At 71.4% G+C, this 56,818-nt stretch carries 53 protein-coding genes and 1 riboswitch (2 of these 54 running past the window's edge); of the genes, 38 read left to right on the top strand and 15 right to left on the bottom strand.

Annotated elements, in window-relative coordinates:
- From rplO to truA, 13 genes are all read left to right on the top strand, one after another.
- A protein-coding gene (gene rplO / locus ACIBF8_RS21520) for a 50S ribosomal protein L15 (protein ID WP_030329906.1) crosses the window boundary here: on the top strand, positions 1 to 298 show its 3' portion. It extends 146 nt beyond the left edge of the window; the window shows 298 of its 444 coding nt (coding positions 147-444); the start codon falls outside the window, past its left edge; it ends in the stop codon at positions 296 to 298.
- A 232-nt stretch (positions 299 to 530) separates the two neighbouring features.
- Entirely contained in the window at positions 531 to 1,859 is a 1,329-nt protein-coding gene (gene secY, locus ACIBF8_RS21515) for a preprotein translocase subunit SecY (protein WP_396785106.1), read from the top strand.
- Positions 1,860 to 2,513 (top strand): adenylate kinase, encoded by a 654-nt coding sequence (locus tag ACIBF8_RS21510; protein WP_088950228.1) that lies wholly within the window; start codon positions 1,860 to 1,862, stop codon positions 2,511 to 2,513.
- A gap of 87 nt (positions 2,514 to 2,600) precedes the next feature.
- Complete coding sequence (gene map, locus ACIBF8_RS21505; RefSeq protein WP_396785104.1) at positions 2,601 to 3,452, top strand: type I methionyl aminopeptidase; 852 nt, start codon at positions 2,601 to 2,603, stop codon at positions 3,450 to 3,452.
- A 127-nt stretch (positions 3,453 to 3,579) separates the two neighbouring features.
- Positions 3,580 to 4,122 (top strand): DUF1707 domain-containing protein, encoded by a 543-nt coding sequence (locus ACIBF8_RS21500; RefSeq protein ID WP_396785103.1) that lies wholly within the window; start codon positions 3,580 to 3,582, stop codon positions 4,120 to 4,122.
- A 370-nt stretch (positions 4,123 to 4,492) separates the two neighbouring features.
- Complete coding sequence (gene infA / locus ACIBF8_RS21495; protein ID WP_007073013.1) at positions 4,493 to 4,714, top strand: translation initiation factor IF-1; 222 nt, start codon at positions 4,493 to 4,495, stop codon at positions 4,712 to 4,714.
- Between the two features lie 91 nt (positions 4,715 to 4,805).
- Positions 4,806 to 4,919: a 50S ribosomal protein L36 gene (gene rpmJ / locus ACIBF8_RS21490; protein WP_043965539.1), complete on the top strand. Its 114-nt coding sequence runs from the start codon at positions 4,806 to 4,808 to the stop codon at positions 4,917 to 4,919.
- Positions 4,920 to 5,185: 266 nt separating this feature from the next.
- On the top strand, positions 5,186 to 5,566 hold the full coding sequence (rpsM, locus tag ACIBF8_RS21485) for a 30S ribosomal protein S13 (protein WP_030329917.1): 381 nt from the start codon (positions 5,186 to 5,188) through the stop codon (positions 5,564 to 5,566).
- 87 nt (positions 5,567 to 5,653) lie between these two features.
- Positions 5,654 to 6,061, top strand: a complete 408-nt coding sequence (gene rpsK, locus ACIBF8_RS21480) for a 30S ribosomal protein S11 (RefSeq protein ID WP_007073011.1) — start codon at positions 5,654 to 5,656, stop codon at positions 6,059 to 6,061.
- A gap of 13 nt (positions 6,062 to 6,074) precedes the next feature.
- Positions 6,075 to 6,701, top strand: a complete 627-nt coding sequence (gene rpsD, locus ACIBF8_RS21475) for a 30S ribosomal protein S4 (RefSeq protein WP_030489600.1) — start codon at positions 6,075 to 6,077, stop codon at positions 6,699 to 6,701.
- 98 nt (positions 6,702 to 6,799) lie between these two features.
- Positions 6,800 to 7,822 (top strand): DNA-directed RNA polymerase subunit alpha, encoded by a 1,023-nt coding sequence (locus ACIBF8_RS21470; RefSeq protein ID WP_007465227.1) that lies wholly within the window; start codon positions 6,800 to 6,802, stop codon positions 7,820 to 7,822.
- A 34-nt stretch (positions 7,823 to 7,856) separates the two neighbouring features.
- Positions 7,857 to 8,414 (top strand): 50S ribosomal protein L17, encoded by a 558-nt coding sequence (gene rplQ, locus ACIBF8_RS21465; protein ID WP_210820368.1) that lies wholly within the window; start codon positions 7,857 to 7,859, stop codon positions 8,412 to 8,414.
- Positions 8,415 to 8,481: 67 nt separating this feature from the next.
- Positions 8,482 to 9,312: a tRNA pseudouridine(38-40) synthase TruA gene (gene truA / locus ACIBF8_RS21460; RefSeq protein ID WP_396785102.1), complete on the top strand. Its 831-nt coding sequence runs from the start codon at positions 8,482 to 8,484 to the stop codon at positions 9,310 to 9,312.
- A gap of 12 nt (positions 9,313 to 9,324) precedes the next feature.
- Here the strand turns inward: truA and ACIBF8_RS21455 are convergent, their stop codons facing one another.
- A complete protein-coding gene (locus tag ACIBF8_RS21455; RefSeq protein WP_396785101.1) occupies positions 9,325 to 10,416 on the bottom strand; it encodes a hypothetical protein in 1,092 nt (363 codons plus the stop codon).
- Positions 10,417 to 10,518: 102 nt separating this feature from the next.
- Between ACIBF8_RS21455 and ACIBF8_RS21450 the strand changes: the two genes are divergently transcribed.
- The 4 genes from ACIBF8_RS21450 to ACIBF8_RS21435 all read left to right on the top strand — a co-directional run bounded on the left by ACIBF8_RS21450 (position 10,519) and on the right by ACIBF8_RS21435 (position 14,644).
- Positions 10,519 to 11,124 carry a class I SAM-dependent methyltransferase gene (locus ACIBF8_RS21450; RefSeq protein WP_396785100.1) on the top strand — a complete coding sequence of 202 codons (606 nt, stop codon included), beginning with the start codon at positions 10,519 to 10,521 and terminating at the stop codon, positions 11,122 to 11,124.
- Positions 11,125 to 11,165: 41 nt separating this feature from the next.
- Positions 11,166 to 12,845, top strand: coding sequence for an ABC-F family ATP-binding cassette domain-containing protein (locus tag ACIBF8_RS21445; RefSeq protein ID WP_396785098.1), 1,680 nt, complete (start codon positions 11,166 to 11,168; stop codon positions 12,843 to 12,845).
- A gap of 235 nt (positions 12,846 to 13,080) precedes the next feature.
- Entirely contained in the window at positions 13,081 to 13,680 is a 600-nt protein-coding gene (locus tag ACIBF8_RS21440; protein ID WP_396785096.1) for a hypothetical protein, read from the top strand.
- Between the two features lies 1 nt (position 13,681).
- On the top strand, positions 13,682 to 14,644 hold the full coding sequence (locus tag ACIBF8_RS21435; RefSeq protein ID WP_396785095.1) for an aldo/keto reductase: 963 nt from the start codon (positions 13,682 to 13,684) through the stop codon (positions 14,642 to 14,644).
- A 208-nt stretch (positions 14,645 to 14,852) separates the two neighbouring features.
- On the opposite strand, the gene ACIBF8_RS21430 is transcribed toward ACIBF8_RS21435, so the two are convergent.
- Both ACIBF8_RS21430 and ACIBF8_RS21425 read right to left on the bottom strand, forming a co-directional pair.
- On the bottom strand, positions 14,853 to 15,425 hold the full coding sequence (locus ACIBF8_RS21430) for a hypothetical protein (protein WP_396785093.1): 573 nt from the start codon (positions 15,423 to 15,425) through the stop codon (positions 14,853 to 14,855).
- A gap of 71 nt (positions 15,426 to 15,496) precedes the next feature.
- Positions 15,497 to 21,328, bottom strand: a complete 5,832-nt coding sequence (locus tag ACIBF8_RS21425) for a ThuA domain-containing protein (protein ID WP_396785091.1) — start codon at positions 21,326 to 21,328, stop codon at positions 15,497 to 15,499.
- Positions 21,329 to 21,640: 312 nt separating this feature from the next.
- Positions 21,641 to 21,750, top strand: a riboswitch (TPP riboswitch).
- Between ACIBF8_RS21425 and thiE the strand changes: the two genes are divergently transcribed.
- The 7 genes from thiE to thiC all read left to right on the top strand — a co-directional run bounded on the left by thiE (position 21,745) and on the right by thiC (position 27,594).
- Complete coding sequence (gene thiE / locus ACIBF8_RS21420; protein WP_396785089.1) at positions 21,745 to 22,371, top strand: thiamine phosphate synthase; 627 nt, start codon at positions 21,745 to 21,747, stop codon at positions 22,369 to 22,371. It overlaps the preceding riboswitch by 6 nt.
- Positions 22,368 to 23,546, top strand: coding sequence for a glycine oxidase ThiO (gene thiO, locus ACIBF8_RS21415; RefSeq protein WP_396785242.1), 1,179 nt, complete (start codon positions 22,368 to 22,370; stop codon positions 23,544 to 23,546). The genes thiE and thiO overlap by 4 nt, the downstream gene beginning before the upstream one ends.
- On the top strand, positions 23,537 to 23,737 hold the full coding sequence (gene thiS / locus ACIBF8_RS21410; protein WP_396785086.1) for a sulfur carrier protein ThiS: 201 nt from the start codon (positions 23,537 to 23,539) through the stop codon (positions 23,735 to 23,737). The genes thiO and thiS overlap by 10 nt, the downstream gene beginning before the upstream one ends.
- Positions 23,734 to 24,513, top strand: a complete 780-nt coding sequence (locus tag ACIBF8_RS21405) for a thiazole synthase (protein WP_396785084.1) — start codon at positions 23,734 to 23,736, stop codon at positions 24,511 to 24,513. The genes thiS and ACIBF8_RS21405 overlap by 4 nt, the downstream gene beginning before the upstream one ends.
- A gap of 77 nt (positions 24,514 to 24,590) precedes the next feature.
- Positions 24,591 to 25,202, top strand: a complete 612-nt coding sequence (locus ACIBF8_RS21400) for a thiamine phosphate synthase (protein WP_396785240.1) — start codon at positions 24,591 to 24,593, stop codon at positions 25,200 to 25,202.
- On the top strand, positions 25,199 to 25,984 hold the full coding sequence (thiD, locus tag ACIBF8_RS21395; protein WP_396785082.1) for a bifunctional hydroxymethylpyrimidine kinase/phosphomethylpyrimidine kinase: 786 nt from the start codon (positions 25,199 to 25,201) through the stop codon (positions 25,982 to 25,984). The genes ACIBF8_RS21400 and thiD overlap by 4 nt, the downstream gene beginning before the upstream one ends.
- Before the next feature lie 17 nt (positions 25,985 to 26,001).
- Positions 26,002 to 27,594 carry a phosphomethylpyrimidine synthase ThiC gene (thiC, locus tag ACIBF8_RS21390; RefSeq protein WP_396785080.1) on the top strand — a complete coding sequence of 531 codons (1,593 nt, stop codon included), beginning with the start codon at positions 26,002 to 26,004 and terminating at the stop codon, positions 27,592 to 27,594.
- 165 nt (positions 27,595 to 27,759) lie between these two features.
- Here thiC and ACIBF8_RS21385 read toward each other — a convergent pair whose 3' ends face one another.
- The 4 genes from ACIBF8_RS21385 to ACIBF8_RS21370 all read right to left on the bottom strand — a co-directional run bounded on the left by ACIBF8_RS21385 (position 27,760) and on the right by ACIBF8_RS21370 (position 32,954).
- A complete protein-coding gene (locus ACIBF8_RS21385; protein WP_396785078.1) occupies positions 27,760 to 30,834 on the bottom strand; it encodes a hypothetical protein in 3,075 nt (1,024 codons plus the stop codon).
- A gap of 76 nt (positions 30,835 to 30,910) precedes the next feature.
- A complete protein-coding gene (locus tag ACIBF8_RS21380) occupies positions 30,911 to 31,210 on the bottom strand; it encodes a cupin (protein ID WP_396785077.1) in 300 nt (99 codons plus the stop codon).
- A gap of 5 nt (positions 31,211 to 31,215) precedes the next feature.
- Positions 31,216 to 32,166 carry an LLM class F420-dependent oxidoreductase gene (locus tag ACIBF8_RS21375; protein ID WP_396785076.1) on the bottom strand — a complete coding sequence of 317 codons (951 nt, stop codon included), beginning with the start codon at positions 32,164 to 32,166 and terminating at the stop codon, positions 31,216 to 31,218.
- 2 nt (positions 32,167 to 32,168) lie between these two features.
- Complete coding sequence (locus tag ACIBF8_RS21370; RefSeq protein ID WP_396785074.1) at positions 32,169 to 32,954, bottom strand: ABC transporter ATP-binding protein; 786 nt, start codon at positions 32,952 to 32,954, stop codon at positions 32,169 to 32,171.
- A gap of 270 nt (positions 32,955 to 33,224) precedes the next feature.
- On the opposite strand from ACIBF8_RS21370, the gene ACIBF8_RS21365 reads away from it, so the two are divergent.
- Positions 33,225 to 34,256, top strand: coding sequence for an ABC transporter substrate-binding protein (locus ACIBF8_RS21365; protein WP_396785073.1), 1,032 nt, complete (start codon positions 33,225 to 33,227; stop codon positions 34,254 to 34,256).
- A 103-nt stretch (positions 34,257 to 34,359) separates the two neighbouring features.
- A complete protein-coding gene (locus ACIBF8_RS21360; protein ID WP_396785072.1) occupies positions 34,360 to 35,217 on the top strand; it encodes an ABC transporter permease in 858 nt (285 codons plus the stop codon).
- Between the two features lie 200 nt (positions 35,218 to 35,417).
- Here ACIBF8_RS21360 and ACIBF8_RS21355 read toward each other — a convergent pair whose 3' ends face one another.
- Positions 35,418 to 36,596: an ABC transporter substrate-binding protein gene (locus ACIBF8_RS21355; RefSeq protein ID WP_396785071.1), complete on the bottom strand. Its 1,179-nt coding sequence runs from the start codon at positions 36,594 to 36,596 to the stop codon at positions 35,418 to 35,420.
- Positions 36,597 to 37,040: 444 nt separating this feature from the next.
- Here ACIBF8_RS21355 and ACIBF8_RS21350 point away from each other — a divergent pair, with 444 nt between their 5' ends.
- The 4 genes from ACIBF8_RS21350 to ACIBF8_RS21335 all read left to right on the top strand — a co-directional run bounded on the left by ACIBF8_RS21350 (position 37,041) and on the right by ACIBF8_RS21335 (position 41,635).
- A complete protein-coding gene (locus ACIBF8_RS21350) occupies positions 37,041 to 40,172 on the top strand; it encodes a nitrate- and nitrite sensing domain-containing protein (RefSeq protein ID WP_396785070.1) in 3,132 nt (1,043 codons plus the stop codon).
- Positions 40,169 to 40,576: a roadblock/LC7 domain-containing protein gene (locus ACIBF8_RS21345; RefSeq protein ID WP_030329975.1), complete on the top strand. Its 408-nt coding sequence runs from the start codon at positions 40,169 to 40,171 to the stop codon at positions 40,574 to 40,576. The genes ACIBF8_RS21350 and ACIBF8_RS21345 overlap by 4 nt, the downstream gene beginning before the upstream one ends.
- Before the next feature lie 89 nt (positions 40,577 to 40,665).
- Positions 40,666 to 41,031 (top strand): DUF742 domain-containing protein, encoded by a 366-nt coding sequence (locus ACIBF8_RS21340; protein ID WP_088950207.1) that lies wholly within the window; start codon positions 40,666 to 40,668, stop codon positions 41,029 to 41,031.
- Positions 41,012 to 41,635, top strand: a complete 624-nt coding sequence (locus ACIBF8_RS21335) for an ATP/GTP-binding protein (protein WP_030329978.1) — start codon at positions 41,012 to 41,014, stop codon at positions 41,633 to 41,635. Before ACIBF8_RS21340 ends, ACIBF8_RS21335 begins: the two co-directional genes overlap by 20 nt.
- 44 nt (positions 41,636 to 41,679) lie before the next feature.
- Here the strand turns inward: ACIBF8_RS21335 and ACIBF8_RS21330 are convergent, their stop codons facing one another.
- The 5 genes from ACIBF8_RS21330 to ACIBF8_RS21310 are packed head-to-tail and all read right to left on the bottom strand — an operon-like array spanning position 41,680 to position 49,214.
- A complete protein-coding gene (locus tag ACIBF8_RS21330; RefSeq protein WP_091402337.1) occupies positions 41,680 to 42,768 on the bottom strand; it encodes a uroporphyrinogen-III synthase in 1,089 nt (362 codons plus the stop codon).
- Positions 42,768 to 43,115 carry a nitrite reductase small subunit NirD gene (nirD, locus tag ACIBF8_RS21325; protein WP_396785069.1) on the bottom strand — a complete coding sequence of 116 codons (348 nt, stop codon included), beginning with the start codon at positions 43,113 to 43,115 and terminating at the stop codon, positions 42,768 to 42,770. The genes ACIBF8_RS21330 and nirD overlap by 1 nt, the downstream gene beginning before the upstream one ends.
- Positions 43,112 to 45,649 (bottom strand): nitrite reductase large subunit NirB, encoded by a 2,538-nt coding sequence (nirB, locus tag ACIBF8_RS21320; protein ID WP_396785067.1) that lies wholly within the window; start codon positions 45,647 to 45,649, stop codon positions 43,112 to 43,114. The genes nirD and nirB overlap by 4 nt, the downstream gene beginning before the upstream one ends.
- Entirely contained in the window at positions 45,646 to 47,085 is a 1,440-nt protein-coding gene (locus ACIBF8_RS21315; RefSeq protein ID WP_396785066.1) for an FAD-dependent oxidoreductase, read from the bottom strand. Before ACIBF8_RS21315 ends, nirB begins: the two co-directional genes overlap by 4 nt.
- Positions 47,082 to 49,214 carry a molybdopterin oxidoreductase family protein gene (locus ACIBF8_RS21310; RefSeq protein ID WP_396785065.1) on the bottom strand — a complete coding sequence of 711 codons (2,133 nt, stop codon included), beginning with the start codon at positions 49,212 to 49,214 and terminating at the stop codon, positions 47,082 to 47,084. Before ACIBF8_RS21310 ends, ACIBF8_RS21315 begins: the two co-directional genes overlap by 4 nt.
- Positions 49,215 to 49,620: 406 nt before the next feature.
- Here ACIBF8_RS21310 and ACIBF8_RS21305 point away from each other — a divergent pair, with 406 nt between their 5' ends.
- From ACIBF8_RS21305 to ACIBF8_RS21270, 8 genes are all read left to right on the top strand, one after another.
- On the top strand, positions 49,621 to 50,316 hold the full coding sequence (locus ACIBF8_RS21305; RefSeq protein WP_396785064.1) for a class I SAM-dependent methyltransferase: 696 nt from the start codon (positions 49,621 to 49,623) through the stop codon (positions 50,314 to 50,316).
- Between the two features lie 89 nt (positions 50,317 to 50,405).
- Positions 50,406 to 50,663, top strand: a complete 258-nt coding sequence (locus tag ACIBF8_RS21300) for a DUF6364 family protein (RefSeq protein WP_396785063.1) — start codon at positions 50,406 to 50,408, stop codon at positions 50,661 to 50,663.
- Positions 50,653 to 50,946, top strand: coding sequence for a hypothetical protein (locus ACIBF8_RS21295; RefSeq protein ID WP_396785062.1), 294 nt, complete (start codon positions 50,653 to 50,655; stop codon positions 50,944 to 50,946). The genes ACIBF8_RS21300 and ACIBF8_RS21295 overlap by 11 nt, the downstream gene beginning before the upstream one ends.
- Before the next feature lie 129 nt (positions 50,947 to 51,075).
- On the top strand, positions 51,076 to 52,458 hold the full coding sequence (locus ACIBF8_RS21290) for a nitrate/nitrite transporter (protein WP_396785060.1): 1,383 nt from the start codon (positions 51,076 to 51,078) through the stop codon (positions 52,456 to 52,458).
- 209 nt (positions 52,459 to 52,667) lie between these two features.
- The gene (gene rplM / locus ACIBF8_RS21285) at positions 52,668 to 53,111 is read left to right on the top strand and encodes a 50S ribosomal protein L13 (protein ID WP_007465158.1); all 444 of its coding nucleotides are present in this window, start codon (positions 52,668 to 52,670) and stop codon (positions 53,109 to 53,111) included.
- A gap of 20 nt (positions 53,112 to 53,131) precedes the next feature.
- The gene (gene rpsI, locus ACIBF8_RS21280) at positions 53,132 to 53,596 is read left to right on the top strand and encodes a 30S ribosomal protein S9 (protein WP_145778939.1); all 465 of its coding nucleotides are present in this window, start codon (positions 53,132 to 53,134) and stop codon (positions 53,594 to 53,596) included.
- Between the two features lie 116 nt (positions 53,597 to 53,712).
- Complete coding sequence (gene glmM / locus ACIBF8_RS21275) at positions 53,713 to 55,068, top strand: phosphoglucosamine mutase (protein WP_396785059.1); 1,356 nt, start codon at positions 53,713 to 53,715, stop codon at positions 55,066 to 55,068.
- Between the two features lie 30 nt (positions 55,069 to 55,098).
- On the top strand, positions 55,099 to 55,353 hold the full coding sequence (locus tag ACIBF8_RS21270) for a hypothetical protein (protein WP_396785057.1): 255 nt from the start codon (positions 55,099 to 55,101) through the stop codon (positions 55,351 to 55,353).
- Here ACIBF8_RS21270 and ACIBF8_RS21265 read toward each other — a convergent pair.
- Together ACIBF8_RS21265 and ACIBF8_RS21260 are read right to left on the bottom strand one after the other, a co-directional pair.
- Complete coding sequence (locus ACIBF8_RS21265) at positions 55,319 to 56,476, bottom strand: pyridoxal phosphate-dependent aminotransferase (RefSeq protein WP_396785239.1); 1,158 nt, start codon at positions 56,474 to 56,476, stop codon at positions 55,319 to 55,321. The two genes, ACIBF8_RS21270 and ACIBF8_RS21265, sit on opposite strands and share 35 nt — an antisense overlap.
- 78 nt (positions 56,477 to 56,554) lie before the next feature.
- Positions 56,555 to 56,818: the 3' portion of an MmpS family transport accessory protein gene (locus ACIBF8_RS21260; RefSeq protein WP_396785056.1), read on the bottom strand. 237 nt of this gene lie beyond the right edge of the window; the window shows 264 of its 501 coding nt (coding positions 238-501); its start codon lies off the right edge, out of view; the stop codon is at positions 56,555 to 56,557.

Here is a 56,818-nt window from a genome sequence, read left to right as displayed (position 1 = left end):
CGAGGGTGGGCAGATGCCCATCCACATGCGCCTGCCGAAGATGAAGGGCTTCAAGAACAAGTTCAAGGTCGTCTTCCAGGTGGTCAACCTGGACCGACTCGCTGAGCTGTTCCCGAACGGTGGTCAGGTCGGCCCGCTGGAGCTGGTTGAGTCCGGCGCGGTCCGCAAGGGTCACCCGGTCAAGGTCCTCGGCACCGGGGACCTCGGCGGTGTGGCGCTCCAGGTGTCTGCGCACGCGTTCAGTGCGTCGGCCAAGGAGAAGATCGCCGCCGCCGGTGGCTCCGTCACCGAGCTGTAAGGTTTACCACCATGGCGCCCGTCCAGTTGAGAGCAACTGGCGGGCGCCATGGTCTGCCTGGGGCCTAAGCGCCCGGTAACATCGGAATCGATTTATGTAGTCGGGCGCATCTGCCCGGACCGGGTTGGGGCTGTTAGAGTCCCATCCCAGCCATGGATTGCGGGCACTCGCCCGTGATCCACCCCGACCCGCCAGGGATCACCGGCGGCCCGCCTCGCGCAGGAGGAAGAAGTTGCTGTCCGCCTTTCTCAGTGCGTTCCGTACGCCTGACCTGCGCAAGAAGCTGCTGTTCACAGTAGGCATCATCGCGGTCTACCGGCTGGGTGCGACGCTCCCCAGCCCAGGCGTCTCGTACGGCAACGTGCAGAAGTGCCTCGACTCCATCCAGGGTGACACCACCGGGGTGGTGAACCTTCTCAACCTCTTCTCCGGCGGAGCGCTGCTTCAGCTTTCGGTCTTCGCGCTGGGCATCATGCCCTACATCACCGCGTCGATCATCCTGCAGCTGCTGACCGTCGTGATCCCGCGTCTGGAGCAGCTCCGCAAGGAGGGCCAGGCCGGTCAGGCGAAGATCACCCAGTACACGCGGTACCTGACCCTCGGTCTCGGTGTGCTGCAGGCCTCGGCGTTCGTGGCCCTGGCCCGTTCGGGGCAGCTCTTCCAGAACAAGTGCGACCAGTTCCCGATCATCCCGACCGGCACCGGCATCCCGGACTGGTTGACCCTGAGCATCCTGGTGATGACGATGACCGCCGGCACCGGCATGGTCATGTGGCTCGGCGAACTGATCACCGACCGGGGCGTCGGCAACGGCATGTCCGTCCTGATCTTCACCTCGATCGCGGCGCGGCTGCCCAGCGAGGGTTGGCAGATCAAGACCAGCAAGGGCTGGGACATGTTCGCCCTGGTCATCGTGCTGGTCCTGGTGGTCATCACCGCGGTCACCTTCATCGAGCAGGCACAGCGCCGGATCCCGGTGCAGTACGCCAAGCGGATGATCGGCCGGCGGATGTACGGCGGCACCTCGACCTACATCCCGCTCAAGGTCAACCAGGCTGGTGTGATCCCGGTCATCTTCGGTTCGTCGCTGCTCTACCTGCCGCAGTTGGCGTTGCAGTTCTTCGACCAGACCGACCCGGGCAAGACGCAGGCGTGGATCCAGAACAACCTGGTCAACCCGAGCAGCCCGATCTACATCTCGGTCTACTTCCTGCTGATCATCTTCTTCACGTACTTCTACGTCTCGATCACGTTCAACCCGACCGAGGTCGCCGACAACATGAAGAAGTACGGCGGGTTCGTGCCGGGCATCCGCCCGGGCAAGCCGACTGCCGACTACCTGGACTTCATCCTCAGCCGGATCACCCTGCCGGGCGCGCTGTACCTCGGCGTCATCTCGATCCTGCCGAACTTCTTCTTCATCTGGCTGGACAACCAGCAGTACCAGAACTTCCCGTTCGGCGGCACCGCTGTGCTCATCATGGTCGGCGTCGGTCTGGAGACCGTGAAGCAGATCGAGAGCCAACTCATGCAGCGGAACTACGAAGGGTTCCTGCGGTAGATGAGACTCGTTCTGGTTGGCCCGCCGGGCGCGGGCAAGGGCACGCAGGCCGAGTTCATCGCCGCACACCTCTCGGTGCCGAAGATCTCGACCGGAGACATCTTCCGGTCGAACGTCACCCAGGGCACGCCGCTCGGTGTCGAGGCGAAGCGGTACATGGACGCGGGCGAGCTGGTTCCGGACGAGGTCACCATCAACATGGTCCGGGACCGGCTGGCCGAGCCCGACGCCAGCGAGGGTTTCCTGCTCGACGGCTTCCCGCGGACGACTCCGCAGGCGGCCGCTCTGGACAAGCTCCTCGCCGATCTGGGCACCGCCCTGGATCTGGTCCTTGAGCTGGTCGTCGACGACGACGAGGTAATCCGGCGGCTCTCCGGTCGGCGTACCTGCCGGGGCTGCGGCAAGATCTGGCACGTCGAGTTCGACGCCACCACCCGGCCCGGCATCTGCGACCGGTGCGGCGCCGAGCTGTTCCAGCGTGACGACGACAAGCCGGAGACGATCGCCACCCGGCTTCGTGAATACAGCGAGAAGACCGCGCCCCTGGTCGACTACTACGGCGCGCAGGGCAAGCTGGTCGGGATCGACGCCACCGGCCCGGTGGAGGACGTCACCACCCGGGCCATCGACGCGCTGCGGTCGTACGGCGGCTGAGGTCCGGCCGGGCCACGGCGGATAGAGTGCGAACAGCGGGGTACGCGTGACGTGCCCCGCTGAATGGCCACGAAAGGTAACCGCTCCATGCGTCGTCCCCAGCTGGACATCCAGCTGAAGACCCCTGACCAGATCGAGAAGATGCGGGCCGCCGGCCTGGTCGTGGCCGAGGCGCTGCGCCGGATGCGCGAGGCTGTCGCCCCCGGTGTGAGCACCGCCGATCTGGACGCGATCGCCGAGTCGACCATCCGCGAGGCGGGTGCTGTCCCGTCGTTCAAGGGCTATCACGGCTTCCCGGCGTCGATCTGCTCCTCGGTCAACGAGCAGATCGTGCACGCCATCCCCTCGCCGAAGCAGGTGCTCCAGGCCGGTGACCTGATCTCCATCGACTGCGGTGCGGTGCTGGACGGCTGGCACGGCGATTCCGCGATCACGGTCGGGGTCGGCGAGGTCGACCCGGCGCTGTTGAAGATGGCCGAGGTCGCCGAGGACGCGATGTGGGCGGGCATCGCCGCCGCCGCGCGTGGCGCCGCCAGCGGCAAGGGGCGACTCACCGACATCTCGCACGCCGTGGAGAACGCGATCCGCAAGGGCGGCCGGTACGGCATCGTCGACGGCTACGGCGGGCACGGCATCGGCACCGAGATGCACCAGGACCCGCACGTGCTCAACCACGGCCGACCGGGCAAGGGCCCCCGACTGGTCCCCGGCATGGCGTTGGCCATCGAGCCGATGATCACCATGGGCTCTCCGCGTACCGCCGAGTTGGCCGACGGGTGGACGGTGGTCGCCCGGGACGGCTCGGTGGCCGCGCACGTCGAGCACTCGATGGCGCTGCTGCCGGACGGGGTCTGGGTGCTCACCGCGTTCGACGGGGGCCGGGCCCGACTGGGCGATCTGGTCACCGCACGCCAGCCCGCCGCCTCCACAACCCCCTGACCTCCCGCTACGCCCTCGTTGATCATGAAGTTATTGCCAGCCTCACCGGCGTGTCAGGGCAATAACTTCATGATCAACCGGATTTGCGGGGCGGGCGGACTGGCGCGACGGTGGCATGCTTGCCGGCATGGACGGGCGCGACGGGATGCGAGCCGCGGACGCGGACCGTGCGGCGGTGGCCGACCGGTTGCGGGTCGCCCTCGAGGAGGGCCGGCTGGATCTGCACGAGTACGACGAGCGGTTGCAGCGGGCCTACGCGGCACGCACGTACGCCGACCTTGCGGACCTGCTCACCGACCTGCCGCCGGTGACGCCAGCGCAGCGGTCCGGCCTGGCGCCGGCCGCCGTGCCGACGGTGAGCCCGCTGGGTGACCAGCTCGGTCCGGCCCCCACCGGGGGTGTCACCGCGCGGTGGTTGGCTGAGGTGTGGTTCCCGTACCTGCGGGTGATCGCCATCGTGGTGACCGTCTGGGTGGTGACGTCGCTGCTCAGCCAGGATCTGCTGTACTTCTGGCCGGCCTGGGTGGCGGGGCCGTGGGGCGCGGTGCTGGTGGTCCGGACGGTCACCGGGTTGGCCGGGGGAGAGCCCCAGCGCCAGGCGATCAAGCGCCAGCGCCGCCGAGAGCGCAAACAGGCAAAACGCGCGATCAACCCAGACAACCCCCAATAACCCCGACCCCGCCCGCAGCACCCCGGCCCCGCCCCCCGCCCCCGGCCCCGCCCCCCGGCCCCGCCCCCCGCCGGTTGATCATGGAGTTGTTGCCGCCAACTCCGGCGTGTCGTGACGGTAACTTCATGATCAACAGGGCTGGGATGGGGAGGCGCGGGGCTCGGCGCGGCTTGGTGGGTGGCCGGTTTGGCGACGGGCTGCAGGCGGGCGTACACTTTCAGATCGGCGCACAGCGTCCACTCCGGCATGCCCACCCTGCGCTTCGGTGGGACCTGGAGCCGCGGCTGGCGCGGTCTTCTGATTCTGATCAGATTTCCGTGTAAGACGTTGTGGGCCGCCCGGAGCAATCGACGTCAGGACAGCGGAGGACATGCCGAAAAAAGACGGAGCCATTGAGATCGAGGGTCGGGTCATCGAGCCCCTGCCGAACGCCATGTTCCGGGTGGAGCTCGCGAACGGCCACAAGGTGTTGGCTCACATCAGCGGGAAGATGCGGCAGCACTACATCCGCATCCTTCCGGAGGACCGGGTCGTCGTCGAACTTTCGCCGTACGACCTGACCCGCGGGCGCATCGTCTACCGCTACAAGTAGTCCTGACGACGGCCGGGAAGTCCCGTGTCCGTCTTCGACGTCCGGCGTCGCGCATCGCGCGTCTCCGGGCCAGATGGGAAGTAAGGCAACCGTGAAGGTCAAGCCGAGCGTCAAGAGGATCTGCAACAAGTGCCGGGTTATCCGCCGGCACGGCCGGGTCATGGTCATCTGCAGCGACCCGCGCCACAAGCAGCGCCAGGGCTGACTCAGCCCGTCCGGCCGGAACGCGGCCGGGTGGCGTTGGTCCGGGCAGATCCCCAGCGACACACACATCACACATGCTCGTCCCAGCCGCGAGCGGTACGCCAGACGTACCTCTGCGTGGCTGACCCCCGGTCGGAGGCCGGGGCCCGCTCGGGCAGCGACCGATCCCGGTCGCCGGCGCTCACCGCGTCGGAAAGACGGGACGGCCGGTAGCGGGGTGGGACGGGTCCACACCTCCGCCACACATCACGAGGAGTACGCCCGCACATGGCACGTCTAGTCGGCGTGGATCTCCCCCGCGAAAAGCGGTTGGAGATCGCGCTCACCTACATCTTCGGGGTCGGTCGCACCCGCGCCCTGGAGACACTCGCCGCCACCGGCATCTCGCCGGACAAGCGCGCTCGGGACCTCACGGACGAGGAGCTCGTGCAGCTCCGCGACCACATCGAGGGCAACTACAAGGTTGAAGGCGACCTGCGCCGCGAGGTCGCCGCTGACATCCGCCGCAAGGTCGAGATCGGCTGCTACGCCGGCATCCGGCACCGCCGGGGCCTGCCCGTGCGTGGCCAGCGGACCAAGACCAATGCACGGACCCGCAAGGGCCCGAAGCGGACCGTCGCCGGCAAGAAGAAGCCCGGCAAGAAGTAGTTCTTAACCGGATGACGGGGTCGGCCGCCGCCGAGGTAGGGCGGGCCGCAACCCAATCCGGAAAGTCAACTAGGAGCGCACAGACTTATGCCACCGAAGGCTCGTGCCGGAGCCGCTGTAAAGAAGGTCCGGCGCAAGGAACGCAAGAACGTCGCCCACGGGCAGGCGCACATCAAGAGCACGTTCAACAACACCATCGTGTCCATCACGGACCCGACCGGTGCGGTCATCTCCTGGGCCTCCGCTGGCCAGGTCGGCTTCAAGGGCTCCCGCAAGTCGACTCCGTTCGCCGCGCAGCTGGCCGCCGAGGCTGCCGCGCGTCGCGCCATGGAGCACGGCATGCGCAAGGTCGACGTGTTCGTCAAGGGCCCCGGCTCCGGCCGGGAGACCGCCATCCGTTCGCTGCAGGCCGTGGGCCTCGAGGTCGGGCAGATCTCCGACGTCACCCCGCAGCCGCACAACGGATGCCGTCCGCCGAAGCGTCGCCGGGTCTGAGAGGTAGAGAGAGATGGCTCGTTACACCGGTGCTGACTGCCGCCGTTGCCGGCGGGAGAAGATGAAGCTGTTCCTCAAGGGCAGCAAGTGCGATGGTCCGAAGTGCCCGTTCGAGTCCCGGCCGTTCCCGCCCGGGCAGCACGGCCGCGGCCGCACCAAGGAGACGGAGTACCTGCTCCAGCTCCGTGAGAAGCAGAAGGCCCGTCGGGTTTACGGCGTGCTGGAGAAGCAGTTCCGCGGTTACTACGAGGAAGCCGTTGGCAAGCAGGCCAAGACCGGTGAGGTCCTCCTGCAGATCCTCGAGTCGCGACTGGACAACGTCGTTTACCGGGCCGGCTACGCCCACTCGCGGGACATGGCCCGCCAGCTGGTCAAGCACGGTCACTTCACGGTGAACGGCAAGAAGGTCGACATCCCGTCGTACCGCGTCAAGGAGCACGACATCATCGAGGTTCGGGGCAAGAGCAAGGAGCTCACCCCGTTCATCGTCGCGCAGGCCCAGGCCGGCTCGAAGACGGTTCCGGCGTGGCTTGAGGCCATCCCGAGCCAGATGAAGGTGCTCGTGCACTCCCTCCCGGCCCGGCAGGTCATCGACACGCAGGTCCAGGAGCAGCTGATCGTCGAGCTCTACTCCAAGTAGTCCGAGCTCGTTCGGTGGCCCGCCCTTCGGGGCGGGCCACCGGAACAGTTTGTGTCGTGGGCGTCAAATAGCGGGCGCCCCGGAAGAGAAGAGAAAAGATGCTCATCAGCCAGCGACCCTCCCTCTCCGAGGAGTCGATCAACGAGACCCGTTCCCGGTTCGCCATCGAGCCGCTGGAGCCGGGCTTCGGCTACACCCTGGGTAACTCGCTGCGGCGTACGCTGCTGTCGTCGATCCCGGGCGCGGCCGTCACCTCGATCAAGATCGACGGTGTGCTGCACGAGTTCACCACGATCCCCGGTGTCAAGGAGGACGTGGTCGAGCTCGTCATGAACATCAAGGAGCTGTGCGTCAGCTCCGAGCACGACGAGCCGGTCAGCATGTACCTGCGCAAGCAGGGGCCGGGCGACGTGACCGCGGGCGACATCCAGCCGCCGGCCGGCGTCTCGGTGCACAACCCGGATCTCAAGCTCGCGACCCTGAACGGCAAGGGCCGGCTCGACATGGAGCTGACCGTCGAGCGGGGCCGGGGCTACGTGACGGCGGCGCAGAACAAGCAGTCCGGCGCCGAGATCGGCCGGATCCCGGTCGACTCGATCTACTCGCCGGTGCTGAAGGTGACCTACCGCGTCGAGGCGACCCGTGTCGAGCAGCGTACCGACTTCGACCGCCTGATCATCGACGTCGAGACCAAGCCGTCGATGGGCCCGCGTACCGCGCTGGCCTCCGCCGGCTCGACGCTGGTGGAGCTGTTCGGGCTGGCCCGGGAGCTGGACGAGACCGCCGAGGGCATCGACATCGGGCCGTCCCCGCAGGACGCCCAGCTGGCGGCGGACCTTGCCCTGCCGATCGAGGAGCTGGACCTCACCGTCCGCTCCTACAACTGCCTCAAGCGCGAGGGCATCAACTCCGTTGGTGAGCTCATCGGGCGTACCGAGGCCGACCTCCTCGACATTCGCAACTTCGGTCAGAAGTCGATCGACGAGGTCAAGATGAAGCTCGCCGGGATGGGTCTCGGGCTGAAGGACTCGGCTCCGAACTTCGACCCGGCGCACGTCGTGGACACCTTCGGCGAGGCCGACTACGACACCGACGACTACCGCGAGACCGAGCAGCTCTAGTCCGCGCTGCCGCCACAACTGAGGAGCACCAAAAATGCCCACGCCCACCAAGGGCCCCCGCCTCGGCGGCAGCCCCTCGCACGAGCGGCTGATGCTGGCCAACCTGGCGACCGCGCTGTTCCAGCACGGCAAGATCCAGACCACCGAGACGAAGGCCCGGCGGCTGCGCCCACTGGCCGAGCAGCTCATCACCAAGGCCAAGCGCGGTGACCTCGCCTCGCGGCGGCGGGTGCTGGGTGTCGTCAAGGACAAGGACGTGGTCTACGCCCTGTTCGACCAGATCGCGCCCCGGTACTCCAACCGCCCCGGCGGTTACACCCGGATCGTGAAGACCGGTCCGCGCAAGGGTGACAACGCGCCGATGGCGATCATCGAGCTGGTGGAAGAGCTTCAGGTCGCCGAGCCGAAGGTGAACAAGAAGACCGCCGCCCGCAAGGCCGCGCAGCAGGACAAGGTCGAGGCGCTCGCCCCGGCCGACGAGGCCCCGCAGTCGGCTCCGGCCGACCAGGACTCCGAGGCGCCGGTGTCGGCGTCCGGTGACACCGACGCCGCCCGCGAGGACAGCGACGAGGCCACCGAGAACAAGGCCTGATCAAGGGCAACGTCGGGCCCGGCACCCCATCGGGGTGTCGGGCCCGACCCGTAACAGGAGGTACGAGGTGGACGAGCGGATCCGGCTGCGGCTGGACGTCTCGTACGACGGCACCGACTTCTCCGGCTGGGCTGCCCAGCCGACCCGGCGCACCGTAGCGGGGGTGCTCGTCGAGACCCTGGACCTGGTCCTCGGCGTCGGTACGGCCACCGGGCTGACGGTGGCCGGACGGACCGACGCGGGGGTGCACGCCACCGGGCAGGTGTGCCACCTGGACCTGCCGGTGGACGTGTGGCGACAGCACGAGGGACGGCTGCTGCGTCGCCTGGCCCGGCTGCTCCCCACCGACGTACGGGTACGGGCGATGGCCGAGGTGCCGGCCGACTTCGACGCCCGGTTCTCGGCCACCTTCCGGCGCTACGAGTACCGGGTCACCGACGCTCCCTTCGGCGCGGAGCCGCTACGTCGGCACGAGGTGCTGGCCTGGCCGAAGCCGTTGGACCTGGCCGCGCTGAATGCCGCCGCGACCGGGCTGGTGGGGGAGCACGACTTCGCCGCGTACTGCCGGCGCAAGGAGCACGCGACCACGCTGCGCGAGGTGACCCGGCTGGACTGGCGTCGCGACCCGGACGGCATCCTGGTCGCCACCGTGCAGGCCGACGCGTTCTGCCAGGCGATGGTGCGCAGCCTGGTGGGGGCCATGCTGGTGGCCGGGGACGGCCGCCGCCCGGTGGAGTGGCCGGGCACTCTGCTCACCCAGCGGGAGCGGTCCAGCGAGGTGACCGTGGCCCCCGCGCACGGGCTGACCCTGGTCGCCGTCGGTTACCCGACCGATCCCGCCGAGTACGCCCACCGCGCCACCCTCACCCGCCGGCTACGGGTCCCGATCGAGGGCTGACCGCCCACGGGCTCAGTCGCCCGGCAGGCCGCCCTCGTCGGTGCCGCCCTGGGTCGCGCTGCTGCCGGTCGGTGCCGCCGTCGGTTGTGCGGCGGTGCCACCGTCGGCCCGGTTCTGCAGCACACCCCGGCTGAGGTGCAGCTCGATCATGTCGAACAGGATTTCGCGGACCTTGGCGTCACCGGCCTTGACCGCTGCCCCGTCCTTGCGGACCACCAGCGCGTACGCCAGGTAGTGGCCCCGGACCTGCCAGCCGACCCGCGCCGGGGCGCTGGCCAGGACGTTGGTGCCGTCGCCGTCGTTGCCGGTGAGGCCACGGAAGCGGCCCTGCCGCTCGTCGAGCAGTTGCCGGAGCCGGTCGCGGGCTCGTTCCGCGCTGACCTTGTCGGTGAGGTTGAACAGGCCGGCGGTGACCAGGTGATCGCCGTCCGGCGTGGTCAGTGTGGCCCGGACGACCTGGTTGCAGCCGAGCCGAACGAGGAGGTCGGCGACCTCGTCGGTGGCGGCGACGGCGCAACTGCCACTGGACTGCGTCTTGAGCACCTGGTAGCTCGGCTGGCCGTCGGTGAGCTTGAGTTCCTTGCTGGGGAAGAGTTCCTTGGCGGTGAGCGGGGCTTGGTCGGTGTCCCGGGAGTCGAGGGCCAGCCGCTCCGCGGCAGCCGACGTCGGGGCGGCGTTCGGCTGGTACGTCGGGTTGCTCTGCGGCGGCTCGTTGCGGTCGATGAGCAGTGCGGCGGCACCGAGGCCGCAGAGGGCGAGCAGCACCAAGACGGCTGCGCCGCCGATCAGTACCTGCCACAGTCGACCGCCCCCGCGCCGGGTTGGTGGTTCCGCCGGCGTCGCCGAGGTGTAGATCTGGCTGCGGGGCGGGGGCGGCGGGATGTCGGCACGAGCCGGCAGTGGCTGCGGCACGTCCGCACGAGCCGGCGCGGGCTGCGACGAGGGCAGCGAGAGCTGGTTCGGCCGGGGCAGCGACGGCGTGGGGAAGCGCGACGGAGAGGGCCCGGCCGGCGGGGGCGGACCGGCGCCGAGCACCGACAGGTCGGACCCGGGCTCCGGGTACTCCTCGAAAGCGTCCTCATCGGACTGGTACCGATACACCATGTCGCCCAGAGTAGGAGCCATTGTCCCTTTAGGGGGTAATTTCGGGGAAATGTACGTGCGGGCGGTGCCAGGTTGGCCCTGGGCCGGTGCGAGAATTGCCGCGTGACCGGCGACCACTACTTCACCGCTCAGCCCACCAGCGACGCCCCGGCGCGCGAGGTCGAGTTCTCCGTCGCCGACCGCGACTACCGGCTCACCTCGGCCGGCGGGGTCTTCTCCGCGAGCAGACTCGACCCCGGCACCGCCGTGCTCCTGCGCAAGGCCGAGCTGCCCGCCGCCGACACCAGCGGCGACCTGCTCGACCTCGGTTGCGGGTTCGGGCCGATCAGCTGCGTGCTGGCCGACCTCGCACCGATGAGCACCATCTGGGCCGTCGACGTCAACGCCCGAGCCCGTGAACTCACCGCCGCCAACGCGGCGCGCATCGGCGCCGCCGACCGGGTCCGGGTCAGCGCGCCGGACGACGTTCCGCCGGACCGTCAGTTCGCCCAGCTCTGGTCCAACCCACCCATCCGGATCGGCAAGGACGGGCTGCACGACCTGCTGCTGCGCTGGCTGCCCCGACTAGCCCCGGACGGCGTCGGCTGGTTGGTCGTGGCCCGGCACCTCGGTGGCGACTCGCTGCAACGCTGGCTCACCGAACAGAGCTGGCAGGTCGAGCGGTACGCCAGCCAAAAGGGCTTCCGGGTGCTGCGCGTCACCCGGTAATTGGATGTACCGTCCGACCCTCGCTGGGGCAGGATCCCGGCGTGGGATACGTGGACGTGGCAGCGGTCGGGCACATCCTGCCCGACGGTCGGGAACTCTTCGCCGACGTGTCGTTCCGAGTCGGAGAGGGCAGCAAGGTCGCCCTGGTCGGGCCGAACGGCGCGGGTAAGACCACGCTGCTGAGGATGGTCGCCGGCGACCTGCCGGTGCGCAGCGGCGTCGTCGCGCGAGCCGGCGGGCTGGGCGTGATGCGCCAGTTCATCGGCATGATCGGCGACGAGTCGACGCTCGCCGACCTGGCGTTGTCGCTGGCTCCGCCATCGCTGCGCGACGCCGGCCGCCGGCTCGGCGAGACCGAGGCGGCCATGCGGGCGGCCGAGGCACACGGCAAGTTCAGCAACGCCGCGGGCAAGGCCCAGCTGGCGTACGCCGACGCGCTCGGCGCCTGGGGTGAGGCCGGCGGGTACGACGCCGAGGTGCTCTTCGACACCGTCGCGACCATCGTGCTCGACCAACCCTGGGACGGCGTACGGGACCGGCCGGTGCGCACCCTCTCCGGCGGCCAGCAGAAGCGCTTCGCCCTGGAGTTGCTGCTGCGCGGCCCGGACGAGGTGCTGCTGCTCGACGAGCCGGACAACTTCCTCGACGTGCCCGGCAAGCGCTGGCTGGAGGCGCGGCTGCGCGAGTCGACGAAGTCGGTGCTCTACGTCTCACACGACCGCGAGCTGCTGGCCCAGAGCGCCGACCGGGTGGTCGCCGTCGAGGGTGGCAGCGCCTGGGTGCACCCGGGTGGCTTCGCCAGCTGGCACTCCGCCCGGGTGGCGCGGCACGCCCGCCTCGACGAGCTGCGCCGACGCTGGGACGAGGAGCACCAGAAGCTGCGCGAGCTGATGCTGATGTACAAGCAGAAGGCCGCGTACAACGACGGGTTGGCCTCGCGCTATCAGGCCGCACAGACCCGGTTGCGCAAGTTCGAGGAGGCCGGGCCGCCGCCCGTACCGCCGAAGGACCAGGACATCCGGATGCGGCTCAGCGGCGGGCGGACCGGCAAGCGCGCGGTCGTCTGCGAGCAGCTGGAGCTCGACGGCCTGACCTTCCCCTTCGATCTGGAGATCTGGTACGGCGATCGGGTGGCGGTGCTCGGCGCCAACGGCACCGGCAAGTCGCACTTCCTGCGGCTGCTGGCCCGCGGTGGCACCGACCCGGACCCGGCGAACGGGCCGGTCGACGGGGCCGGCGCGCTCGCTCCGGTGGCGCACGACGGCTCGGCTCGGCTCGGCGCCCGGGTCCGCCCCGGGCACTTCTCCCAGACCCACGACCGACCGGAGCTGATGTCGAAGACGCTCGTCGAGATCCTCTGGCGGGGTGACGAGCACCGCACCGGAATGGACCGGCACGCGGCGATGGGGGTGCTCAGTCGCTACGAGCTGGCCGCGCAGGGCGACCAGCGCTTCGGCACGCTCTCCGGCGGGCAGCAGGCCCGGTTCCTGGTGCTGCTACTGGAGCTGTCCGGGGCGACCCTGCTGCTGCTCGACGAGCCCACCGACAACCTCGACCTGGCCAGCGCGGAGGCCCTCGAAGCTGGCCTGAACGCCTTCGAGGGGACGGTGATCGCGGTCACCCACGACCGCTGGTTCACCCGCTCCTTCGACCGGTTCGTGCTGTTCCGGGGCGACAACGAGGTGGTGGAGACTCCGGAACCGGTCTGGGACGTCGGGTGATCCCCGCCGACCTGCCCGACCGCCTGTGCGCCGTCGAGGGGGTGGTCGCCGTGGCGCTCGGTGGCAGCCGGGCGCGCGCAGAGCACCGCCCCGACTCCGACTGGGACCTGGGCCTGTACTACCAGGGTGAGCTGGACGTACCGGCGTTGCGGGCGGTAGCCGCGACGGTCGCCGACGACCCCGGCGTGGTGGTCACCGCCCCGGGTGGTTGGGGGCCCTGGGTCGACGGTGGCGGTTGGCTGCGGATCGGCGGGGTCGCCGTGGACTGGATCTACCGGACCTCGACCGGGTGCACCGCGTCTGGACGGACTGCCGGGCCGGTCGGTACGAGGTCGGGGTGCAGGCCGGGCACCCGCTCGGTTTCTACTCGCCCGCCTACGTCGGCGAGGTGGCGCTGTGCCAGGTACTGGCGGACCCGACCGGCCAGCTGACCCGGCTGAAGGAGCAGACCCGGGACTATCCGCCCGCGCTCGCCGACGCGCTGGTGGCCGGCGGCTGGGAGGCCGGGTTTCTGTTGACCGGCGCGGCCAAGGCCGCCGTCTGCGGGGACAGCGGGTACGTCGCCGGCTGCCTGTTCCGGACGGTCGGGGTGCTCGCCCAGGTGCTGCTGCACGCTCGAGCGGGCCGGTGGCTGGTCAACGAGAAGGGAATGATCGCCGCAGCGGGGCTGCTGCCGGGGGCACCCCCGTCCTTCGCGCCGCGGGCGCAGGCACTGCTCGGCGGCGTCGGCCGCAGTCCGGCCGAGCTGGCCGCGACCATCAACGCCGCCCGTGAGCTGGTCACCGAGGTGGTCGGCTTCGCCGCCCCCGACGTGGCCGGAACTCGGCCGGCATAGGGTGGAGCTCGTGACTGAGATGACCTATCGCCGGCTGGGCGACTCCGGGCTCGTGGTGTCCGTGGTCGGCATCGGCTGCAACAACTTCGGCCGCAAGCTCGACCTCGACGGCACCCGGGCGGTGGTGGACGCCGCACTGGACGCCGGGATCACCCTGTTCGACACCGCCGACATCTACGGCGAGCCGCAGGGCGGCTCCGAGGAACTGCTCGGCCAGGCGCTCAAGGGGCGCCGGGACGACGTGGTGGTGGCCACCAAGTTCGGCATGGACATGAACGGACTCAACGGGCCGGACTTCGGGGCCCGGGGTGCGCGGCGCTACATCGCTCGTGCCGTGGAGGCGTCGCTGCGCCGACTCGGTACCGACCACATCGACCTGTACCAGATGCACGAGCCCGACCCGGGCACCCCGATCGACGAGACCCTCGCCGCCCTGGACGACCTGGTTAGGGACGGGAAGGTGCGCTACCTGGGCAATTCCAACTTCGCCGGCTGGCAGATCGCCGACGCGGACTGGGTCGCCTCGTCCAACGGCCGGTCCCGATTCATCAGCGCGCAGAACCACTACAGCCTGCTGGAGCGGTCCGTGGAGGCCGAGGTGATTCCGGCGTGTGAGCGGTTCGGCCTCGGCATGCTGCCGTTCTTCCCGCTCGCCAACGGTCTGCTCACCGGCAAGTACAAGCGCAGCGAGCAGCCGCCGGCCGGCAGCCGCCTCTCCGGTGGGGGCCGGTACGCGGAGCGGCTCGCCGCGGCCGACTGGGACACCATCGAGGCGATCGAGGCGTACGCGGCCGAGCGGGGGCTGACCATGCTCCAGGTGGCGATCGGCGGGCTGGCCGCCCAGCCGGCGGTGACCTCGGTGATCGCCGGTGCCACCACGCCCGAGCAGGTGCGAGCCAACGCCGCCGCCGGCACCTGGGAGCCCAGCGACGAGGACCTGGCGGCGCTGCGCGCCATCCTCTGAGTGCGGCGGGGCCGGTGCCGGTTCCGGTGATCGAGGGTGCGCGCCGCGCTTGATCCACTCGCGTTCCTTGAAGTCGGGGTGACCTGTCGCTCGGGACACCCCGACTTCAGGGACGTCGAGTCGATCACGAGCCAGTCAGACGACACCGGGCCGGGCCGCTCGTCGCGGCCCGGCCCGGTCGTTGAATGCGCGTCGGCGCGTTGGTTGATCAGTCGGTGCGGCGGCGGCCGAACAGCATGGCCACCCCCATCGCCACGGCGACGAGCACCAGGCCGGCAGCCGCGAACGGCCACCAGCCGGCACCCGCCCCGCGTGCTCCGTCCGCCGGCTTCGTCACCGCGACCGGCTCGGGCGCCGGCGGTGACTGTGCCGCCCGGGCCTGCACCGTGGCGGTGGCCTCGCCCTGCAGCGGGGCGGGCGACTTCACCGTCACCTTCCACGTGCCGGTCGAGAGCACCGCGCCGCTGCTGTAGAAGCCCTGCCCCTCAGGCTGCGGTTCCAGCTGCACCGGCCCGATCCGCTGACCGTCCGGGCCGGTGGCGGTGAGGACCAATCGCACCACCTGCTCCAGCCGCCGGCCATCAGCGTGGGTGGCCTGGATGGTGACGCCGTCGGCCCCATCGCCGGCCACCGTGAGTTTGAGCTTGTCGGCCTGAGCCGCCTGGGCGGCCTCAGCGGCCTGAGCCGCCTGGGCGGCCTGAGCCGCCGCCGGGGCGGCGGCGAACAGGGTCAGGGCCAGTCCGACGAACACGGCGGCCAACACCTTGCGGATACCCGTCACGGACATCTCCTCACTACCGATGAGGGAGGCCCCTCCCCGACGCCGCAGCGCCGGGGAGGGGCCTCGTCGGATCAGAGCTGGCGACCGGGTGCCAGCCGGGTGGCATCGCCACCGAGCCGCCCGGTGCCCTTGACCGAGTCGCCGTCGTTCGCCTTGACCCCGGCCTTACTGGCCGCGCCGCCGAGCCGAACGATCATGGCGTCGGCGTCCCGGATCAGGACGTCCCGGACCTCCGCCTCGGGCACCAGAGTGGTGTCGGAGGCGAGCGTCCGGAATGCGGTCAGCTGCCGGACCGCCGCCTTGTCGTCGCCGGCCGCCTCGGACGCACGGACAGCGTCGAGCTTGTTCGACAGCTGCTTGTGCGCCTTGGTCGAGAGCCGACCCGTCGCCTTGAACCGGTCCAGCAGACTCTGCATGTCCCGGAACGAGGTGGTGACGAAGAACCGGACCGTCGAGGTGGTCGTGTTGCCCGCCTTGTCGGTCGCGGTCACGGTCAGCTCGTGCAGGCCGAGCGACAGGTCGTACATGGCCTGCAGCGTGCCGCTGGCGTACGCCTTGCCGTCGAGCTGGCCGACCAGGGACGCGATGCCCGAGGTCGGGTCGACGGCCTGCCACGACACCCGGACGTCCTGGCTGTCGCCGTAGAGCTGGCCGTCGGCGAGCCCGGACACCAGCAGCGTCGGCTTGGTGCCGTCGATGCGCAACACCGCCGACTTGAGCGTCTCGACGTTGCCCGCCTTGTCCGCCGAGCGGAACAGCAGCTCGTGCTGCCCGTCACCGGTCACCTCGACCGGCGTCGAGTACGCCGTCCACGCGCCGCCGTCCAGCGACCACTCCACCGTCTTGACGCCGGAACCGGCGTCGGTCGCGGCCAGCACCACCGGGATTGTCCCGTTGTGCCAACCGGCGTCGTTCGCCGGAGCGAACGTCGCCGAGGTCACCGGCGCGGTGGCGTCGATCTTGACCGAGACGGTCTTCGTCGTCTCCACGTTGCCGGCCTTGTCCGTCGAGCGGAACCGAAGCTCGTGCTCGCCGTCCCCGCTGACCGCCACCGGAGCGGTGTAGGCCGTCCAGGTGGTGGCCCCGTCCAGCTGGTACTCCGTACTGGCGAGCCCGCTACCGCCGGCCTCGTCGGCGCCGGTGAGCGTGATCGTCACCGGCCCGGTGTACCACCCGTCGGTCGGGGTGCCGGAAACCGCCGCGGTGGTCACCGGTGCGGTCTTGTCGGCCACCTCCGTGCTGAGCCGGAAGTAGTCGAACGCGGCGGTCTTCGACGCCGTCTGGTTGGCGCCGAGGGTGAACAACCCGACCTTCGGGGTGGCACCCACCGCGCTGTTGGTCAGCGCCGTCAACGCGGTCCAGGTCGTCCCGTCGGCCGAGTACGACGCGGTGAACGTGTTACCGGTGCGAGCCAACCGCAGGAACCACACGGCGGTGGTCAGTCCGGTCACCTCCGGCTGCGGGTTCTGCACCGTCCCGGCGATCTCGCTGCGGAACTCGATCCGCCGCGTCACCGCCGAACCAGCCTGGTTGTCCGCGATGAAGTCGAACTTCAGGTAGTTGTCGTCGTCGGCCTGCACGAGCAGACCGGCCTGCTGGTACTGCTCGTTCAGCAGGCTGCCGTCGACCTTGGTCTCCAGGGTCCAGTCGCCCGACGGCGCGGTCTGGAGGATGAAGTTCTTCGGCCCGGTGTTGTCGGTGCCGTAGATGTCACCGTTGGGCACGTCGATGCGCAGCGCGCCACCGGTGACCCGGTAACCGGTCGGGTCCTCCCGCAGGATCGCGTCCCACCGGCACTTGTCCAACGTGCTGCCGTTGAACTCGTCCGACGGGTCGACCGGTCCGGCCGGAGCGTCCGGCGTCACCTGGAACGAGTCGAACGCGGCGTCGACAACCGGCGCCTCGGTGCCGCCGTTGAGGGCGAAGACCCCGATCCGCGGGTTGGTGATGCCGGCGAGCGCGGCCGAACGGCCGACCGGGGTGAAGGTCTGCCCATCGGCTGAGACGGCCGCGGTCAGGTTCGTCCCGTCGCTGGTGATCCGCAGGTACACGGTGTCACCCGCCGGAGCGGCGATCCTGTCGGCAGCCTCGTTGCGCGGCGTGGCGGCGGTCTCCCGGATGAACTCCACCGACCGGCTGCCGTTGTACAGCAGATCCAGCTTGGCGTAGTTGTCGTCGTCGCCGTACACCAGCAGGCCAGCCTGCTGGTAGTTGGCCGTCACCGGGAGCGTGACCTTGGTGGTCATCTCCCACGCGCCGGTCGGAGCCGCCTGGAGCACCAGGTTGGTGGCGTCGTTGCGAGCGCCGTAGAGATCCCCCACGCCGGTGGGCAGCCGCAGTGCGCCGCCACTGAGCGAGTAGAGCTGGTTCTCCCGGATCACGCTGGTCCAGCGGTTCTTGTCGAGCGTGTTGCCGTTGAAGTCGTCCGAACGCGCCCCGAAGCAGGACGTGTCCGGCGCGTCGACCCGTACCGGCACGGTGGCGTACGACTTGGCGCCCCTGCTGTCGGTCACCGTGAGGGTGGCCGTGAAGGTACCCGGGCTGGTGTAGGTGTGGCTGGCGTCCAGGGTGGTCGCCGAGCCCCCGTCACCGAAGTCCCAGGCGTACGTCAGCGGGGTGTCGCCCTCGGCGTCGGTGGCCGTGCCGTCGAAGGCGACGGTGACCGGTGCGGTGCCGGTGGCCGGGGTGGCCGTGGCGCTGACCACCGGCGGCCCGTTCTCGGTGACACCGCGGCCGACGAAGTCCATCCAGTTGACGTTGAAGAGCGAACCCGTTCCGCCGTTCGGGTCGCGGGCCAGGAAGTACAGCGAGCCGCTGGCGGCACCGGTGACCGGCGCGCTCACGTCCGTGTACGTCTGCCATCCGCCGGTCGCCGGCACGGTGGCCGTGGCGACCACCGGTCCGTCGACCGCACCCGCGCGGACCTCGATCCGACCACCAGCGGCGGCCGAGGCAGCCCGGAACCGGATCTCGGTGATGTTCGTCAGGTTCGCCGGGGCGAGCGACCACCAGTCGCCGTCCTCGATGAACCCGATGTTCTGACCACCGCCGGCGGTGTCGGCGCCGGTCTCCCGCTGCACGCCGGCGTCGCCGCCGCCGGTGCTCACCGGAGCGCGCCCGGTGGCGGTGAAGAACTCGGCCTGCTTGCGCTTGGGCTGCAGCACCTCGATCACCCGACCGGTGAGCGGGCTTGCCCCACCGGCGCCACCGTCATCGGTGTAGGTGGCCTCGAAGACCGCGAACACGTTCGCCTCGGCGCCGTGCCCGGAGGCGAGCGACGTCTGGACGGTGCCGGTGCAGCCGGTGTGCTGCTCCAGCGGGTGGGCGTGCTCGTCGTGACCCAGCAGCACCTGGAGGTTCACCCGGTCGCAGTCGATCTCCCCGTCCTCCGGGTCGGTCACCTTGATCGTGTAGCGAACCTGGTCACCCCACTCGAAGAACCCGCCGTCCGGCGGGAACTCGATGGTCACCGTCGGGGACGTGTTGCCCACGGTGACCGGCACGTTGGCCACCGCGGTACGGCCCTTCGGGTTGGTGACGGTGAGCTGGGCGGTGTAGTTGCCCGCCGCGGTGTAGGTGTGCGTCGGGTTCGCCTCGGTGGAGGTCTGCCCGTCGCCGAAGGCCCAGGCGTAGGTGAGCGTGCCACCGTCCGGGTCCCGGGATCCGGCGCTGGAGAAGGTCACCGTCAACGGCGCCGCACCCGAGGTCGGGGTGGCGGACGCCGCCGCGATCGGCGCGCGGTCACCGGCGGTGTAGTCGATCCGGTAGACGCCCGAGTTGTCGTTGTTGCCGCCGAAGCCGCTGCCCCACTCGATCAGGTACAGCGCGCCGTCGGGGCCGAACTCGAAGTCCATCGGCCGGACCATGGTCATCCCGGTGAGCAACTGGTTGATGTCCACCAACGACTTGCCGTCGGGGGTCAGCTGCATGGTGTACATCTTGTTCTGGTTCCACTCGCCGAGCAGCGCCTTGCCGTCGTAGTACGCCGGCCACTTGCGGGTGGAGTTGAGGTCGGCGTCGTAGCGGTAGACCGGGCCGCCCATCGGAGCGCCACCGCCGCCGATCTCCGGGTAACGCGCGTCACCGGCGTACCCGTAGTCGACGGTCGCGGGCACGACCGGCGGGAGGTTGGTCAGGCCGGTGTTGTTGGGCGAGTTGTTCACCGGCGCCGCGCAGTCGAACTTCGCGCCGCTCGGGCCGGACGGGAACGTGTAGTCGTTGTACGCCTCGTTCGTCCCCGTGCAGTACGGCCAGCCGTAGTTGCCGGGGGTCACGATGTTCCACTCGACCAGGCCCCGAGGGCCGCGGTTCGGGTTGTTGGAGTTGGCGTCCGGCCCGTAGTCCGCGACGTACAGCGTGTTGGTCTTCGGGTCGGTGCCGATCCGGAACGGGTTGCGGAAGCCCATCGCGTAGATCTCGGGACGGGTCTTCTCGGTGCCCGGCGCGAAGAGGTTGCCGGCCGGAACGGTGTACGTCCCGTCGTCCTCCGGGTGGATCCGGATCACCTTGCCGCGCAGGTCGTTCGTGTTGGCCGAGGTGCGCTGCGCGTCGTAGTCCTGGCGGCCCGGCCGCTCGTCGATCGGCGTGTACGAGTTCGACTCGAACGGGTTGGTGTTGTCACCGGTGGCCAGGTACAGGTTGCCGTCGCCGTCGAAGGTCATGCTGCCGCCGGCGTGGCAGCAGGTGTTGCGCTGGGTGTCCACCCGCAGCACCTGCTTCTCGCTGGCCCGGTCGATGGTGTCGCCGGTCACCGTGAAGCGGGACAGCAGGTTGCGGGCGACCCCGTCGTTCGGGGCGTAGTATAGGTACACCCACTTGTTGGTGGCGAAGTCCGGGTCGAGCCGGATGCCGATGAGGCCGTCCTCGTTGCCGGTGAAGACGTCCAGGTCGACGGCGGTGACGGTGTTGCCGGTGTCCGGCTTGATGATCTGCACCCGACCGTCGCGTTCGATGTAGAAGACCCGCCCGTCGGGGGCGATGTCCAGCTCCATCGGGTTGCTGGTGTTGCTGTCCAGGGAGACCTTCTCGAAGTTCGAGGTCTTCGAGGCGCCACAGTCGGCGTCCACCACACCGGCCGCGGTCTGGATGCCGCCGAGCAGGTGGGAGAGGAAGCCGGGCTCGGCGTACGACTCCCGGGTGTGCCCGCCTCCGGTGTACCAGGAGCGACCGCCGTCGAAGTCCTGACACCAGGCGATCGGGTGGTCGGCGCCCATCGCGCCGGCACCGGCGGTGTAGCTCTTCTCGTCCAGGCTGGCCAGCACGTGCACGTCCGGCCGGGGGTTGGTCTGGTAGTTGTACCACTCGTCGAACCGGGACCAGCGGTCCGGCAGCTCCGCCGTGGACGGGTGAGCGTGGTCCTCGACCTTGACCGTGGCCTGCTGGTTCTGCGGGTGGTTGGCGAAGTACGCGCCGACCAGGTCGCCGTACCAGGCCCAGTTGTACTCGGTGTCCGACGCCGCGTGGATGCCGACGTAACCACCGCCGGCCTTCACGTAGCGCTCGAACGCCGCCTGCTGCTCGGCGTTGAGCACGTCACCGGTGGTGGAGAGCCAGATCACCGCCTTGTACTTCGCCAGGTTGGCGTCGTTGAATGCGGCGCCGTCCTCGGAGTTGTCCACGGTGAATCCGTTGGCGGCGCCGAGCTGTTGGATGGCGGCGATGCCGGTGGGGATGGAGTCGTGCCGGAAGCCGGCGGTCTTGGAGAAAACGAGGACGGAGTAGGGATCGGCTGCGGCCTTTGGCGCCTTCGGCGCCACCTGGCTGACCGGCTTCGCGGCTGGGGCCTCCCGTGGGGGAACCTGGGCGGCCGCCTGCGCGGGCGCGCCGAACAGGGTGGTCGAGGCCATGGCCAGGGAGATCAGGGTTGCGGTGATGGGTACGCGGGCACGACGAGAACGGGACACGCCGCCTCCTGTGTCGTAGTGACAGAACTCGCGGGAGTCGGCTCGCCGAAGGCCGTCCCTGATGGAGTCGGTGGTGACGCCGTGCCAGGGTGCCCCCACCGACATTTTGTCGAATCGCTGAACAAATTAATTCGGCTGGCTCGATGTCGGGCAAGATGCGGACGGGTAACGGTTCTGCAACGGCGTGCGACATTCCGAACAGGACCGTATGAAGTGCCCCATGGATCTTGGTCGTTCTGCGGTGGCCCGGCTCGCCGGCCGCCGCCGGCCCCTCGCCTTGGCAGGCCGGCGGATCTGTCGTACGGTGACACGCAAGTAACCCACGGGAGCCCGGTGTACCGGGCTGAGAGGGGGGCTGACAGCCCCCGACCGTCGAACCTGATCCGGGTAATGCCGGCGCAGGGAGGAGTGTTGCCGTGCCGTCCCTGGGGCGATTGCATCTCATCACCGACACCCGACCCGGGCGTGACCCACTCGCCGTGGTCCGGGCCGCCCTCAGTGCGGCCCGCGCCGACTTGGTGGTGCAGGTCCGGGTGGAGGATTCCGCCACCGACCGCGAGGCGTACGACCTGGCCCGGCGGGTGCTGACACTTTGCGCGTCGTACGGGGCTACCTGCCTGGTCAACGATCGGTTGCACGTGGCGCTGGCGGTGGGGGCCGCCGGTGGGCACGTCGGCGCCGACGACCTGCCGGTCGCCGCCGCCCGACAGGTGCTCGGCCCCACCGGCGTACTGGGTGCCACCGCCCGCGCACCGGGTACGGCGAGCGCGGCCGTCGCGGCGGGAGCCAGCTACCTCGGCGTCGGGCCGTGCCACGCCACCAGCACCAAGACCGGCCTGCCGGACCCCATCGGGCCCGCCGGGGTACGCGCCGTCGTCGACGCCGTCGACGTTCCGGTCATCGCGATCGGCGGAGTGACCGCGGCCCGGGTGCCGGAGCTGCGGGCCGCCGGGGCGTACGGGGTGGCGGTGGTCGGTGCCGTCGCCGCGGCCGCCGACCCGGCCCGGGCGACCGCCGAGCTGATCGAGGCGCTGACGTGCTGACCGACCGGTCCCCCTCAGCGCGATCGAGCGACCGGGCCCGGCCGGACGTGGCGGTGGTGGGGGCGGGTCCGATCGGGCTGGCGATCGCCTGGCGCTGCGCCGCGCGCGGGCTGCGGGTGGTCGTGCACGATGCGGCGCCCGGTTCGGGGGCGTCGGCGGTGGCCGCCGGCATGCTCTCCCCGGTCGCCGAGGCGTACTTCGGTGAGCGGCAGCTGACCGAGTTGCTGCTGGCGTCCGCAGCCCGCTGGCCGGCGTTCGCCGCCGAGCTGACCGAGACGACCGGCGCCGCGATCGGCTACCGCACCGAGGGCACCCTGATGGTCGGGCTCACCGGCGACGACCTGGCCGAGGCGCGCCGGCTCTGGGCGTACCAGCAGGGGTTGGGCCTGCCCGTGACGCCGCTGCGCCCCAGCGAGCTGCGCGACCGCGAACCGGCGCTCGCCCCCCGGGTGCGCGGCGGCGCGCTCGCGCCTACCGACCACCAGGTCGACCCCCGGTTGCTGGTGCCGGCGCTGCGCACGGCCGCGCAGCGGGCCGGCGCGGCGCTCGTGCCGCAGGCGGTCCGACAGCTGTCCGATGTGGACGCAAGGGTCACCGTGGTCGCCGCCGGCTGCGGGGCCGCCGCGCTCACCGGCCTGCCGGTGCGGCCGGTGAAGGGCCAGATCCTCCGGCTCCGCGCGCCCGACGGCGTCGCGCCGGGCTTCCGGCACGTGATCCGGGGGTACGCCGACGGCGAGCACGTCTACCTGGTGCCCCGCTCCGACGGCGAGGTCGTGCTCGGCGCGACGGTCGAGGAGCGGTCGGACACCACGGTCACCGCCGGTGCCGTGCAGCGGCTGCTGCGCGCCGGGGTCGACCTGCTGCCCGAACTGGCCGAGTACGACCTGGTCGAGGCGGTCGCCGGGCTGCGCCCGGGCACCCCGGACAACGCGCCGATCCTCGGGCCGCTGCCCGGCCGACCGGACGTCCTGGCCGCCACCGGGCATCACCGGCACGGCATCGTGCTCACCCCGATCACCGCCGACCTGATCGCCGATCTGGTGCTCGGCGGCGTACCCGATCCGCTGCTCGCGCCCTTGCGGGCCGACCGCTTCGGCGCTGCCGGCCCGGCCGGTCCCGCGATGGCCGCGTCGGGCGGACCTGAACCGACGATGGAGGGGGACCGGTGGAGTTGACGGTGAACGGGGCCGGTCGCAGCGTGCCCGCTGGCGCGTCGGTGGCGGACCTGGTCCGCGACATCGTGCCGCACCCACGCGGGGTGGCGGTCGCGGTCAACGGCGAGGTGGTGCCCCGGGCCGGCTGGCCGGACCGGGCGCTGCGTGACGGTGACCGCGTCGAGGTGCTCACCGCGGCGCAGGGCGGGTGAGCGGCGTGGCATTCGAGCTGGGTGGGGAGACGTTCACCTCACGGCTGATCCTCGGCACCGGCGGCGCCGCGAACCTGCACGTGCTGGAACAAGCGATCCGGGCGTCCGGCACCGAGCTGGTCACCCTGGCGCTGCGCCGGGTGGGCACCGCGCCGGGCTCCACCGGCGGGCTGCTGGAGCTGCTGGACCGCTGCGGCGTACGCCTGTTGCCGAACACCGCCGGCTGTCACACCGCGACCGAGGCGGTGAAGGTGGCCCGGCTGGCCCGGGACGCGTTCGACACCGACTGGGTCAAGCTGGAGGTGATCGGTGACGAGCGGACGCTCCTGCCCGACGGGGTGGAACTGCTCCGCGCCGCCGAGGAGTTGGTCGCCGACGGCTTCACCGTGCTGCCGTACACCAGCGACGATCCGGTGTTGGCCCGGCGCCTCGCCGACGTGGGCTGCGCGGCGGTGATGCCGGCCGGTTCCCCGATCGGTTCGGGGCTCGGCATCGGCAACCCGCACCACATTCGACTGATCCGGCAGGGTGTGGACGTACCGGTGATCCTCGACGCCGGCATCGGCACCGCGTCCGACGCGGCGCTGGCCATGGAGTTGGGCTGCGACGGGGTGCTGCTGGCCAGCGCGGTCACCCGGGCGGCCGACCCGGTGGCGATGGCCACCGCGATGCGGTACGCGGTCGAGGCGGGACGTTTGGCGGCCGGCGCCGGCCGGATCGCCCGCCGCTTCCACGCGCTCGCCTCCACCCCCGACGAGGGAAGACCCGACCTGTGACGGCGCCGTCCCGGTCACCCCACCCGGCAGCAGATCTTGGAAGCAATCTGCCCCTGGAGGGGCCCATTCCTTCCAAGATCCCGTCGGGGGTTGTGGTCCTGACCGATCGGCTGGTCGCGCGCGGTCGGCTTGAGCTGGTTGTCGCGGAAGCTGTGGCCGGGGGAGTGCGCTGGGTGGTGCTGCGGGAGAAGGACCTGCCCCGCGCCGAACGCGCCGCCCTCGCCGCCGATCTGCGCGCGATCCTCGCCGACGCCGGCGGCACCCTCATCGTGGCCGGTCCCGACCCGCTCGGCGGCGACGCCGTCCACCTGCCCGCCGCCGGCCCGTACCCGCCGCCAACGCACGCCCTGGTCGGCCGCTCCTGCCACGACCAACCCGAGCTGGCCCGCCTCACCACCGAGCACTACGCGACGGTCTCCCCGCTCCACCCCACAAAGACGAAGCCAGGCTACGGCCCACCGCTAGGACCGGACGGCCTACGAAAGCTGGTCGAGGCCAGCTCGGTACCCGTGCTGGCCCTAGGCGGAATCGAAACCCCAAAACAGGTAACCGCCTGCGTCAAGGCGGGAGCCGTCGGGGTGGCAGTGCTGGGCGCACTAATGCGAGCAGAAGACCCGACTGAGACAGCGGCGAGTCTGACCAGAGCCTTCGAAGAGGCGCCCTCAACCGCAACCAGGGAAAGCAAATGACCCCGCGCACAGTCCTCACGATCGCCGGCTCAGACTCCGGCGCAGGCGCAGGCATCCAGGCCGACCTCAAGGTCTTCGCCGCGCTGGGTGCGTACGGCACGAGTGTCCTCACGGCGGTCACCGCGCAGAACACCCGGGGTGTCGACGCGGTGCTGCCGCTGCCCCCGCGCACGGTCACCGAGCAGTTGGACAGTGTGCTCACCGACTTCACCGTCTGCGCGGTGAAGACGGGGATGCTCGGCACCCCGGCGATCGCGGACGTGGTGGCCGAGGCGGCCCGGGACGGCCGGCTACCCCAGCTCGTCGTCGACCCGGTGCTGGTCGCCACGAGCGGTCACCGGCTCGGCGTGGTGGGCGCGGTGGAGCGGCTGCTGCCGTACGCCAGGGTGGCGACCCCGAACTGCGCGGAGGCCGCGGCGATCACCGGACGCCCGGTGGACGACGTGGCCGCGATGGTCGTGGCCGCCGAGGCCCTGGCGGCCGGCGGCCCGGAGTACGTGGTGGTCACGGGTGGCGACCTGGACGGGGGCGAGGCGGTCGACGTGCTGCACGGCGGCGGCGTGACCACCCTGTTGCGCGCGCCCCGGGTGGCGACCCGGCACACCCACGGCACCGGGTGCTCGTTCTCGGCGGCGATCGCGGTGCGGCTCGGCCTGGGCGATCCGGTGCCGGCCGCCGTGGGGGCCGCCAAGGAGTACGTGCTTCGTGCGCTGACCGGCGCGCGGAGCTGGGAGCTGGGCGCGGGACGCGGGCCGCTGAACCACTTCGGCTGGTCCGCTTGATCACCAGGGAGGCTGTCATGCACGCACGAGGCAAGGTGTACGTCGAGGGTTCTCGGCCGGATGTCCGGGTGCCGTTCGCCGAGGTGGGGCTGACCGGGGACCTGCCGCCGGTGCGGCTCTACGACACCTCCGGACCCGGTTCGGATCCGGAGGTGGGGCTGCCGCCGCTGCGCGGGCCGTGGATCGCCGAGCGGGGTGACGTCGCGCCGGTGCGGGGTGCCGGCACACCGCTGGCCGGAGTGGAGGGTCGCCGACCCACCCAGCTGGCGTACGCGCGGGCCGGGGTGGTGACGCCGGAGATGGAGTTCGTGGCGATCCGGGAGAACGTCGACCCGGAACTCGTCCGGGCCGAGATCGCCGCCGGTCGGGCGGTGCTCCCGCTCAACGTGAACCACCCGGAGTGCGAACCGGCGATCATCGGCAAGGCGTTCCTGGTCAAGGTCAACGCCAACATCGGCACCTCGGCGGTCAGCTCGTCCGTCGCCGAGGAGGTGGAGAAGCTCACCTGGGCCACCCGTTGGGGCGCGGACACCGTGATGGACCTGTCCACCGGCAAGCGGATCCACGAGACCCGTGAGGCGATCGTGCGGAACTCGCCGGTGCCGATCGGGACGGTGCCGATCTACCAGGCGCTGGAGAAGGTCGGCGGCGACCCGGTGAAGTTGAGCTGGGAGGTGTTCCGGGAGACCGTCATCGAGCAGGCCGAGCAGGGCGTGGACTACATGACGGTGCACGCCGGGGTGCTCCTGCCGTACGTGCCGCTGGCCGTGGACCGGGTGACCGGGATCGTGTCCCGAGGCGGCTCGATCATGGCGGCGTGGTGCCTGGCGCATCACGAGGAGAACTTCCTCTACACCAACTTCGAGGAGTTGTGCGCGCTGCTCGCGAAGTACGACGTGACGTTCTCCCTCGGCGACGGGCTGCGTCCCGGCTCGATCGCGGACGCCAACGACGAGGCGCAGTTCGCCGAGCTACGCACCCTGGGTGAGCTGACGAAGATCGCCTGGGCGTACGACGTCCAGGTGATGATCGAGGGCCCCGGCCACGTGCCGATGCACAAGATCAAGGAGAACGTCGACCTGCAGCAGGAGTGGTGCCACGAGGCACCCTTCTACACGCTCGGTCCGCTGACCACCGACATCGCGCCCGCGTACGACCACATCACCTCGGCGATCGGCGCCGCGATGATCGGCATGTTCGGCACCGCGATGCTCTGCTACGTCACCCCGAAGGAGCACCTCGGTCTGCCGGACCGGGACGACGTGAAGGCGGGCGTGATCGCGTACAAGATCGCGGCCCACGCCGCGGACCTGGCCAAGGGGCACCCGGGCGCGCAGGCCTGGGACGACGCTCTGTCGAAGGCGCGGTTCGAGTTCCGCTGGGAGGATCAGTTCAACCTCTCGCTGGACCCGGAGACAGCGCGCTCGTACCACGACGCGACGCTGCCCGCCGAGCCGGCGAAGACCGCGCACTTCTGCTCGATGTGTGGTCCGAAGTTCTGCTCCATGAAGATCACCCAAGAGCTCAAGGAGTACGCGGCGCGCGGCATGAAGGACAAGTCCGAGGAGTTCGTCTCCGGCGGCGGCCGGGTCTACCTGCCGCTCGCCTGACGATTCCGCGCCGCGCTGCGGCGTGCCGCGCTGCGGCTCGGCGCGGCGTGCCGCGATCGACTCGGGTTCATTGAAGTCGGGGTGTCCGGGTGCTTGGGATAGCCCGGTATCGGTGAACCCGAGTCGATCAGCGGCAAGTCTGTGACTCGGCGGACGTCTGGCGGATCACTCGCGGTGGTGTCGGCCGCTGGAGCGCAACGACCGGCGGCCGTTCTCCTGCTCGGGCTCATTGTCCGACACCGGCTTGCTCAGACCGGCGACCCAGTCGACGAACTCCTCGTCCTGGGTGGCCAGTGGCTCGGTCGGGTCCGACGACTTCGTGCCCTCTTCATCGGCGCGGGACCGGTTGCGGCGGAACAACCCGCCGAGCCGTCCTCGCCGCGAGGGCTGCTCGGCCACGTTGGCGGCCTTCGGCGCGGCCGGTATGGCGTCGGTGTGTGCCAAATCGCCGCTGCCGCTGCCGCTGCCGCTGCCGCTGCCGCTGCCGCTGCCGCTGCCGCTGTCGGTGTCGGTGTCGGTGTCGGTGTCGGTGTCGGTGACAGCGGCGCTGGCGCTACCGGGGGGTGCGGCCGCCGGGCCCGTGGGATCCGTTGGCCGCGGGTGTTCGGCCGGCGCGCCCGTGTCGCTGGCTTCGGTCGGCGCTGTCCGTGCCGTCGAGCTGTCCTGCGCTCCCGCCGGCCCGCCGCGCCGGGAGGTGTCGAATGCGTTCCAGGTGCCGGCCCGGCTCAGGTCCGGCAACGGTGCCCGATGCCGGGGCCTGGGCGTCGGTGCGGTCGGCTCGTCGGGCTCGCTCGGCCCCTCCGACCCCGTCGTCCCCGGCTCGGATGCCTGCGGTGGCACCGTCCACGTCGAAGCGACCGGCCAGGCCGACGGCGCTGGCGTCCACCGGTCCGCGTCCGGGTCACTCGCAGCGGTGGCCCCGAACAACCCGCCGGCGGGAACGTCCTCGGCGGCGGGCCGTGCGCTGTCGGTGCCACGAGCCTTGGCGATTGCAGAATCGCTGGTCGGCGAGGTCGGCGAGGTCGGCGAGGTCGGCGAGGTGGGCGAGGTCGGAGCGGTCGGAGCGGTCGGCGAGGTCGGCGTAGTCGGAGCGGTCGCGTCGGTCGGTGCTTGTGTCGCTCCGGTGGTGGTGGTCGGTGTTTGCGCGGCGTCGGTTGCCGTGGCCGGTGTCCCCGGGGCGGCTGGCGTCGGAGTCGCGCCGGTTCCGGCGCTCGTCGAGGTGACCGACGCTCGCTTCGAGCCGGTGACCGACGCTCGCTTCGAGCCGGTGGCCGGCGGTCGCTTCCCGCCGGTAGCGGTGCTGCGGGCTGCTGCCGTGCCGGAGTCGGCAGCCGCGGCGACCTCGGAGGTCGAGCTCGACTCGCCCAGGCTCGCCTGGCTGGGCACCGGAGTGTCGGTGGCCGCGTCGGAGCCAATGCTGTCGGCGGACCTGCCCGGCGGGGTGCCCTTCGGGGCGCGGGCGGTGGTCGGTTCGTCCGTGGTCGTCGCGCGGGTGGTCGGCTCGTCTGTGGTCGTCGCGCGGGTGGTCGTCGAGTCGGCGGGGGACGTGTCGTCCGCCACGTCGGAGGCGGTGGCGTCCGGGTTGGTCTTCGGTTTACGGGTTCGTCGCGGCTTGATCGTCAGCGGCGGCTCGGGCGTACCGTGGTCGCCCGTGCGCGCGCTGGTCGTGCCCGCGCCCGCGGTGCCGGTGGCCGTGGCGGCGGTGCCGGGACTGGGAGCGTCCGTGCCAGGCGAGGCTGTGCCGGGACTGGGAGCGTCCGTGCCAGGCGAGGCTGTGCCGGGGCGGGGGGCGTCCGTGCCAGGCGAGGCTGTGCTGGCCGCTGCCGTGCCGCTGCCCGTGCTGGTCCGGGCCGTACTGGTCCGGGCCGTGCTGCCGGTGGCGGGGATGGGCGCGTCCGCGCTGGTCGTGCCAGCGTCGGGTGCACCCGTGCTGGTCGGGGTGGCGTTGCTGACGTCGGTGCTGGCCGGGGGCTCGGTCGTGGCCGGGACATCATCCTGCCGCGCCGGGGGCGTGGGCCCTGTGGCGGTGAACTCACCGGTCGGCGCGGTCAGCCAGGCCGCGGGCTGAGTCGGAGCGGCGGGCTGAGTCGGAGCGGCGGGAGACAGAGAAGCGGTGGGAGCCGGACCGTGCTGGCCGCTCGCGGTGGTTGCCGGCCAGTCCCAGTGGGCCGGGACCGTGCGTACGCCATCGGGGTCGCCCGTCGCCGACGGACCTGCCACGACGCCGCGAGGCTGCGCACCGGTGGACAGCTCGGCGTTGGTCGGCTCCGTGTCGGTGCGCTCGGCGCTGTCCCGGTCGTTCGCCGACGCGGCGCTGGGCAGCGCCGGGCCGGCGGGCAGCGGGCGAAGGATGGCGGAGGGTTCGATCGCCTGCGGATCCGTGGTGCGGGTGTCCGTCGGCCAGCGCAGCAGCGCGGCGGCGGCCGCGCCGAGTGCTCCGACGAGGATCGCGATCAACGAGCCGTAGTACGGGGTGGCCTGGTAGCGGTCCACCGCGTCGCCGGGGCCGGCGGTCAGGTAGGCGAACGCCACCAGCACCGGACCGGCCACTCCGGTGGCGCCGCTGACCAGTGGCGCCTGGCCCCGCCAGCGAGCCAGCCCGGCGGTCGCCGCGCCGGCCAGCAGTGCGATGGTCGGCAGCAGGAGCAGTGCCAGCCGCTGTGCGGCGGCGTCGTTGAGCCAGCTCGGCTCCAGTACGCCGAGGCGGACGGTCGGCAGCGGGCCGGTCGTGCCGAGCGACGGCAGGACGGAGATCAGCGCCAGCAGCCAGACCGCGCCGGCCACGGCTGCCAGGTTCCAGCCCAGCTCGGGCCGGAGCAGGACGGCGATGGCCGCGCCCGCCCCGATCACCGCGCCGACGATGGCGCAGATGCCCACCGCCCAGACCGGGTCGACGGAGATCAGCTCCGCGGCGCGGGCGGGCTGCATGCAGAGCGGGGCGATGACGGTGGCACCGAGTGCCGCCGCGCCCCCGATCGCCAACTGCCGTCCCGTGCTGGCGGCCGGGGCGTCGCGACGGGCCAGTCGTCCGGTCAGGACGGCACCGGCGACGGCGGCGTTCGCGGCGAACCAGCCAACCCAGACGAGCTGGGCCGGCCACTGGTTGACGGTCGTACCGGTGAAGGCGCCGGTCAGGCGGACGATGCCGAAACCGTACGCGACGCCGAGCTGGCCGGCCCCGGCCAGCACGCTCACCCCGAGCGCCGTGAGCAGCAGTCTGCCCCAGGTCCGAAAGGCCATGTCCGGCACGTTACGCACCCGGTACACGCGATCGCCACCGGCGCGCCGCGCGGCACGCCGGTGGCGATCGGCGGGTCTACTTGAGTTCGACCAGCCGGGCGAGGTAAGTCGTATCCCCGACATTGGTGAGCATGTGCACGGCGCCCGGCTCCCGGTAGACCACTCCGCCGGTGGGCTCGTCGGCGTCGATCCGGGTGCCGTCCACGGTCTGTACGACGTTCTTCGCGCCCTCGATCGCCACCACCAAATAGGGGTGGTCGTGCCGGTGCAGCGGCTGCCGCTCGCCCGGCTCAAGGCGGATGTGCCAGACCCGGACCCGGTCGTTCTCGTACACGATCTCCTGACCCACCGGTCCGAGTTCGGTTCCGTCGATCATGTCGGTCATCGTGCTCCGTCCAGTTGCGGCAGCACCTCGGCGGCGATCAGCTCAAGGTGGTCGAGATCAGCGAAGTCGATCAGGCGGAGGTGCACGCGTGTCGTGCCGATCGCGGCGAACTCGCCGATCCGCTGCACGAGCTGCGCGGGGGAGCCGACCACCGGGTCCTCCGGCGGCAGCGCGCTCTTCTCGTGCAGGGGTGCGGCCCGCCGCTGGGCCTCGGCGTCGGTCCGGCCGATGGCCACCACGATCCCGGCGGAGAGCACCAACGGGTCGCGCCCGGACTCCGCCCGTCCGGTGCGCTCACACGCCTCACGCACCCGGTCGTACGCCTTGGCGGTGACCGCCACGGACTTGAACGGCATGTTGAACTCGTCGGCGTACCGGGCGGCCAGCTCGGGTGTGCGCTTGGGGCCGCGCCCGCCCACGATGATCGGTGGTCCGGGCACCTGCACCGGCTTGGGCAGGGCGGGAGCGTCCACCAGCCGGTAGTGGTCGCCGGTGAAGGAGTAGGTCTGGCCGGCTGGGGTGCCCCACAACCCGGTGATCACTTCGAGTTGCTCGGCCAGCCGGTCGAAGCGCTCGCCGACCGACGGAAACGGGATGCCGTACGAGGTGTGCTCGCGTTCGTACCACCCGGCGCCGATGCCCAGGTCGACCCGGCCGCCACTCATCTGGTCGACCTGCGCGACCATCACCGCGAGTGGGCCGGGCAGCCGGAACGTGGCCGACGTCACCAGGGTGCCGAGCCGGATCCGCTCGGTTTCGCGCGCCAGGGCGGCGAGGGTCAGCCAGGCATCGGTCGGGCCGGGCAGGCCCGGGTCGGCGCCCATCGACTGGTAGTGGTCGGCGCGGAGGAAGCCCTCGTAGCCGCACGCCTCGACCAGCCGGGCGAACCGGAGCTGGGTGTCGTAGCTGGCGCCACGGTTCGGTTCGGTGAAGACCGACACCCGCATGGTCAGTGTCCTTCCGCGCCGGCGGTGGCCGGCTGTTCGCGTTCCATCAACAGCTCGTGGAGGTCGGCGCTGACCCGGGCGACGTCGGCCAGGTGGGCGTTGCGGCCCAGGGTGCGGGGCCGAGGGATGTCGACGTCGACCACCTTGCGGATCCGCCCGGGGCGAGGGCTCAGGACGACCACGCGGTCGGCGAGCAGCACCGCCTCGTCGATCGAGTGGGTGACGAAGACGATGGTCGGCTTGTTCTCCATGTGCACCCGCTGGAGTTCGCCGGAGAGTTCCTCGCGGGTGAGCGCGTCCAACGCGGAGAACGGCTCGTCCATCAGCATGACCCGGGGCTCGCCGATCAACGACCGGCACAGCGACACCCGCTGCTGCATGCCGCCGGAGAGCTCGTGCGGCAGCCGCTTCTCGAAGCCGGCCAACCCGGCCACGTCGAGCAACTGTCGGGCCCGCTCCCGGTGCTTGGCGCGGCTCCAGCCGAAGATCTCCACGGGCAGCAGGACATTGTCCAGCACGGTGCGCCAGGGCAGCAGCGCCGGCTTCTGGAACAGCATGGCGATGTCCTGGCGGGGGCGGGTGATCGGCGTACCGGCGACGGTGATCTCGCCGGCGGTCAGCGGGAGCAGCCCGGCGATCAGCCGCAGCAGGGTGGACTTGCCGCAGCCGGAGCGGCCGAGCACCGCGACGAACTCGCCCTCGGCGACGTCGAGATCGATGCCACGCAGCGCTTCCACCCGGCCTGATCGGCCCTCGAAGGTGCGGGACACCCCGGACAGTCGGATCATCTCCGGCGCACCTCCGCTGAGTGGACGGTCAGGAACCCGACAAAGGCTAACCGCCCTGTCGGTGTATGGCACCGACTGGGGTCGTCGTCAGGTTGTTTCCGTTCCGCAACCCGATACGCCTGGCGTCGCAACTGTGGGTTTCTCGTACGCTGTGCCCGCGAAGAGTCCCCCCACGACGGCGGAGCCCGGCTTCGACCCCTCCTGCCGGCCCGTCACGACAACCCCCTCCGGTGGCCTGCCGGCCCCGGTCGGAAAGGACATGGTGCTTTGATGAGAAGGCTGACCCGTACGGTCGCTACGGCCGCGCTGGCCACCGCCCTCGCCCTTGTCTCCGCCTGCAGCAGCGGGTCGGATTCGGCCGACGATGCCAAGGGCGGCGACGGCAAGACGCTGGAGAAGGTGACCTACCTCACCTCGTTCGGCAACTTCGGCCGTGACTCCTACGCCTGGGTGGCGAAGGACAAGGGCTTCTTCAAGGAAGCCGGCTTCGACGTCGAGATCAAGCCTGGCCAGGGCACCGGTGGCGTGATCCAGACCGTCGTCGGTGGCCAGGCGGACTTCGGCCCGGTCGACCTCACCGGCAGCCTGCTCCAGGTGGGTAACGGCCAGGCGAAGGACTTCACCGTGGTGGCCGCGATCCAGCAGCGCACCATGGCCGGCATCGCCTCGGTCGAGGGCAAGAACATCGCCTCCCCGAAGGACCTGGAGGGCAAGAAGCTCGCCGACACCCCCGGCTCCGTGGTCCGCAACCTCTTCCCGACGTACGCCCGGCTCGCCGGTGTGGACGCGAGCAAGGTGACCTGGGTCAACGGTGAGGCGCAGACGCTGATCGGCACGCTGGCCTCCGGCTCGGTGGACGGCATCGGTCAGTTCGTCGTCGGTCAGCCGACCATCGAGTCGGTGGCCAAGAAGAAGGCCGTCATGCTCCCGTACAGCAACGTGATGCAGGACCTCTACGGCAACGTGCTGATCACCTCATCGAAGATCGCCAAGGAGAAGCCCGAGATGGTGAAGCGGTTCACCGCTGCGCTGCTCAAGGGCCTGGAGTACAGCCTGGCGAACTCCAAGGAGGCCGCCGACATCCTGAAGAAGAACGTCGACGCCACCAACCCGGTCGCCGCCGCCGCCGAGCTGGACCTGATGGCCGCGTACGTGCGGTCCGGCAACACCGGCACCGCGATCGGCACCCTGGACAGCGGTCGGGTCGCCAAGAGCATCGCCATCCTGCAGGGCGCCGGTGCGCTGAAGCAGAACATCACCCCCGAGCAGATCATCGACTTCAGCCTCGCGCCGAAGGCCTGATCGTCCGGTCGTCATCAGGGGGTACGTCCCGCCGATTCCGGTGGGGCGTACCCCCGTCGCTCGTCGGCCCCCGGCGGGCCGTGGGATTTCGAGGAGGACTGAGATGACCGACGTCCGGTCAGCGGACCCGGCGGTGGCGGAACCCCCACCCCGGAGTGCCGGCCCCGAGGCGGGGCGCGCGGGTCGAGGTGCCGGTCTTCGGGCCGGGGCCGGGGCGGCGCTGCCCGCGGTCGGCCTCCTGATCGCGCTGGCGGCGTGGTGGCTGATCGCGTGGCTGGAGCTGGTCCACCCCGCCGCCCTGCCGCCGCCCGGCGACGTGCTCACCGCGTTCGCCGACAAGCCCGCCCGGATGCTGGAGCACACCTGGGACACCACGCTGGAGATCCTGACCGGCTTCGCCCTCTCGGCGGCCGCTGGTGTCCTGATCGGACTCTCGCTGGCCAGCTCCCGGACGGTGGAGCGGATGTTCACGCCGCTGCTGGTCGCGGTGAACGCAGTGCCGAAGATCACGCTGGGCCCGCTGTTGGTGGTGGCGCTCGGGTGGGGCCAGAAGCCGATCCTGACCATGGTGTTCCTGCTCTGCTTCTTTCCGATCGTGCTCTCCACCGCGACCGGGCTGACCACCACGCCGGCGGACCTGGCCGAGCTGGTGCGTTCGTGGAACGCCTCCCGCTGGCAGGCGTTCCGGAAGGTGCGCTTCCCGGCCGCGCTGCCGCAAATCTTCGTCGGGCTCAAGGTGGCCATGCCACTGGCCGCGATCGGCGCGGTGATCGGTGAGTTCCAGGCCGGTGAGAGTGGCCTCGGCTACGTCATCACGCAGTACGCCGGCGTCGGCGACACCGCCACCGCCTGGGCGGCGATCATGCTGGTCGCGCTGGTGAGCATCCTGCTCTACTCGGCACTAGTGCTGATCGAGCGCATCGCCCTGCCCTGGGTGAGAGAAACCACCAGCTCCCGCTAACCACCAAGAGATAACCCACAAAAACGCGAAGGGCCGGCCTCCCGCTTGGAGGCCGGCCCGTTCCGTCAAAGCCGCAGGCGAGAAGGTGTGGCCGACCGTGCCCGGTGGAGGGATCAAGCCTGACCGCCCGGAGCCGGGCACGGTCGGCCACACCCCCCACCCGGCACCCGACGAACCCGCCAGATGACAGGCCGGCAGCGTTACCCCGCCAACCGCCACCGACCATTGCGGGCGACCAGCGTGGTGAGCGCCTGCGGCATCAGGCCGCTGTGGTTGTCCGGGGTCATCCGGATCGGTCCGGACAGACCGTCCATCTGGGACGTCTCCAGCACGTCCCGGATGCCGTCGCGGTTCACCTTTCCGGCCTCGCCACCGGAGCGCAGTTCCGCGTCGGCGATCAGTTCGACGGCGTCCGCCGCGAAGGACGACGACCCGTTGTAGCCACCGAAACGGGCCGTGTAGTCCTGGAACCACTGACGCCGCGCCGCCTTGGCCGGTGTGGTGGCGATCACGTCGTCGATCACCATCGTCTGCGTGAAGATCAGCGTGGCCTGCTCGGTCGCCTTGGCCGCAGCGCCCAGGAAGAGATCCCCGGCTGCCCCCGCGTCGAAGTAGAGCGATCCACGGAAGATGGTCTGCCGGGTGCTGGTGGCGGCCAGTGTCGCCTGCTCCGGCGGGGTCCAGAAGACCAGCGCGTCGGGCTTGCCCGTCACGAGCTGCTGGATCTGCTGACTGACGTCCGTGTCGGTGGTCTTGACCCGCTGCTCGCGCAGCGAGATGTTGACCTTGTTCAGCTCGCTTCTGAGTGCGGCCGCACCCTCCTGGCCGTAGTCGTCGTCGCTGACCAGCATCCCCACCTTGCGGATGTTGTTGCGGCGCAGTTCGGTGGTCAGTGCCGCGGCGCTGTCCGCGGCGTTGGGGCCTAGCTTGAACACGTAGCGTCGTTCGGCGACCGGTCTGGTGATCGCGCCCGAAGCGGCTAGCGCAATGGTGGGAATCCGCTTCTCGTTGATCGTCCCGACCGCTCCGACCGCACATTCGTTGCAGCCGCCCATGATGATGGCGCTGACCCGCGAATCGCTGCTGAAGTCGACGATGTTGCGAAGTGACTCGGCGGAGTCGGAACGGTTGTCCTTCACCGTCAGTTTGATCTCCCGGCCGTTCAGCGCTCCCGAGGAGTTCAACTGATCGACCTTGAGTTTGAGGGCGCGCTGGTATGTCTGGCCAACCGCGGCTGCGGCGCCGGAGAGTTCGAGATCGGCGGCGATCACGATCGGACTCGTGTCTTGCTCCGCCTCGCCAAACTGGCAGCCGGTGAGCGTGGTGGCCACTACGGCCGATGCGAGCGCCGCGATGGTCGCGGAGCGGATGGGGCTCAACTCAGTCCTCCAGGTGCGGGCGCGGGCGCTGCCCGGTCACCGCCGCTAATCCGTCCTCAGTGGAGGACGGGATCTCCTCTGCCGTACGGTGTGCGCGAAGCCTGCAAAACCTTGCCAATGGCCGGCGCTGTGGTCAAGCGCGGACCCCGGCGGCATTTTCGGGACGGCCATCCCACATGCTGGGGTAACGCAATGTTTGCAAAAGGTCACTTTGCATACACGCGTGACCACTCTGGAGTTACATGCCCTGTTCAGGGGCTTGCGGAAATGAAGGTATCAGTTGACCGGATCACGGGATGCGCTCCGTCCGACCGTTTCCTACCTCACTGCGGCTTCCCAAACACGATCATCTCTGATGAAATCGCGGCCGTGCCGCGCGTGGTCCCCTCCGCTTACGGCATGGCTCGGCGGCTCAGGCGGGGAAGAAACGACGGAGGCGATGTCGTGAGCACCGGACCGACGACCCTACCCGCGCTCGGCGATAGCGGTCGGCGTGCGCGCCGACGGATGCCGAGACTGCGGGACGCCCGGATCCGGTCCAAATTGGCGCTGATTCTGGTCGTCCCGGTGGCGGCGGTGATCGCGCTGGCCACGGTCCGCCTGATCTCCGTCGGCGAGGGTGCCTTCGACGCCACCCGGGCCCGGTCACTGACGGCCCTCTCCATCGACGTCAGCGCCCTCACCCAGGACCTGCACGCCGAACGGATGGCCGCAGCCGCCTACCTTTCCAATCCGCAGCAGCCGGCCGACGCGTACAACCTGCGGGTCCGCCGGACGCAGCAGCAGGTGGACGAGTACCGCGCCGAGCGCGGTCGGATCGGCGAGGTACCGGCCGCCCTGCGGGACCGGCTGGCCGCCATCGACGACCACCTGGCGACCCTGGACGGCACCCGGCAGGAGGTGCTGGACCGCCGCCAGATGGCAGTCGCCGAGGCGGTGCTCCGCTACGGAGTCATCCTCACCGACCTGGTCTCCTACGGTGACGGCCTGGCCCAGTTGCCCGGCGCCGAGAGCCTCGCGGACAGCCGCCGAGCGGTCTCCGCGTTCGCCCGCGCCAAGGCCTCGGTCGCCGAGGAAGAGGCCGTCGCCTTCACCGCGTTGGCGGCCGGTCAGCTCGACTCGGAACAGTTCTCCTCCTTCGTGGCAACGTTGACCAGCCAGCAGGAGGCGCTGGTCGCCTTCTCGCTGGCCGCCGACCCGGCGCAGCGCGCCCTGGTCGACAGCACGGTCTCCGGTGACGCGGTTGGCCTGGCCGACCGGGTGGCCACCGACATCACCCGCTCGGTCGGGCAGCGCCCGCTGGTCACCGCGCAGGACGCCACCGCTGCCATCGGCGCCGTGAACGACCTGATGCGGTGGGCCGAGATCCAACTGCAGGACCGTCTGCTCGAGCAGGCCGACCAGGCGCGCTCGGACGTCATCCGGCAGGCCGTGGTCGAGTCGATCCTGGTGCTGCTGACCCTGATCATCGCCGTGTCGCTGGCCGTGGTGCTGGCCCGCTCGCTCAACCACTCGCTGCGTCGGCTGCGTGAGGGCGCCCTCTCGGTGGCCAACCACGACCTGCCCGACGCGGTGCAGCGGCTGCAGAACATGGGCAGCGTGGGCGATGGCGGGGTGGACGAGATCGTCCGGCAGGTCCGGGACCCCATCCAGCTCAACACCCGCGACGAGGTCGGTCAGGTGGCGCTGGCCTTCAACGTCGTCCACCGGGAGGCCGTGCGGGTCGCCGCCGAGCAGGCGGCACTGCGTACCAGCGTCTCGGCGATGTTCCTCAACCTGGCTCGCCGTAGTCAGACCCTGGTCGACCGGATGATCGGCGAGCTGGACGCGATCGAGCGCGGCGAGGAGGACCCGAAGCGGCTCGCGCAGCTCTTCGAGCTGGACCACCTGGCCACTCGAATGCGCCGCAACGACGAGAACCTGCTGGTCCTGGCCGGCGCCGACTCCGCCGTACCGCGTCGTGACGACGCGTTGGTGGTGGATGTGCTGCGCGCCGCCCAGTCCGAGGTGGAGCTCTACAACCGCATCGAGTTCGGGACGGTGGACACCGACATCTCGGTGGCCGCGCACGCGGTCAACGACGTGGTCCGTCTCGTCGCCGAACTGCTCGACAACGCCACCCGGTTCTCGCCGCCGAACACCACGGTGGTCGCCGACGGTCGCCGGATCCGCGACTACGTCCTGATCCAGATCGAGGACCGTGGGCTCGGCCTCACCGACGAGCAGCTCGACTCGCTCAACCGCCGGCTGGCCGCCCCGCCGAGCGTCGACGTCGCCGCGTTCCGGCTGATGGGTCTGGCCGTGGTGAGTCGGCTCGCCTCCCGCTACGGCATCCGGGTGGAGCTGCGCCGCAACGTCGAGGGCGGCACCGTCGCCCAGGTGACGCTGCCGGCCGCCACCGTGGTGCTGCCCAGCAACCGGGGCCGCGAGCAGGTGCTCACCCGGCCGCGTCAGCCGATGGCCGTGGAGCAGGCGCCGCTCACCCCGGCGGGTCACGCCGAGCAGTTCGCCGGTGCCGCGACGTCGGCCGCGACGCTGCCCGACCAGTGGCGGACCAGCGCGCCGGCCCCCGCCCAGTGGCAGTCGCCGCTGGACTCGCGGGACACCACCCCGGCCGTCCAGGCGGGTGGCTACACCGGTCCGCGCTCGCCGCTGCCACCGGTACCCGCGCCAGCCGCCCCGGCACCCGCCGCCCCGCTTCCGCCGGCCCGGCCGGCCTACAGCAGTGGCGCCGGTGCCTCGATGGGCAGCCCCACCGTGGCCTACCCGACAGTCGACCCGCTGCCTCGGCGTGGCTCCACCGCGGATGCCGCGGACGGGCGCGGCGTCCAGGGCCTCCCGGTCGGGCCGGTAGCCGGCCCCGGCGCGGTGGCACCGCCGGCCGCGCCGCCGGTGCCGGCCGCACCGGTGAGCAGCCGGCCGGACTTCCCCGCCGAGGCGCCGATCTTCCGGGAGATGGAGGCGGTCTGGTTCCGGTCGCACGGCGACGACGCCACCGCGATCTTCACCCGGCCCAACTTCGACGAGCCGCCCGCACCCAGCACCGCCGCGCCGGCCGACGCCGGCCTGCGCGCGGGCAACGGCAGCCAGCCCAGCGCCGCGTCCGCGCCGGCCGCGGCACCGGCCCGACCGCCGCTGCCCACCCGCACCCCGGGCAGCTCCAACACCGACGGCACGACCACGCCGGGCAGCGGGGGAGGCCAGAACGGCGCAACCGCCGGTGGGTTCGGCGCACGGCCGTCGGCGCCGCCGTCGTACAACCCACCCCCGGCTGCCCGGACGGCCCCGCCCGCGGTGGACCCGGACGCCTGGCGCACCGCGGCCGACGAGGGCTGGTCCCGGGCCAGCCGGGCCGCCGAGCCCGCCCCCGCCGGGACCACCCGCTCCGGATTGCCCAAGCGGGTGCCGCAGGCACAGCTCGTGCCGGGTGGCATCGAACCGAAGAGCGGCCGGGACCGCAGCCGGCGGACCCCGGATGAAGTACGTGGTCTGCTGTCGGCCTACCACCGCGGTGTGCAGCGCGGTCGCACGGCCGGAACGGACCTGAACAGCACCTCGACCAAGGAGAGCCGATGAACAGGCCAGCTGCCATGCAGGACATGGGTTGGCTGCTCACCAACTTCGCCGACAGCGTGGCGGGCATCGCCCACGTGGTGGCGGTGTCCGCCGACGGGCTGTTGCTCGCGTCCTCCCGGGATCTGCCGGCGGACCGGGCGGACCAGCTCGCCGCGATCACTTCCGGTGTGGTGAGCCTGACCGAGGGCGCGGCCCGGATGTTCAGCGCGGGCGGGGTGTTGCAGACAGTCATCGAGATGGACAGCGGGTACCTCTTCCTGATGTCGATCAGCGACGGCTCCTCGATGGCCGTGCTGGCCGCGCGCAGCTGCGACGTGGGTCAGGTGGGCTACGAGATGGCTCTGCTGGTCGAGCGGGTGGGTGCCGCGCTGGTGCCGCTGCCGCGCGACGCGGTGCGTTCTTAACAGCGAGAGGCGGCGCTCCGACCGAGCGCCGGACCAGGGACGAGAGGCGGCACAGTCCGGCTCAGCAGGGGACGAGGAAGTGATCGGGCATGGACCAACGACGCGTTGACCCGCGCGGCGCGCTGGTGCGTCCGTACGCGGTCACCCGTGGTCGTACCGAGCCCCGGCAGGACATCGCCCTTGAGGCCGTCCTCACCGCCTCTCTCACCCAGGTCGCCGAGTCCCGCTTCGCCGGGCATGACAAGCACCGCATCGCCACGGTCTGTGAGGGCCGAGCACAGTCGCTGGCGGAGATCGCCGCGTATACCCGGATGCCGCTGGGCGTCGCCCGGGTGTTGGTCGCCGACATGGTGGCCGAGAGCCTGCTGACGTTACACACTGCTGCTCCCGCCGAGGGGTTCGAGGAGCGGATGGAACTGCTTGGAAGGGTGCTAAGTGGACTTCGCAGGCTATGACCCCGCAGGGGGGCGGCCGGGCCGGGGAATCGTGTCCGCGAAGATCGTCGTCGCGGGCGGCTTCGGCGTCGGTAAGACGACACTGGTCGGGGCGATCTCCGAGATCACACCGCTGACCACCGAGGCGTTGATGACCGCGGCGGGTGTCGGCATCGACGATCCGTCCAAGGTGCCGGGCAAGGAGACCACCACGGTCGCCATGGACTTCGGCCGGATCACCATGGCCCAGGACCTGATCCTGTACCTCTTCGGTACACCCGGTCAGACCCGGTTCTGGTTCATGTGGGACGAGATCATCCGGGGGGCGGTGGGTGCTGCCGTCCTGGTGGACACGCGCCGGATCACCGACGCGTTCGCCCCGCTGGACTACTTCGAGAACCGCAACCTGCCGTACGTGGTGGCGCTGAACAAGTTCGACGGCGCTCCGCAGTACGAGGCGGAGGAGGTCCGGGAGGCGCTGGCCATCTCGCCGCAGGTGCCGCTGGTGATGACCGACGCCCGGCAACGGGACTCGGTCAAGCAGGTGCTGGTGACGGTGGTCGAGCACGCCATGCTCCGGCTCCAGTCCGAGCACGGGCGGGGCTTCCCCACGCCGGTCGGCTGAACCATCGGGTCACGGCCGGCGCGCGACGGCCGGCCGTGACGCGTTCAGTCCACCCGGAGCCGGTAGCCGCGCTTCACCACGGTCTGCACCACGCGGGGCGCGCGCAGGCCGGCCCGTAGCCGGGCGACGGCCATCTCCACGGCGTGCTCGTCCGCGCCCCGGGGCAGCGTCCGCAGCAGCGCCGTACGGGACAGCACCCGGCCCGGGGACTGGGCCAGCGCCCGCAGCACCGCCATCGGCGCGGGCGCGAGTGGCCGCAGCTCGCCGTCGATCACCGCGGCGTGTCCGCGCAACGTGAGCAGGTGCCCACCGGCCTTGAACGTCACCGTCCGGCGGGGCAACTCGTCGACGATGGTCCGCACCAGCGCGCCCAACCGGGCCCGACCCGGCGCGCTCACCGGCACCCCGCGCCGCAGCAGCGGCTCGGCGGTCACCGCGCCGACGCAACTGGCCAACACATCACTGCGCAACGCGGACAGCACCGCGTCGGTGCGGTCCCCGGCGGCCCGCAGCAACGCCTCGGCCGCCGGCGCCGAGGTGAACGTCACCGCGTCCACCAGCCGGCCGGCGATCAGGTCGATCAACCGGTGCAGCGGTGCCGGGTCGGTCGGCGGTGCCCAGCGGTAGACCGGCACCTCGATGACCGTGGCGCCGGCCGCCTCCAACGCGAGGGTGCACTCGGGCTGCCGCTCGCCGTGCAACTGCATGGCGATGACCTGCCCGGCCACCCCGCGCCGACGCAGGTGGTCGACCACCTCGTCACAGCTCTCCGAGGCGGGCGACCACTGGTCGTGCAGCCCGGCTGCCCGGATCGCACCGCGCGCCTTCGGGCCGCGTGCCACCACGTACGAGCTGGCCAGCACGGAGCGCAGCGGCTCGGCCAGCCCCCAGCCCTCGGCGGCCTCCAGCCAGCCGCGCATCCCGATGCCGGTGTTGGCCATCAGGATGTCCGGCGGCTGGTCGAGGCAGGCGCGGGTCGCCTCGCGCAGTTCGGTGTCGTCGGAGAGCGGCACGATCCGCAACGCCGGGGCGAGCACCACCCGGGCGCCCCGGCGTTCGAGCAGCGCGGCCAACTCGTCGCGCCGCCGGTCGGCGGTCACCCCGATGGTGAAGCCCGCCAGTTCTTCCCGCATCAACCCTCCTGTCGCAGCCGCACCTCGACCAGCCCGTTGCGGCAACGCGCGTCGTGTCGGGCCACGGCCACTCCGGGCAGGTCGAGGCAGTGCCCGGTGCGCAGGTCGTACACCTGCTTGTGCAGCGGCGAGGCGACCGTCGGCACTCCGCCACGGCTGCCGACGATCCCCCGGGACAGCACGTACGCCCCGGAGACCGGATCGCGGTTGTCGATCGCGAACAGCCCGTCGGCGGTCCGGAAGAGGGCGATCTGCACCCCGTCGACCAGGGCGGCGACGCCCCGATCCGGTTCCAACCGGTCGAGGTGACAGACGGTGGTCCAGGTCAGTGTGAGGGTCTGGGTCATCGCCGTACCTCCGGTAGGCCGAGGGTGACCGGTTGCCGACGGTGACCGTTGGTCGGCTCGGATCCGGTCGGGGAATGGTCGCGTACGGGTACCAGTTGGCCGCGTTCCCGGGTGAAGGTGATCGACGGGTCGGGCACGTCGGGGGCGTTGACGAAGGAGGTGTAGCGGCGCAGCCGATCCGGGTCGTCCAGCACGTCGCGCCACTCGTCGGAGTACGACGACACGTGTCGGGCCATCGTGGCGTCGAGGTCGGCGCAGAGCCCGAGCGAGTCGTCCACGATCACCGAGCGCAGGTGGTCCAGACCGCCGTCCATCGCCTCGATCCAGCCGGCCGTGCGTTGCAGCCGGTCGGCGGTGCGGATGTAGTAGATCAGGAACCGGTCGATCAGGGTGATCAGCGCCTCCGTGGACAGGTCGGTGGCGAACAGGTCGGCGTGCCGGGGCCGGAAGCCGCCGTTGCCGCCGACGTAGAGGTTCCAACCGGTCTCGGTGGCGATGATGCCGAAGTCCTTGCTGCGCGCCTCCGCACACTCCCGGGCGCAACCGGAGACCGCCGACTTGAGCTTGTGCGGTGCCCGCAGCCCGCGATAGCGCAGCTCCAGCGCGACGGCCAGCCCGACCGAGTCCTGCACCCCGTAGCGGCACCAGGTCTCGCCCACGCACGACTTCACCGTGCGCAGCGCCTTGCCGTACGCGTGACCGGACTCGAAGCCGGCGTCCACCAGCCGCCGCCAGATCAGTGGCAGCTGCTCCACCCGAGCCCCGAACAGGTCGATCCGCTGCCCACCGGTGATTTTGGTGTAGAGCTGGAAGTCCCGGGCTACCTCGCCGATCACGATCAGCTTCTCCGGGGTGATCTCGCCGCCCGGTATCCGGGGCACCACCGAGTAGCTGCCGTCGCGTTGCAGGTTGGCCAGGAAGTGGTCGTTGGTGTCCTGTAGGGACGCCTGCTCGCCGTCGAGCACGTGCCCGCTGCCGAGCGAGGCGAGGATCGACGCCACCACCGGCTTGCAGATGTCGCAGCCGCGCCCCCGACCGTGCTCGGCGACCAGCCGGGAGAACGTGCGGATGCCACGCACCTGGATGATCTCGAACAGCTCCCGTCGGCTGACGTCGAAGTGCTCGCAGAGCGCGCGGGACTGCGCCACCCCCGCCGCGTCCAGGAGCTGCTTCAGCATCGGCACGCAGGAGCCGCAGCTGGTGCCGGCCCGGGTGCACGCCTTCAACGCCGCCACGTCCGCGCAACCATCCGCGATGGCGGCGTCCACGTCGCCGCGGGTCACCGCGTTGCAGGAGCAGACCTGGGCGGTGGCGGGCAGCGCCCCGGCGTCCGCCCCGCCGCCGTCGGGCGCGAGCAGCGCCAGCGGCGCGGCCGGCAGCGGGCCGCCCACACTGGCGCGCAGCGTCGGGTACGCGCTGGCGTCCCCGACCAGCACCCCGCCGAGCAGGGTGTGCGCGTCGTCGGAGAGGACCAGCTTCGCGTAGACCCGGGTGGCCGGGTCGGTGAACGTGACGTCCAGGCAGCCCTCGGTCGCACCGTGGGCGTCGCCGAACGAGGCCACGTCGACGCCGAGCAGCTTGAGCTTGGTGGCGGTATCCGCCCCGGGGAAGGTCGCGGCGCCACCGACCAGCCGGTCGGCCACCACCTCGGCCGTCGCGTACCCCGGCGCGACCAGACCGTGGCAGGTGCCGTCGACCGCCGCGCACTCGCCGACGGCCCAGATCCGTTCGTCGGCCGTGCGGCAGGTCGCGTCGACCAGCACCCCGCCGCGCGGGCCCACCGGCAGGCCGGCGTCCCGGGCCAGCTGGTCCCGGGGCCGGATGCCGGCGGCCACCACCACCAGCTCCGCGTCGATGGCCGTGCCGTCGGAGAGCTCCAGGGCCGCGACGCCGCCGTCCGGGCCCGGACGGATCGCGGTGGTCGCCACCCCCAGATGCGTCCGTACGCCCAACTCGTCGACGTAGCGTCGGAGCATCGCACCACCGGCCTGGTCCACCTGTACCGGCATCAGCCGGGGCGCGAACTCGACCACGTCGGTGCTCAGGCCGAGCAGCCGCAGCGCGTTCGCGGCCTCCAGGCCGAGCAGACCACCGCCGATCACCGCACCGGCCCGCCGGCCCTGGGCGTACGACCGGATCGCGGCCAGGTCGTCCAGGGTCCGGTAGACGAAGACCCCGGGCAGGTCCGTACCGGCCACCGGCGGCACGAACGGGTACGACCCGGTGGCCAGCACCAGCGCGTCGTAGCGGTACTCACCGACGGCGGTGGTCACCACCTGCCGGTCCCGGTCGACGGCGGTGGCCGGCTCACCGAGCCGCAGCCGCACCCCGTCGTGCGGTGTGTGCAGGTTGAGTTCGCTCTCACTCACCCCGTCGAAGTACGCCGAGAGCCGCACCCGGTCGTACGCCGGGCGGCCCTCCTCGGCCAGCACGGTCACCCGCCAGCTGCCCTCTGGGTCACGGGCGCGCAGCGCGTCCACGAAACGCTGCCCAACCATGCCGTTGCCGATCACGACCAGATCGCCGCCGCTCATCGCGTCACCTCCACCGATTCCGCTTGGCTCAACCAGTCGACGATGCCGCTCACCGCGTCCCGGCATCCGCCGCATCCGGTGCCGGCCCGGGTCGCGGCCACCACCGCATCGACCGTCCGGGCGCCGGAGCGCCAGCATCTGACCAGTGCGCCCTTGCTCACCGTGTTGCACTGGCAGACCGTGGCCGCGTCCGGCATCAGCGCCGGCGAGGCGGCCGGGGTCGCCCCGACCGCGCCGAGTGCCCGGCCGAGCAGCAGCGCCCGCCGGTCGCTCGGCACCGGCTGACCACGGTCGAAGAGTTGGATCACCGTGCCGACCGCCGGGTTGTCGCCGAGCAGGATCGCCCCGATCAGCCGCTCGTCCCGGATGCGCAACCGGGCGTACGTGCCCCGGGTCGGGTCGGCGAAGGTCAGCTCCTCGTCCAGCCCACCACTGGCCGCGTCACCCATCGAGGCCAGGTCGATCCCGGCGGCCTTCAGCCGGGTCACCACCGGCCGGGGCCGGTACCGGGCCAGTGGGTCGGTGCCGGTCAGCACGTCGGCCAGCACCTGGGCCTGGGCCCAGGCGGGGGCGACCAGCCCGGTGAGCACGCCGTCGTGTTCGGCGCAGTCGCCGATCGCCGAGATGGACCGGTCGTTGGTGCGGAGCCGGTCGTCCACCACCACGCCGCGGCGCACGGTCAGGCCGGCGGCCTGCGCGAGGGTGGTGTCCGGGCGGACGCCGCAGGAGAGCACCAGCAGGTCGGCGCGGAGCGATCGGCCGTCGGCCAGGTCGAGGCGGACACCGTCGGGGTCGGCGGCCACGCCGGTCGCGGACACTCCCAGTTGGACGGTGACGCCGAGACCGGCGAGTGTGCCGGCGAGCACCGCGCCGGCCGCCGGGTCGAGCTGGCGTTCCATCAGGTGCTGTCGCGGGTGCACCACGGTGGTGGCCAGCCCCCGGGTGGCGAGACCTCGGGCGGCCTCCAGGCCGAGCAGCCCGCCGCCGAGCACCAGCGCGGTGCGGGCGCCGTCCGCGGCGGCGAGGATCCGCCGGCAGTCGTCCAGGGTGCGGAAGGGGACCACGCGCTCCGGCAGGTCCGCCGGGTCGAGGCCGGGCAGCGACGGCACCACCGCGCGGGCACCGGTGGCCAGCACCAGGTGGTCGTATCCGATGCGTTCGCCGTCGTCGGTGCGGACCTCCCGGGCGGCCCGGTCGACGGCGCAGACCGGTACGCCGCTGCGCAGGTCGACGCCGTGCCCGGCGGCCTCGGTCAGCTCCACGTCCGGCTCGTCGATCCGTCCGGCCAGCAGGGTGGAGAGCAGGATCCGGTTGTACGCGCGGTGCGGCTCGGCCCCGAGCACGGTGACCTTCCGGTCGCCCTCCCGGGCGTGCAGCTCACCGGCGAGACGCGCGCCCGCCATGCCGTTGCCGACGATGACCACCCGGGCGGTCATGCCTTCTCCACCCGGACCGCGCAGATCTTGAATTCGGGCATCCCGGAGATCGGGTCCACCGCGTCGTTGGTCACCGAGTTGGCGCGTCCCGCCCCCGCGTAGTGGAACGGGGCGAACACGGTGTCCGGTCGGATCCCGGCGCTGAGCCGGGCCGGTGCGCACAACTCACCCCGGCGCGAGGTGACCCGCACCGGGTCGCCGTCGTCGATGCCCAGCCGGGCGGCCAGGTCGGGGTGCAGCTCCACGAACGCCTCCGGGGCGGCACGCCGTAGCGCGGCGACCCGGCGGGTCTGGGTGCCCGACTGGTACTGGGCCAGCACCCGGCCGGTGGTGAAGTGCAGCGGGTAGGTGGCGCAGACCTCCTCGGCGGCCGGCCGGTGGTCGACGGGGTGGAAGCGGGCCCGGCCATCCGGGGTGGCGAACCGGTCGGCGAAGAGTCGTGGTGTGTCCGGCCCGTCCTCGGTGGGGCAGGGCCAGTAGACGCCGTCGTCGGCGTCGATCCGGTCCCAGCTGATGCCGGCGTAGTCGGCGGCACCGCCGGCGGAGGCGCGGCGCAGCTCGGCGAAGACGGTGCTCGGGTCGGCTGGGAACCGGGCCGCCGCGTCGGCGGCGGCGGTGTCGTCGGTGGCCAGCCTCGCCGCGAGGTCGGAGATGATGGCCAGGTCGGTCCGGACGCCCGGCGGGGGTGGCCGGAGTGCGCGCCGACGCAGCACCCGACCCTCCAGGTTGGTCATGGTGCCGTCCTCCTCGGCCCATTGGGCGGTGGGGAGCACCACGTCCGCCAGCGCGGCCGTCTCGGAGAGCAGGAGGTCGGCGACGACCAGCAGGTCCAGGTCGCGCAGCCGGCCCTCGATCCGGGCCGCGCGGGGCGCCGAGACCACCGGATTCGAGCCGAACACCAGCAACGCGCGCGGGCCGCCCGGGGTGCCGAGCGAGTCGAGTAGTTGGTAGGCGGGCACTCCCGGGCCGGGCAGCTCGTCGGCGGGCACGCCCCAGACGCCGGCCACGTGCTCCCGGGCCGCCGGGTCGTCGATCTTCCGGTAGCCGGGGAGTTGGTCGGCCTTCTGCCCGTGCTCCCGGCCGCCCTGGCCGTTGCCCTGGCCGGTGAGGCAGCCGTACCCGGAGCCGGCCCGACCGGGTAGGCCGAGGGCGAGGGCGAGATTGACGTACGCGCTGACGGTGTCCACCCCCTTGGCGTGTTGCTCGGCGCCGCGCGCGGTCAGGATGATCACGCGACCGCCGGTGCCCAGCGTGCGGGCGGTCGCCTCCAGGTCGGCCACCGGCACACCGGAGAGCTGTTCCGCGCGGGCCGGCCACCAGGCGGCCACGCCACGGCGGACCGCGTCGAATCCGGTGGTGCGGTCGGCCACGTACGCCCGGTCGACCCAACCCTCGGTGAGGGCGATGTGCAGCAGCGCGTTGGCCACCGCCAGATCGGTGCCGGGCAGCGGTTGCAGGTGCAGGTCGGCCTGGCGGGCGGTGGCGGTAACCCGCGGGTCGACGACGATCAGTTGACCGCCGTTGCGGCGCTGCTCGGTGAGCCAGCGCACCAGCGGCGGCATGGTCTCCGCCGGGTTCGCCCCGACCAGCAGTAGGGTGTCGGCCTGGCCCAGGTCGGCGAGGGGGAACGGCAACCCGCGGTCGATGCCGAAGGCGCGCATCCCGGCGGCTGCCGCCGAGGACATGCAGAACCGTCCGTTGTAGTCGATGTGCCGGGTGCGCAGCCCGATCCGGGCGAACTTCCCCAACGCGTACGCCTTCTCGTTGGTCAGGCCACCCCCGCCGAAGACGGCGACCGCGTCCCGGCCGGCGTCGTCCTGGACGGCGCGGATGCCGGCGACCACCCGGTCGAGCGCGGTGTCCCAGCTTGCCGGGTGCAGCGTGTCGGTGGCCGGGTCGCGCACCAACGGGGTGGTCAGCCGCTGCGGGTGGTCGAGCAGCTCGGCGGCGGTCCAACCCTTCTGGCAGAGCCCGCCCCGGTTGGTGGGGAACTGGCGCGGGTGGACCGTCACTCCGGCGTCGTCCTCGCGCAGCGTCATGCCGCACTGCAGCGCGCAGTACGGGCAGTGCGTCGCCACCTCCCGGGGTGTTAGCCCCGGTGGAGTTGCCGACCATGCACCGTCTGTCATGTCGGGAAAGCGTGCCGGCGGGCGGTTTCCGGTCCGGGTCCCTTCTGTTTCGGTCCTGTCAAGTGGGGCTCACACCGCACAGGAGCAACGCGCAGAACGGGTGGGCGACGGCTGGACCAGCCCCACCCCGCGCCGATCTTGCAGTTTCGGTCGCCGAGATGCGCGGGATGCCCCCTATGCGGCGACAGTAAGTGCAAGATCGCGAAAAAGGTGCGGCTCAACTTCGTCGATCATGGAGTTGCGGTGCCTGATTTTGGGGCCACCCGGGCGCTTTGTCGCCCACCACAACTCCATGATCGACGAGACGGCGCGCGCGGGCCGGCTTTCGCGGGTGCCCAGGGTCGGGGCCGTTCGCCGCGCGGCGCTTATAATGTGGGAAAGTTGTCTCAAACTATGGGAGGTTGCCATGAGCGTGGCGGATGTGTTCGACGCGGTGGCCGGCACCTATGACGAGGCCCGCAGGCGGCTGGTGCCCTGCTTCGACGCCTTCTACGCCACCGCCGTCCAGGTGGCGGCGCCGCCGCTGCGCGCCGCGCTCGCTGCCGGTCGTACCCCCGAGGTGTTGGATCTGGGCGCGGGCACCGGGCTGCTCTCGCTGCTGCTGTCCGCCGCGGTGCCCGGAGTCCGGCTGACCCTGGTGGACGGAGCGCCGGCGATGCTCGCCCGCGCCACCGACCAGTTGGACGCGCGGTCCGTGCCACACCGAACGGTCCGGGCCGACCTGGCCGACGAGCTGCCGCCGGGCCGGTACGACGCGGTGGTCAGCGCGTTGGCGATCCACCACCTGGACGACGCCGGCAAGCGCGCGCTCTACCGGCGGGCTGCCGCCGCGCTGGCACCGGGCGGGGTGTTCGTCAACGCCGAGCAGGTCGCCGGCCCGACCCCGGAGCTGGACCGGCGCTACGACGAGGTGTGGCTGGAGCGGATCACCGAGCTGGGCGCGTCGCCCGCCGAGATCACAGCCTCCCGGGAGCGGATGCGCCACGACCGACCGGCGACCGTGACCGACCAGTGCCGGTGGCTCGCCGAGGCGGGCCTGGTCGACGTCGACTGCTACTTCAAGGAGTGGCGTTTCGCGGTGTTCGGCGGTCGGGCCGGGTAAGCCCGGCGGAATGTGCGTTTCGCCGCCCGGGGACGGGCCGGTGCGCATGGGGATGACTGTTGGTCACACCGGCGGGTAATCTGCTCGGCATGACTGCCAAGGTGACTCTCTCGTTCACGGACGAGACGATCGAGGAAGCGCGGCGGTTCGCCAAGCGCGAGGGGCTGTCGCTCTCCGCGTGGATGGACCAGGCCGCCCGGGAGAAGGCGCTGCGCGAGGTCTTCACCGCGCATGCCGCCGCCGTGGGCCGCGCCGGCCTGGATCTGGAGTCCGCCGCCCTCGCCGACGCCCGCGAGGTAGGCATGATCAACGACCTGTTCTCCGGCGGACGGCCGCGTGCTGCGTAGGGGTGAGATCTGGCGCATCGAGGGCGCCCGGGAACGCCTCGGCCTCGTGATCAGCTCGGATGTCTATAACTCCACCGACGTGCCCATCGTGATCGTGGTCGAGGTGGTCGAGGAGTCGCTGCTGCGGGACTCGCCGCTCGCCGTGTCGATGGGCCGGTACGTGGTGATGCCCGACCGGATCTCCTCGCCGATGAAGAAGTGGTTCACCGACTGCGTGGACGTCGCCGACACCGACACCATGCTCCGGGTCGGCCGCGCGCTGCGGATACTTCAACAGCTCTGACCGCCCACCTCACCATCGCCGCCGGCCCGTGGTGCGGTCCCCGTTTCCGGCCCGACCCGCGCCGGGCACTGCGGGGTAACCGGGTGTTCCTAGCGTCTCTCCTCGTCACATCGACGAGGAGGAGCCGCCGTGAGCACGCTCACCAGCACCGCAGTCACCGCCGAGCCGCCTGCCGTCACCGGTCGCCGGCAACCGCTGCACGACTGGCGCCCCGAGGACCCGGACTTCTGGCAGACCACCGGCGCGCCGATCGCCCGGCGCAACCTCTGGGTCTCGATCTTCGCCGAGCACGTCGGCTTCTCGGTGTGGAGTCTCTGGTCGGTCACCGTGCTCTTCCTCGGCCCCGCGTACGGCATCGATCCGGCCGGGAAGTTCCTGCTCACCGCAGTGCCCGCCGCCCTGGGCGCGGTGTTGCGCCTGCCGTACACGCTGGCGGTGGCCCGCTTCGGCGGACGCCGTTGGACGATCATCAGCGCACTGCTGTTGCTGGTGCCCGCGGTGCCGATGACGGTGCTGCTGGAACCCGGGGTGTCCTACACCACCCTGATGGTGCTCGCCTGCCTCACCGGGGTCGGCGGCGGCAACTTCGCCTCCTCGATGGCGAACATCAACCTGTTCTACCCGTCGCGGCTCAAGGGGCGCGCGCTCGGGCTCAACGCCGGTGGCGGCAACCTGGGCGTACCCGCGGTGCAGCTGGTCGGACTGGCGGTCCTGGCCACCGCCGGTGCCGCGTACCCCCGGTTGGTGCCGGCGGTCTACCTGCCGCTGATCGTGCTGGCCGCGCTGGCAGCGGCCCGCTGGTTGGACACCGTGCCCGGGGCGCGCAACGAGCCGGGTGCGTTGCGGGAGGCGGCCCGCGACCCGCACACCTGGGTGATGTCGCTGCTCTACATCGGCACCTTCGGCTCGTTCATCGGCTTCGGCTTCGCCTTCGGTCAGGTGCTCCAGCTGCAGTTCGCCGAGCGGTTCCCCACCCCGATCGACGCGGCCTGGCTGACCTTCCTCGGCCCGCTGGTCGGCTCGTTGATCCGGCCCCTGGGCGGGCACCTCGCCGACCGGCTGGGTGGGGCGCGGGTCACCTTCTGGAACTTCGTGGCGATGGCGGCCGGCGCGGGCACCGTGCTGTACGCGGCCCGGGAGCGCTCCTTCGGGCTCTACCTGGCCGGGTTCCTCGCCCTCTTCGTCTTCTCCGGCATCGGCAACGGCTCCACCTACAAGATGATCCCGGCGATCTTCCGGGACCGGGCGGCGCACGCGGTGGCCACGGGCCGGCGTGATCCGGAGGCCGCCGCGCGGTGGGCGCGGCGGATGACCGGCGCGTTGATCGGCATCGCGGGTGCGATCGGCGCCTTCGGCGGGGTGCTGGTCAACATCGCGTTCCGGCAGTCGTTCCTCAGCTCCGGCAACGCCGACGCGGCCTACCTGGCCTTCATCGGCTGGTACGCGTTGTGTTTCGCGGTCACCTGGGTCGTCTACCGCCGGCCGAGGGCGGATCGGCTCGCCAACGTGTGAGCTGGGCCACGGCCGGCGTGTCGCCGCCCGGCACCGCACCCCCGTTTTGACCTGCGGACGGGGCGCCGGGTATCGTTGCCTGCTGTTGTACGACATCCAGAGGCGTGCCCCATCAGGTACGCTTGGTCGTTCGTGCGCGCTGGTCCGGCCTGCAAGTTCTGGTCACCTCGGCGCGCGACCCCAGACCGACGACGAGACAAGGTAGACCTGTGCGTACGTACAGCCCGAAGCCGGGTGAGATCGAGCGTCAGTGGCACGTCATCGACGCCTCTGATGTCGTGCTGGGCCGCCTGGCCACCCACGCCGCCACGTTGCTGCGTGGTAAGCACAAGCCGACTTTCGCGCCGCACGTCGACACGGGCGACTTTGTCGTCATCGTGAACGCGGGCAAGGTTGCGCTGACCGGCAACAAGCGCCAGACCAAGGTCGCTTACCGCCACTCCGGTTACCCGGGTGGTCTGAAGCAGGTCGGCTACGACGAGCTGCTGACCAAGCGCCCCGAGCGGGCCATCGAGCTGGCCGTGAAGGGGATGCTCCCGCACAACAAGCTCGGCCGTCAGCTGATCAAGAAGCTGAAGGTCTACGCCGGTGCCGAGCACCCGCACCTCGCGCAGCAGCCGGTGCCGTTCGAGATCAAGCAGATCGCGCAGTGAGCGCGGGCGAAGGAAGCAGCATGACCGACATCACCGAGACCGAGGTCGCCCCCGAGGTCACCGAGGCACCGGCGCCCGTCGCCCGCGCGCCGCGTGGTGACCGCCCGATCCAGACCGTGGGTCGGCGCAAGGAGGCCATCGTCCGGGTCCGTATCGTTCCGGGCACCGGCAAGATCACCTGCAACGGTCGCGACCTCGAGGCCTACTTCCCGAGCAAGGTGCACCAGCAGCTCATCAAGGACCCGCTGGTCACCGCCGAGAAGCCCGAGGCGTTCGACGTCATCGCCAACCTGCGTGGCGGCGGCACCACCGGCCAGGCCGGTGCGCTGCGGCTGGCCATCGCCCGGGCGCTGATCGTCAACGAGCCGGACGACCGCCCGGCTCTGAAGAAGGCCGGCTTCCTCACCCGGGACGCCCGGGTCAAGGAGAGCAAGAAGTACGGCCTCAAGAAGGCCCGTAAGGCTCCCCAGTACTCGAAGCGCTGATCTTCTCCAGCGCGTTGTACTTCTGACGGACGGCCGGTCCGCCTCCCCTGCTGGGGAGGTGGGTCGGCCGTTCCGCTTTCTCCTCACAGGCAGTGCTCATTCGGAGGTTGGCGGGTATGGGTCGGTTGTTCGGCACGGACGGCGTACGCGGGCGGGCAAACGCGGATCTCACCCCGGAGTTGGCGCTGGCGCTCGCGGTGGCCGCCGCGCACACACTCGCCGAGACGGACCGCAGCCATCCGCCGCTCGCCGTCGTCGGCCGGGACACCCGCGCCAGCGGCGAGATGCTGGAGGCCGCCGTGGTCGCCGGTCTGACCAGCGCCGGCGCCAACGTGGTGCGGGTCGGCGTGCTGCCCACCCCCGCGGTGGCGTTCCTCACCGCCGAAGCCAAGGCCGACCTGGGCGTGATGCTCTCCGCGTCGCACAACCCGATGCCGGACAACGGCATCAAGCTCTTCGCCGCCGGCGGGCACAAGCTGCCCGACGAGATCGAGATGCGGATCGAGGCGGCCGTCGAGACGAACGCCACCACCGCCTGGGACCGGCCCACCGGCGCCGGCGTCGGCCGCGTGCACGACCTGCTCGACGGCGCCGACCACTACGTCCAGCACCTGGTCGGCACCGTCGCGCACCGGCTGGACGGGATCAAGGTCGTGGTCGACTGCGCCAACGGCGCCGCCGCCGAGGTCGCCCCCGTGGCCTACCGGGAGGCCGGCGCGGAGGTCATCGCCATCCACGCCGAGCCCGACGGGCTGAACATCAACGACGACTGCGGCTCCAACCACATCGAGGCGCTGCGCGCCGCCGTGGTCGAGCACGGCGCCCACCTGGGCATCGCCCACGACGGCGACGCCGACCGCTGCCTGGCGGTCACCGCCGACGGCGACGAGGTGGACGGCGACCAGGTGATGGCGATCCTCGCGCTGGCCATGCGGGACGCCGGCACGCTCACCCAGGACACCCTGGTGGCCACCGTGATGAGCAACCTCGGGCTGCGGCTCGCCATGTCCGCGCAGGGCATCCGCCTGATCGAGACCAAGGTCGGCGACCGGTACGTGCTGGAGGAGTTGCGTGCCTCCGGGCTGGCGCTCGGCGGTGAGCAGAGCGGCCACATCGTCATGCCCGCCCACGCCACCACCGGCGACGGCGTGCTCACCGGTCTGCACCTGATGGCTCGGATGGCGGCCACCGGCCAGTCCCTCGCCGAGCTGGCCTCGGTGGTCACCAAGCTGCCCCAGGTGCTGATCAACGTGCCGGTCGGCGACCGGACCGTCGGTGCCGCCGCGCCAGCCGTACGCGCCGAAGTCGAGCGGGCCGAGGCGGAGCTGGGCGAGGCCGGCCGGGTGCTGCTGCGCCCGTCGGGCACCGAGCCGCTGGTCCGGGTGATGGTGGAGGCGGCCACCGAGGCGACCGCCCGATCCGTTGCCGAGCGGATCGCCGAGCTGGTCCGCACCGCGAGCCCGGTCGGCTGACACCGCCTACCGGCGCTCCTACAACCGCAGTTGGGTCGCCCGCCCGTACGTGTCTGCGGGGTCCTCGCCGTCGGTGAGGTCGAGGTCCTCGGTGACGCGTCCGTCGAGCTGCGCAATCTGGACGGCCTGCGCCGGGGCGCCGAGGATCCGGTGGTCGGGTTGCTGCTCACCGCGGCGAGCCGGCACGTGTCGGCGGACCTGTCGTTCGTCGACGACGCCGAGTCGGTGCTGCTCGGAGACGGAGGCCAGGTCAGCGGCTCGGAGTCAGGGCGCGCAGCCGGGTGACCGCCTCGGTCAGCACCTCGGGGCGCTTGCAGAAGGCGAACCGGACCAGCCGCCGGCCCGCGTCGGTGTCGTCGTAGAAGACCTGGGTGGGCACCGCCACCACGCCGCAGCGCTCCGGCAACGACCGGCAGAACTCCACCCCGTCCCGGCCGCCGAGGGCGGTGATGTCGGCGGTGACGAAGTACGTCCCCTCCGAGGTGAGCACCGTGAACCCGGCGTCGGTGAGTCCGCCGACGAGCTGGTCACGCCGCTGCTGGAGGCTGTCCCGGAAGCCGGTGTAGTAGTCGTCCGGCAGGGCCAGCGCCACGGCCACCGCCGGTTGCAGCGGCCCGGCGTTGACGAAGGTGAGGAACTGCTTCACCCGCAGCACCGCCGAGACCAGCGCCGCCGGGCCGCTCGCCCAGCCGACCTTCCACCCCGTGCAGGAGAACGTCTTGCCGGCCGACGAGATGCGCAGCGTCCGCTCCCGCATCCCGGGCAGGCTGGCCAGCGGCACGTGCGGGCTCGCCGCGTCGGTGAAGACCAGGTGCTCGTACACCTCGTCGGTGACCGCGTACGCGCCGAACTCCTGGCACAACTCGGCGACCAGCGCCAACTCGGCCGGTGTGAAGACCTTGCCGGTCGGATTGTGCGGTGAGTTCAGCAGCACCAGCCGGGTGCGCGGGCCGAACGCCGCACGCAGCGCCGCCGGGTCGAAGGCGTACCGACCGTCGGCCGTGGGGCGCAGCGTCACCGGCCGGCGGACCGCGCCGGCCAGTGCGATCGAGGCGGCGTACGAGTCGTAGTACGGCTCGAAGCAGACCACCTCGTCGCCCGGCTCGCAGAGGGCGAGGATGCTCGCCGCGACCGCCTCGGTCGCCCCTGCGGTGATCACGATCTCGCGGTCCGGGTCGTACGCCAGGTCGTGGAACCGCAGCTGATGAGCCGCGACGGCCGCGCGCAGGGCGGGGATCCCCGGGCCGGGCGGGTACTGGTTCTGCCCGCTGCGCAGCGCCTCGGCGGCGGCGGCCAGCATCTCCGGTGGGCCGTCGGTGTCGGGGAAGCCCTGGCCGAGGTTGACCGCGCCGGTGCGCACGGCGAGGGCGGACATCTCGGCGAAGATCGTCGTGCCGAACGGCCGCATCCGGGCCACCAGCGGGTCGACATCGGTGCTCGTCGTCACGCCCGCCAGCCTACGGGTGCCCCGGGCTGAGCCCCAGCCTCACTCGATCGCGCAACTGGTCGCCCAGTACCCCCGGGTCTTGTTGACGACCGGCTTGCCCGCGCCGGTGACCGTGACGGTGCAGTCGAGCGGTTTCTCACCCTCATCGTCGGCCCATCTGGCCTCCACCATGACCCGGCTCTTGCCGTTGGTGCGGATGGCGGTGCGCCAGGGCAGTTTCTGGCCGTCGACGTGGATGAGGTCGCTCTCGGCGTCGAAGTACGCGAGGTCGACCGTGCCCGTTCCGGTCAGCTCGTAGGCCAC

Source organism: Micromonospora sp. NPDC050276, from assembly GCF_044459545.1.
In the GTDB taxonomy this organism is placed as follows: Bacteria; Actinomycetota; Actinomycetes; order Mycobacteriales; family Micromonosporaceae; genus Micromonospora.
Note: the sequence above shows the minus strand (reverse complement) of the source record. Positions and strands in the feature narration are given on the sequence as shown.

Coding starts and splice junctions, on each gene's coding strand:
- ACIBF8_RS21510 (WP_088950228.1), top strand. CDS start 1,860: ATGAGACTCGTTCTGGTTGGCCCGCCGGGCGCGGGCAAGGGCACGCAG.
- map (WP_396785104.1), top strand. CDS start 2,601: ATGCGTCGTCCCCAGCTGGACATCCAGCTGAAGACCCCTGACCAGATC.
- ACIBF8_RS21500 (WP_396785103.1), top strand. CDS start 3,580: ATGGACGGGCGCGACGGGATGCGAGCCGCGGACGCGGACCGTGCGGCG.
- infA (WP_007073013.1), top strand. CDS start 4,493: ATGCCGAAAAAAGACGGAGCCATTGAGATCGAGGGTCGGGTCATCGAG.
- rpsM (WP_030329917.1), top strand. CDS start 5,186: ATGGCACGTCTAGTCGGCGTGGATCTCCCCCGCGAAAAGCGGTTGGAG.
- rpsK (WP_007073011.1), top strand. CDS start 5,654: ATGCCACCGAAGGCTCGTGCCGGAGCCGCTGTAAAGAAGGTCCGGCGC.
- rpsD (WP_030489600.1), top strand. CDS start 6,075: ATGGCTCGTTACACCGGTGCTGACTGCCGCCGTTGCCGGCGGGAGAAG.
- ACIBF8_RS21470 (WP_007465227.1), top strand. CDS start 6,800: ATGCTCATCAGCCAGCGACCCTCCCTCTCCGAGGAGTCGATCAACGAG.
- rplQ (WP_210820368.1), top strand. CDS start 7,857: ATGCCCACGCCCACCAAGGGCCCCCGCCTCGGCGGCAGCCCCTCGCAC.
- ACIBF8_RS21455 (WP_396785101.1), bottom strand. CDS start 10,416: ATGGTGTATCGGTACCAGTCCGATGAGGACGCTTTCGAGGAGTACCCG.
- thiD (WP_396785082.1), top strand. CDS start 25,199: ATGACCCCGCGCACAGTCCTCACGATCGCCGGCTCAGACTCCGGCGCA.
- thiC (WP_396785080.1), top strand. CDS start 26,002: ATGCACGCACGAGGCAAGGTGTACGTCGAGGGTTCTCGGCCGGATGTC.
- ACIBF8_RS21385 (WP_396785078.1), bottom strand. CDS start 30,834: ATGGCCTTTCGGACCTGGGGCAGACTGCTGCTCACGGCGCTCGGGGTG.
- ACIBF8_RS21380 (WP_396785077.1), bottom strand. CDS start 31,210: ATGATCGACGGAACCGAACTCGGACCGGTGGGTCAGGAGATCGTGTAC.
- ACIBF8_RS21375 (WP_396785076.1), bottom strand. CDS start 32,166: ATGCGGGTGTCGGTCTTCACCGAACCGAACCGTGGCGCCAGCTACGAC.
- ACIBF8_RS21370 (WP_396785074.1), bottom strand. CDS start 32,954: ATGATCCGACTGTCCGGGGTGTCCCGCACCTTCGAGGGCCGATCAGGC.
- ACIBF8_RS21365 (WP_396785073.1), top strand. CDS start 33,225: ATGAGAAGGCTGACCCGTACGGTCGCTACGGCCGCGCTGGCCACCGCC.
- ACIBF8_RS21360 (WP_396785072.1), top strand. CDS start 34,360: ATGACCGACGTCCGGTCAGCGGACCCGGCGGTGGCGGAACCCCCACCC.
- ACIBF8_RS21345 (WP_030329975.1), top strand. CDS start 40,169: ATGAACAGGCCAGCTGCCATGCAGGACATGGGTTGGCTGCTCACCAAC.
- ACIBF8_RS21340 (WP_088950207.1), top strand. CDS start 40,666: ATGGACCAACGACGCGTTGACCCGCGCGGCGCGCTGGTGCGTCCGTAC.
- ACIBF8_RS21330 (WP_091402337.1), bottom strand. CDS start 42,768: ATGCGGGAAGAACTGGCGGGCTTCACCATCGGGGTGACCGCCGACCGG.
- nirD (WP_396785069.1), bottom strand. CDS start 43,115: ATGACCCAGACCCTCACACTGACCTGGACCACCGTCTGTCACCTCGAC.
- nirB (WP_396785067.1), bottom strand. CDS start 45,649: ATGAGCGGCGGCGATCTGGTCGTGATCGGCAACGGCATGGTTGGGCAG.
- ACIBF8_RS21315 (WP_396785066.1), bottom strand. CDS start 47,085: ATGACCGCCCGGGTGGTCATCGTCGGCAACGGCATGGCGGGCGCGCGT.
- ACIBF8_RS21310 (WP_396785065.1), bottom strand. CDS start 49,214: ATGACAGACGGTGCATGGTCGGCAACTCCACCGGGGCTAACACCCCGG.
- ACIBF8_RS21305 (WP_396785064.1), top strand. CDS start 49,621: ATGAGCGTGGCGGATGTGTTCGACGCGGTGGCCGGCACCTATGACGAG.
- ACIBF8_RS21300 (WP_396785063.1), top strand. CDS start 50,406: ATGACTGCCAAGGTGACTCTCTCGTTCACGGACGAGACGATCGAGGAA.
- rpsI (WP_145778939.1), top strand. CDS start 53,132: ATGACCGACATCACCGAGACCGAGGTCGCCCCCGAGGTCACCGAGGCA.
- glmM (WP_396785059.1), top strand. CDS start 53,713: ATGGGTCGGTTGTTCGGCACGGACGGCGTACGCGGGCGGGCAAACGCG.
- ACIBF8_RS21265 (WP_396785239.1), bottom strand. CDS start 56,476: ATGCGGCCGTTCGGCACGACGATCTTCGCCGAGATGTCCGCCCTCGCC.